The 54,978-nt window shown below is 63.3% G+C and carries 57 protein-coding genes and 2 pseudogenes (2 of these 59 cut by a window edge); 32 read left to right on the top strand and 27 right to left on the bottom strand.

Going from position 1 to position 54,978, the window contains the following annotated elements:
* From NLY43_RS23510 to NLY43_RS23475, 8 genes and pseudogenes are all read left to right on the top strand, one after another.
* Positions 1-891, top strand: the 3' portion of a protein-coding gene (locus NLY43_RS23510) for a methylated-DNA--[protein]-cysteine S-methyltransferase (RefSeq protein WP_023669734.1). 15 nt of this gene lie to the left of the window's left edge; only the last 891 of its 906 coding nucleotides appear in the window; its start codon lies off the left edge, out of view; the stop codon is at positions 889-891.
* A 141-nt stretch (positions 892-1,032) separates the two neighbouring features.
* A complete protein-coding gene (locus tag NLY43_RS23505) occupies positions 1,033-1,941 on the top strand; it encodes a ribokinase (RefSeq protein ID WP_023710821.1) in 909 nt (302 codons plus the stop codon).
* Positions 1,938-3,398 carry an amidase gene (locus NLY43_RS23500; RefSeq protein WP_031199138.1) on the top strand — a complete coding sequence of 487 codons (1,461 nt, stop codon included), beginning with the start codon at positions 1,938-1,940 and terminating at the stop codon, positions 3,396-3,398. Before NLY43_RS23505 ends, NLY43_RS23500 begins: the two co-directional genes overlap by 4 nt.
* Positions 3,399-3,495: 97 nt before the next feature.
* A pseudogene (locus NLY43_RS23495) lies at positions 3,496-3,867 on the top strand (LysE family translocator); the annotation flags it as partial.
* Positions 3,868-3,923: 56 nt separating this feature from the next.
* Positions 3,924-5,006 (top strand): transposase, encoded by a 1,083-nt coding sequence (locus NLY43_RS23490; RefSeq protein WP_286458476.1) that lies wholly within the window; start codon positions 3,924-3,926, stop codon positions 5,004-5,006.
* Between the two features lie 184 nt (positions 5,007-5,190).
* A pseudogene (locus NLY43_RS23485) lies at positions 5,191-5,443 on the top strand (LysE family translocator); the annotation flags it as partial.
* Between the two features lie 142 nt (positions 5,444-5,585).
* On the top strand, positions 5,586-5,858 hold the full coding sequence (locus tag NLY43_RS23480; RefSeq protein WP_023712342.1) for a hypothetical protein: 273 nt from the start codon (positions 5,586-5,588) through the stop codon (positions 5,856-5,858).
* Positions 5,859-5,916: 58 nt separating this feature from the next.
* On the top strand, positions 5,917-6,288 hold the full coding sequence (locus tag NLY43_RS23475; protein ID WP_023712341.1) for a hypothetical protein: 372 nt from the start codon (positions 5,917-5,919) through the stop codon (positions 6,286-6,288).
* Between the two features lie 61 nt (positions 6,289-6,349).
* Here NLY43_RS23475 and NLY43_RS23470 read toward each other — a convergent pair whose 3' ends face one another.
* Positions 6,350-7,291, bottom strand: coding sequence for a nucleoside hydrolase (locus NLY43_RS23470; RefSeq protein ID WP_023712340.1), 942 nt, complete (start codon positions 7,289-7,291; stop codon positions 6,350-6,352).
* Between the two features lie 144 nt (positions 7,292-7,435).
* On the opposite strand from NLY43_RS23470, the gene NLY43_RS23465 reads away from it, so the two are divergent.
* Together NLY43_RS23465 and NLY43_RS23460 are read left to right on the top strand one after the other, a co-directional pair.
* On the top strand, positions 7,436-7,861 hold the full coding sequence (locus tag NLY43_RS23465; RefSeq protein ID WP_023669741.1) for an Hsp20 family protein: 426 nt from the start codon (positions 7,436-7,438) through the stop codon (positions 7,859-7,861).
* A 64-nt stretch (positions 7,862-7,925) separates the two neighbouring features.
* Complete coding sequence (locus tag NLY43_RS23460; RefSeq protein WP_023686566.1) at positions 7,926-8,183, top strand: BQ00720 family protein; 258 nt, start codon at positions 7,926-7,928, stop codon at positions 8,181-8,183.
* A gap of 71 nt (positions 8,184-8,254) precedes the next feature.
* On the opposite strand, the gene ptsN is transcribed toward NLY43_RS23460, so the two are convergent.
* The 6 genes from ptsN to lptC form a co-directional block, all read right to left on the bottom strand.
* Positions 8,255-8,719, bottom strand: a complete 465-nt coding sequence (ptsN, locus tag NLY43_RS23455; RefSeq protein ID WP_023669743.1) for a PTS IIA-like nitrogen regulatory protein PtsN — start codon at positions 8,717-8,719, stop codon at positions 8,255-8,257.
* A 108-nt stretch (positions 8,720-8,827) separates the two neighbouring features.
* The gene (gene hpf, locus NLY43_RS23450) at positions 8,828-9,412 is read right to left on the bottom strand and encodes a ribosome hibernation-promoting factor, HPF/YfiA family (protein WP_023683071.1); all 585 of its coding nucleotides are present in this window, start codon (positions 9,410-9,412) and stop codon (positions 8,828-8,830) included.
* Positions 9,413-9,809: 397 nt separating this feature from the next.
* Complete coding sequence (gene rpoN, locus NLY43_RS23445; RefSeq protein WP_023691962.1) at positions 9,810-11,336, bottom strand: RNA polymerase factor sigma-54; 1,527 nt, start codon at positions 11,334-11,336, stop codon at positions 9,810-9,812.
* A gap of 214 nt (positions 11,337-11,550) precedes the next feature.
* Entirely contained in the window at positions 11,551-12,369 is an 819-nt protein-coding gene (gene lptB / locus NLY43_RS23440; RefSeq protein WP_023669746.1) for an LPS export ABC transporter ATP-binding protein, read from the bottom strand.
* Positions 12,366-12,950, bottom strand: coding sequence for an LptA/OstA family protein (locus NLY43_RS23435; protein WP_023683069.1), 585 nt, complete (start codon positions 12,948-12,950; stop codon positions 12,366-12,368). Before NLY43_RS23435 ends, lptB begins: the two co-directional genes overlap by 4 nt.
* Positions 12,937-13,650 (bottom strand): LPS export ABC transporter periplasmic protein LptC, encoded by a 714-nt coding sequence (gene lptC / locus NLY43_RS23430; protein ID WP_023712338.1) that lies wholly within the window; start codon positions 13,648-13,650, stop codon positions 12,937-12,939. The genes NLY43_RS23435 and lptC overlap by 14 nt, the downstream gene beginning before the upstream one ends.
* Before the next feature lie 295 nt (positions 13,651-13,945).
* Here lptC and sppA point away from each other — a divergent pair, with 295 nt between their 5' ends.
* The 4 genes from sppA (at position 13,946) to lhpI (ending at position 16,660) form a co-directional block, all read left to right on the top strand.
* Positions 13,946-14,902, top strand: a complete 957-nt coding sequence (sppA, locus tag NLY43_RS23425) for a signal peptide peptidase SppA (protein ID WP_023698204.1) — start codon at positions 13,946-13,948, stop codon at positions 14,900-14,902.
* Positions 14,903-14,981: 79 nt separating this feature from the next.
* Positions 14,982-15,266, top strand: a complete 285-nt coding sequence (locus NLY43_RS23420) for an integration host factor subunit beta (protein WP_006200394.1) — start codon at positions 14,982-14,984, stop codon at positions 15,264-15,266.
* A 52-nt stretch (positions 15,267-15,318) separates the two neighbouring features.
* Entirely contained in the window at positions 15,319-15,663 is a 345-nt protein-coding gene (locus NLY43_RS23415; RefSeq protein ID WP_023698203.1) for a lipopolysaccharide assembly protein LapA domain-containing protein, read from the top strand.
* A 31-nt stretch (positions 15,664-15,694) separates the two neighbouring features.
* Positions 15,695-16,660 carry a bifunctional Delta(1)-pyrroline-2-carboxylate/Delta(1)-piperideine-2-carboxylate reductase gene (lhpI, locus tag NLY43_RS23410; protein WP_023712337.1) on the top strand — a complete coding sequence of 322 codons (966 nt, stop codon included), beginning with the start codon at positions 15,695-15,697 and terminating at the stop codon, positions 16,658-16,660.
* Here the strand turns inward: lhpI and NLY43_RS23405 are convergent.
* The 4 genes from NLY43_RS23405 to NLY43_RS23390 all read right to left on the bottom strand — a co-directional run bounded on the left by NLY43_RS23405 (position 16,650) and on the right by NLY43_RS23390 (position 18,805).
* On the bottom strand, positions 16,650-17,072 hold the full coding sequence (locus NLY43_RS23405) for a VOC family protein (RefSeq protein WP_023712336.1): 423 nt from the start codon (positions 17,070-17,072) through the stop codon (positions 16,650-16,652). The genes lhpI and NLY43_RS23405 overlap by 11 nt on opposite strands.
* Positions 17,073-17,192: 120 nt before the next feature.
* Positions 17,193-17,624: an EVE domain-containing protein gene (locus NLY43_RS23400; protein WP_023712335.1), complete on the bottom strand. Its 432-nt coding sequence runs from the start codon at positions 17,622-17,624 to the stop codon at positions 17,193-17,195.
* On the bottom strand, positions 17,621-18,016 hold the full coding sequence (locus tag NLY43_RS23395) for a VOC family protein (RefSeq protein WP_023712334.1): 396 nt from the start codon (positions 18,014-18,016) through the stop codon (positions 17,621-17,623). The genes NLY43_RS23400 and NLY43_RS23395 overlap by 4 nt, the downstream gene beginning before the upstream one ends.
* Positions 18,017-18,106: 90 nt before the next feature.
* On the bottom strand, positions 18,107-18,805 hold the full coding sequence (locus NLY43_RS23390) for a helix-turn-helix transcriptional regulator (protein ID WP_023686574.1): 699 nt from the start codon (positions 18,803-18,805) through the stop codon (positions 18,107-18,109).
* A 127-nt stretch (positions 18,806-18,932) separates the two neighbouring features.
* Here NLY43_RS23390 and NLY43_RS23385 point away from each other — a divergent pair, with 127 nt between their 5' ends.
* The 6 genes from NLY43_RS23385 (at position 18,933) to olsB (ending at position 26,027) form a co-directional block, all read left to right on the top strand.
* The gene (locus NLY43_RS23385) at positions 18,933-20,015 is read left to right on the top strand and encodes an RsmD family RNA methyltransferase (RefSeq protein ID WP_023712333.1); all 1,083 of its coding nucleotides are present in this window, start codon (positions 18,933-18,935) and stop codon (positions 20,013-20,015) included.
* A gap of 34 nt (positions 20,016-20,049) precedes the next feature.
* Positions 20,050-20,907, top strand: a complete 858-nt coding sequence (locus tag NLY43_RS23380) for a TrmH family RNA methyltransferase (RefSeq protein ID WP_023669759.1) — start codon at positions 20,050-20,052, stop codon at positions 20,905-20,907.
* Positions 20,904-21,392, top strand: coding sequence for a signal peptidase II (gene lspA, locus NLY43_RS23375; RefSeq protein ID WP_023712332.1), 489 nt, complete (start codon positions 20,904-20,906; stop codon positions 21,390-21,392). The genes NLY43_RS23380 and lspA overlap by 4 nt, the downstream gene beginning before the upstream one ends.
* Positions 21,393-21,497: 105 nt before the next feature.
* Positions 21,498-22,487: an acrylyl-CoA reductase (NADPH) gene (gene acuI, locus NLY43_RS23370; RefSeq protein WP_023712331.1), complete on the top strand. Its 990-nt coding sequence runs from the start codon at positions 21,498-21,500 to the stop codon at positions 22,485-22,487.
* A gap of 101 nt (positions 22,488-22,588) precedes the next feature.
* The gene (locus tag NLY43_RS23365; protein WP_023712330.1) at positions 22,589-24,877 is read left to right on the top strand and encodes a response regulator; all 2,289 of its coding nucleotides are present in this window, start codon (positions 22,589-22,591) and stop codon (positions 24,875-24,877) included.
* Between the two features lie 274 nt (positions 24,878-25,151).
* Entirely contained in the window at positions 25,152-26,027 is an 876-nt protein-coding gene (gene olsB / locus NLY43_RS23360) for a l-ornithine N(alpha)-acyltransferase (RefSeq protein WP_023683057.1), read from the top strand.
* A gap of 128 nt (positions 26,028-26,155) precedes the next feature.
* On the opposite strand, the gene NLY43_RS23355 is transcribed toward olsB, so the two are convergent.
* Together NLY43_RS23355 and grpE are read right to left on the bottom strand one after the other, a co-directional pair.
* Positions 26,156-26,788, bottom strand: coding sequence for a trimeric intracellular cation channel family protein (locus NLY43_RS23355; RefSeq protein WP_023683056.1), 633 nt, complete (start codon positions 26,786-26,788; stop codon positions 26,156-26,158).
* A gap of 125 nt (positions 26,789-26,913) precedes the next feature.
* Positions 26,914-27,543, bottom strand: a complete 630-nt coding sequence (grpE, locus tag NLY43_RS23350) for a nucleotide exchange factor GrpE (RefSeq protein ID WP_023691975.1) — start codon at positions 27,541-27,543, stop codon at positions 26,914-26,916.
* A 259-nt stretch (positions 27,544-27,802) separates the two neighbouring features.
* Here grpE and NLY43_RS23345 point away from each other — a divergent pair, with 259 nt between their 5' ends.
* Together NLY43_RS23345 and NLY43_RS23340 are read left to right on the top strand one after the other, a co-directional pair.
* Complete coding sequence (locus NLY43_RS23345; RefSeq protein WP_023669766.1) at positions 27,803-28,003, top strand: hypothetical protein; 201 nt, start codon at positions 27,803-27,805, stop codon at positions 28,001-28,003.
* A gap of 84 nt (positions 28,004-28,087) precedes the next feature.
* Positions 28,088-29,110: a fatty acid desaturase gene (locus NLY43_RS23340; RefSeq protein ID WP_023669767.1), complete on the top strand. Its 1,023-nt coding sequence runs from the start codon at positions 28,088-28,090 to the stop codon at positions 29,108-29,110.
* Positions 29,111-29,427: 317 nt separating this feature from the next.
* Here NLY43_RS23340 and NLY43_RS23335 read toward each other — a convergent pair whose 3' ends face one another.
* The 5 genes from NLY43_RS23335 to cysG form a co-directional block, all read right to left on the bottom strand.
* Entirely contained in the window at positions 29,428-29,961 is a 534-nt protein-coding gene (locus NLY43_RS23335) for a DUF934 domain-containing protein (RefSeq protein ID WP_023669768.1), read from the bottom strand.
* Between the two features lie 117 nt (positions 29,962-30,078).
* A complete protein-coding gene (locus NLY43_RS23330) occupies positions 30,079-30,843 on the bottom strand; it encodes a phosphoadenylyl-sulfate reductase (protein ID WP_023698193.1) in 765 nt (254 codons plus the stop codon).
* Positions 30,818-32,488: a nitrite/sulfite reductase gene (locus tag NLY43_RS23325; protein ID WP_023704212.1), complete on the bottom strand. Its 1,671-nt coding sequence runs from the start codon at positions 32,486-32,488 to the stop codon at positions 30,818-30,820. Before NLY43_RS23325 ends, NLY43_RS23330 begins: the two co-directional genes overlap by 26 nt.
* 35 nt (positions 32,489-32,523) lie before the next feature.
* The gene (locus NLY43_RS23320; protein ID WP_023691980.1) at positions 32,524-32,817 is read right to left on the bottom strand and encodes a DUF2849 domain-containing protein; all 294 of its coding nucleotides are present in this window, start codon (positions 32,815-32,817) and stop codon (positions 32,524-32,526) included.
* Positions 32,814-34,265, bottom strand: coding sequence for a siroheme synthase CysG (gene cysG, locus NLY43_RS23315; RefSeq protein ID WP_023713439.1), 1,452 nt, complete (start codon positions 34,263-34,265; stop codon positions 32,814-32,816). The genes NLY43_RS23320 and cysG overlap by 4 nt, the downstream gene beginning before the upstream one ends.
* Between cysG and NLY43_RS23310 the strand changes: the two genes are divergently transcribed.
* The 3 genes from NLY43_RS23310 to NLY43_RS23300 all read left to right on the top strand — a co-directional run bounded on the left by NLY43_RS23310 (position 34,264) and on the right by NLY43_RS23300 (position 37,111).
* Complete coding sequence (locus NLY43_RS23310; protein ID WP_155929519.1) at positions 34,264-34,518, top strand: hypothetical protein; 255 nt, start codon at positions 34,264-34,266, stop codon at positions 34,516-34,518. The genes cysG and NLY43_RS23310 overlap by 2 nt on opposite strands.
* Before the next feature lie 165 nt (positions 34,519-34,683).
* Positions 34,684-35,136 carry a baeRF12 domain-containing protein gene (locus NLY43_RS23305; protein ID WP_023700117.1) on the top strand — a complete coding sequence of 151 codons (453 nt, stop codon included), beginning with the start codon at positions 34,684-34,686 and terminating at the stop codon, positions 35,134-35,136.
* Between the two features lie 184 nt (positions 35,137-35,320).
* Positions 35,321-37,111, top strand: coding sequence for a cation:proton antiporter domain-containing protein (locus NLY43_RS23300; RefSeq protein WP_023700118.1), 1,791 nt, complete (start codon positions 35,321-35,323; stop codon positions 37,109-37,111).
* A 21-nt stretch (positions 37,112-37,132) separates the two neighbouring features.
* Here the strand turns inward: NLY43_RS23300 and NLY43_RS23295 are convergent, their stop codons facing one another.
* Positions 37,133-37,942 carry an AraC family transcriptional regulator gene (locus NLY43_RS23295; RefSeq protein WP_023712328.1) on the bottom strand — a complete coding sequence of 270 codons (810 nt, stop codon included), beginning with the start codon at positions 37,940-37,942 and terminating at the stop codon, positions 37,133-37,135.
* A gap of 111 nt (positions 37,943-38,053) precedes the next feature.
* Here NLY43_RS23295 and NLY43_RS23290 point away from each other — a divergent pair, with 111 nt between their 5' ends.
* Positions 38,054-38,974, top strand: coding sequence for a zinc-binding dehydrogenase (locus NLY43_RS23290; RefSeq protein WP_023712327.1), 921 nt, complete (start codon positions 38,054-38,056; stop codon positions 38,972-38,974).
* Between the two features lie 15 nt (positions 38,975-38,989).
* Here the strand turns inward: NLY43_RS23290 and NLY43_RS23285 are convergent, their stop codons facing one another.
* Both NLY43_RS23285 and NLY43_RS23280 read right to left on the bottom strand, forming a co-directional pair.
* Positions 38,990-39,742, bottom strand: coding sequence for an SDR family NAD(P)-dependent oxidoreductase (locus NLY43_RS23285; protein ID WP_023669777.1), 753 nt, complete (start codon positions 39,740-39,742; stop codon positions 38,990-38,992).
* Positions 39,743-39,872: 130 nt separating this feature from the next.
* Positions 39,873-42,149, bottom strand: a complete 2,277-nt coding sequence (locus NLY43_RS23280; protein WP_023712326.1) for a transglycosylase domain-containing protein — start codon at positions 42,147-42,149, stop codon at positions 39,873-39,875.
* Positions 42,150-42,393: 244 nt separating this feature from the next.
* On the opposite strand from NLY43_RS23280, the gene NLY43_RS23275 reads away from it, so the two are divergent.
* Entirely contained in the window at positions 42,394-43,845 is a 1,452-nt protein-coding gene (locus tag NLY43_RS23275; protein ID WP_023713440.1) for an ATP-binding protein, read from the top strand.
* A 316-nt stretch (positions 43,846-44,161) separates the two neighbouring features.
* On the opposite strand, the gene NLY43_RS23270 is transcribed toward NLY43_RS23275, so the two are convergent.
* The 5 genes from NLY43_RS23270 to NLY43_RS23250 form a co-directional block, all read right to left on the bottom strand.
* The gene (locus NLY43_RS23270) at positions 44,162-44,308 is read right to left on the bottom strand and encodes a hypothetical protein (protein ID WP_023686592.1); all 147 of its coding nucleotides are present in this window, start codon (positions 44,306-44,308) and stop codon (positions 44,162-44,164) included.
* 78 nt (positions 44,309-44,386) lie between these two features.
* Positions 44,387-44,641 carry a GlsB/YeaQ/YmgE family stress response membrane protein gene (locus tag NLY43_RS23265; RefSeq protein ID WP_023704219.1) on the bottom strand — a complete coding sequence of 85 codons (255 nt, stop codon included), beginning with the start codon at positions 44,639-44,641 and terminating at the stop codon, positions 44,387-44,389.
* Positions 44,642-44,746: 105 nt separating this feature from the next.
* A complete protein-coding gene (locus tag NLY43_RS23260) occupies positions 44,747-44,953 on the bottom strand; it encodes a hypothetical protein (RefSeq protein ID WP_023683046.1) in 207 nt (68 codons plus the stop codon).
* Positions 44,954-45,034: 81 nt separating this feature from the next.
* Positions 45,035-45,655: a ribonuclease D gene (locus NLY43_RS23255; protein WP_023698188.1), complete on the bottom strand. Its 621-nt coding sequence runs from the start codon at positions 45,653-45,655 to the stop codon at positions 45,035-45,037.
* A 77-nt stretch (positions 45,656-45,732) separates the two neighbouring features.
* Positions 45,733-47,118, bottom strand: coding sequence for a M20/M25/M40 family metallo-hydrolase (locus tag NLY43_RS23250; RefSeq protein ID WP_023712323.1), 1,386 nt, complete (start codon positions 47,116-47,118; stop codon positions 45,733-45,735).
* Positions 47,119-47,562: 444 nt separating this feature from the next.
* Between NLY43_RS23250 and polA the strand changes: the two genes are divergently transcribed.
* Positions 47,563-50,490: a DNA polymerase I gene (gene polA, locus NLY43_RS23245; RefSeq protein WP_286458702.1), complete on the top strand. Its 2,928-nt coding sequence runs from the start codon at positions 47,563-47,565 to the stop codon at positions 50,488-50,490.
* A gap of 204 nt (positions 50,491-50,694) precedes the next feature.
* On the opposite strand, the gene NLY43_RS23240 is transcribed toward polA, so the two are convergent.
* Positions 50,695-51,099 (bottom strand): Fur family transcriptional regulator, encoded by a 405-nt coding sequence (locus NLY43_RS23240; RefSeq protein ID WP_023669789.1) that lies wholly within the window; start codon positions 51,097-51,099, stop codon positions 50,695-50,697.
* A gap of 295 nt (positions 51,100-51,394) precedes the next feature.
* On the opposite strand from NLY43_RS23240, the gene NLY43_RS23235 reads away from it, so the two are divergent.
* The 4 genes from NLY43_RS23235 to NLY43_RS23220 all read left to right on the top strand — a co-directional run.
* Positions 51,395-53,614: a caspase family protein gene (locus tag NLY43_RS23235; protein ID WP_023691987.1), complete on the top strand. Its 2,220-nt coding sequence runs from the start codon at positions 51,395-51,397 to the stop codon at positions 53,612-53,614.
* A gap of 89 nt (positions 53,615-53,703) precedes the next feature.
* Entirely contained in the window at positions 53,704-54,096 is a 393-nt protein-coding gene (locus tag NLY43_RS23230; RefSeq protein ID WP_027049727.1) for a hypothetical protein, read from the top strand.
* Positions 54,093-54,806 (top strand): DUF4760 domain-containing protein, encoded by a 714-nt coding sequence (locus NLY43_RS23225; protein ID WP_023712320.1) that lies wholly within the window; start codon positions 54,093-54,095, stop codon positions 54,804-54,806. The genes NLY43_RS23230 and NLY43_RS23225 overlap by 4 nt, the downstream gene beginning before the upstream one ends.
* A gap of 72 nt (positions 54,807-54,878) precedes the next feature.
* Positions 54,879-54,978, top strand: partial view of a caspase family protein gene (locus NLY43_RS23220; protein ID WP_245264025.1) — the 5' portion only. 2,864 nt of this gene lie beyond the right edge of the window; 100 of the gene's 2,964 nt are visible here — the first part of the coding sequence; its start codon is at positions 54,879-54,881; its stop codon lies beyond the right edge, outside the window.

Below are 54,978 nucleotides of genomic sequence, written 5' to 3'. Positions count from 1 at the left end.
ACCATGAATACGCAGATGAAACCGACAGCGATCCTGCAGCACGACATCACCCCCGAGGGCAGCGACTACGAGGTCGTGCGCCGCGCCATCGAGAAGATCAGCCTCGACTATCGCGACCAGCCCTCGCTGGAAGCCCTGGCAGCCGATGTCGGCGAGACACCCACGGGCCTGCAAAAACTGTTCACCCGCTGGGCCGGCCTGTCGCCAAAAGCCTTCCTGCAGGCGGTCACCCTCGACCATGCCCGCAAACTGCTCGATTCCGGCATGCCGCTCCTCGAAACATCGTTCGAACTCGGCATGTCCGGCCCCGGCCGGCTGCACGATTTGTTCGTCACCCACGAGGCGATGTCGCCGGGCGACTACAAGACGCGCGGCGCCGGCCTGACCATCCGCTACGGCTACCACATCTCGCCCTTCGGCATCGCCCTGATCATGGTCACCGACCGTGGCCTTGCGGGGCTCGCCTTCAACGATCCGGGCGGCGAGCGGGCGGCTTTCGCCGACATGTCGGGCCGCTGGCCGAACGCCACCTATGTCGAGGACATGAGCGCCACCCAGCCCTATGCGGCGCGCATCTTCGATCCGACATTGTGGCGCGCCGACCAGCCGCTGCGCGTGGTGATGATCGGCTCCGACTTCCAGCTGCGCGTCTGGGACGCGCTGCTCAGGATCCCGATGGGCAAGGCCTGCACTTATTCCTCGATCGCCTCCAGGATCGGCGCGCCTAACGCCAGCCGGGCGGTGGGGGCGGCGGTCGGCGCCAACCCATTGTCCTTCGTCGTCCCTTGCCATCGGGCGCTGGGCAAGTCCGGCGCACTCACCGGCTACCACTGGGGCCTGACCCGCAAACGCGCCATCCTCGGTTGGGAAGCGGGCCAGACCGCGTCCTGAAGCTGCCCGCATCAAACAACACCGGCGAAATCCCTTCGCCGGTGTTGTTCTTTTTGCGAGCTCCCGGCGCAAAACATCCGCACGCTCTGGCAAGCCGCCGGCTTACAGGTTAGCTTCCCGCGCATTCCGCAGGAGGCTTTCTTGATCATCGTTGTCGGCTCGATCAACCTCGACCTTATCGCCAATGTCGACCGCCTGCCTTCGCCGGGCGAGACGGTCCGCGGCTCCGGCTTCGCCACCGCGCCCGGCGGCAAGGGCGCCAACCAGGCGCTGGCTGCGGCGCGCGCCGGCGCCAAGGTGCGCATGGTCGGCGCCGTCGGCAAGGACAATTTCGCAACCGAAGCCCTCGCTTTGCTCGTGGCCGGCAAGGTCGATCTCTCCGGCGTCGGCCAGAGCTTCGCCTCCACCGGCACGGCGCTGATCCTCGTCGGCGCCGATGGCGAAAATGTCATCGCCGTCGTGCCGGGCGCCAATGATTCGGTGCTGCCCGGCGATCTCGCCAAGGCTTTCCTTGCGAAGGGCGACGTCGTCCTGCTGCAGCACGAGATCCCGCTGCAGACCGTCGATGCAGCGCTTGACGCCGCACGCGCCGCCGGCGCCGTCACCGTGCTCAACACCGCGCCGTTCCGTAGCGAGGCGGCAGCGTTGCTCGGCAAGGCCGACTACGCCGTCGCCAACGAAACCGAATTCGACCTTTACGGCGAGGCGCTGTCGCTGAAAGGCCGCGACCGCCCGGCACGCATGCGTGACTTCGCCGGCAAGACCGGCCACACCATCGTCGTCACGCTCGGCGGCGACGGCGTGCTGGCGGCGACCCCGGAGGATTTCCTGACCGTGCCGGCGCTGAAGATCACGCCGGTCGACACCGTCGGGGCCGGCGATACTTTTTGCGGTTATCTCGCCGCCGGGCTGGCGTCCAACCTGCCGCTGGAGCAGGCTCTCACCCGCGCCGCAGCCGCCGGCTCGCTCGCCTGCCTGAAGCCCGGCGCCCAGCCGGCCATCCCGCTGGCGGCGGATGTCGACACCGCCCTGCGCAACAACGCCGGATGACAGCCCTGCGCCCCGCAACGAAGCACGCCGTGCCCCCCGCCGGCGGCATCTGCCGGATGTCCGCTGTCGACCTGGCCGAGGCGATCCGGCTGCGCCGCCTGTCCGTGCGCGAGTTGGTCGCCGCATTCCTTGACCGCATCGACGCGGTAAACACGCTGGTCAATGCAATCGTCTCGTTGCGCGAGCGCTCCGACATCCTGCGCGAGGCCGACGCGGCGGACGCGCATCTAGCGCAAGGCGGGCCGGCCGGCTCGCTGTTCGGCCTGCCGATGGCGATAAAAGACCTCGCCATGACGCGCGGCTTGAGGACCAGTTTCGGCTCGCCGATCTTCGCCGATTTCGTGCCGCAGGAGGATGATTTCTTCGTCGAGCGCATCCGCAAGGCCGGCGCCATCATCATCGGCAAGACCAATGTTCCCGAATTCGGGCTGGGATCCAACACCTACAACAACGTGTTCGGCCCGACGCTGAACGCCTTCGATCCGGCGCTCACCGCAGGCGGGTCGAGCGGCGGCGCTGCGGTCGCCCTTGCACTCGACATGGTTCCGGTCGCCGACGGCAGCGATTTCGGCGGCTCGCTGCGCAATCCGGCGGCGTGGAACAATGTCTATGGCTTCCGCCCGTCGCAGGGCCTTGTCCCCGGAGGGCCGGACCTGGAAGTCTTTCATGCTCAGATGGGCATAGACGGGCCGATGGGCCGCAGCATCAGCGACATGGCGCTGCTACTCGATGTGCAGGCGGGCTACCACCCGCACGCGCCGCTGTCTTGGGAGAAACCCGGCTCATTCCTCGAAGGGCTGGCAACGCCGGCAAGCGGCGGCCGCGTCGGCTGGCTCGGTGATCTCGGCGGTCACCTGCCGGTAGAGCCTGGCATCCTCGATCTGTGCGAGGCCGCACTCGGCCGCTTCGCGGAGGCATCCTTCCTGACCGAGCCCTTGCTGCCGGATTTCGATTTCGAGGCACTGTGGCAAGCCTTCGTGGCGCTGCGGCAGGCGAGCAGCGGCTCGGCGCTGAAAGTCCATTATGACGACCCGCACAAGCGCGCCCTGCTGAAGCCGGAAGCCGTCTGGGAGGTGGAGAACGCCATGCGGCTGACGGCGCCGCAGATCCGCGAGGCCTCGGTCATCCGCACCTCCTGGCACCGGACGCTGCTGTCGCTGTTCGAGCACTTCGATCTCATCGCGCTGCCGACGGCCCAGGTCTTTCCTTTCGAAGTCGGCACGCATTGGCCAAGTGAGGTCGCCGGACGGACGATGGACAGCTACCATCGCTGGATGCAGGTTTCGGCCTTCGCCACGCTCGGCGGCTGTCCGGCGCTCAACGTGCCCGTCGGCTTCGACGACAAAGGCCGCCCCTTGGGCATGCAGCTGATCGGCCGGCCGCGCGGCGACCTCGCCGTGCTCAGGGCCGGAGCGGCCTATGAGGCGACCTTGCCTTGGCAGGCTGGGGCGTCCTGACGCGAGGGGCGGCACGGTCTGCGACCGGCTTGCACCAGCCCCGCCGCCATGCATTGATTGCAGCCAGCCGCCTAAGCGCATCCTCGAGGAAATCCCCATGTCGCTGGAACTCTACGCTGCCTATGTCCTTGCCTGCATCGTCATCATCCTGGTGCCCGGTCCGACTGTCACGCTGATCATCGCCAACAGCATCCGCCATGGCTACCGCGCCGGCCTTGCCAATGTCGCCGGCACGCAGGCTGGGCTCGCCGTGATGATCGCCATTGTCGGCATCGGCCTCAACACGCTGATATCGGGCATGGGCCACTGGTTCGAATGGGTACGCCTGATCGGCGCCGCCTATCTGATCTGGATGGGGGTGCAGATCTTCCGTTCCAAGGGCGCGCTGAATGCCGACGGCACCGCGAGAAAGCCGCGCGGCGGCTTCTTCCTGCAGGGCCTGCTCGTGGCGCTGAGCAACCCCAAGACCCCATAGGCGCTAAGATAGGTATTGCCCTGCGGAATCGGGTGTGATTCTACACTGCGATGACACACGAATCGCTTGTTGATGACGGCTGGGCCGAGACGATTGAGCTTCTCGGCGGCGAAGATTTGCTCACGCAGAGCGCCCGCGAGACGAAGGCGTTCCTGCGCCCGCGCGGCGTCAGGTCGGCGAGCGACCTGTTGCGCCTGACACTGGCTTACTGCCTTGGCAAGGTTGGCATGCGGGGCGTCGTGGCCTGGGCGGCGGCGAGCGGGATTGCCGACATTTCGGACGTGGCGTTGCTTGGCCGGCTGCGCAATGCAGGACCATGGCTGCAGCAGTTGATTGGGCACCTTTTGAAGCGCGAGGATGCAGGTTTGGCCAAAGGCCGGCTGATCCGCATCCTCGATGCGACAGCGGTTGCCAAGGCCGGTGCGTATGAGAAGAAGAACAATGGTCTTTGGCGCATGCACTGCGCCTTCGAGCTTGAGCGCGAGCAGTTCGACTTCATCGAGATCACCGACCAGAGCGAGGCCGAGTTGATCGACCGCGTGCCGGTGGTGGCGGGCGAGATCCGCATCGGTGACCGCGCCTATCTGCAGGCCGAGCGGATCGCAAAGGTGATGGCGCAAGGCGGCGATGTTGTTGTGCGCGCGTCGTGGAAAAACGCGCGATGGCTCGACGCCAACGGCAGGGCGTTCGATCTCATCGGCTACCTGGAGAACTGCCGGGAGGAAGTCTGCGAAACGCCTGCCCGGCTGGCACTCAAGAAGGGCGAGCCTGTGAATATGCGCCTGATCGCCTTGCGCAAATCCGAGGCCGCGGCACAAGAAGCGCGGCGCAAAATCAACAAGGAAGCCAGGGCCAAGGGCAACAAGGTTCAACCGCAGACGCTGATTGCGGCCGGCTTCGTCCTGCTTGTGACCTCGCTTGACCGGGAGGAGTTTCCCGCCGATACGGTCCTCAAGCTCTACCGCATGCGCTGGCGCATCGAACTCGCCTTCAAGCGCCTGAAGAGCCTGATCGGGCTGCGCTCTCCTCCCGCCAAGGACCCAAGGATCGCAAAGCCTTGGATCCTTGCACACTTCCTCATCGCGCTTGTGACCGAACCCCTCTCGCAGGAGTTGGGTGTCTCTCCCCCTTGAGCGACGGGCGCCCGCTGCTGTGGCGCGCAACCCGCCAGATCGTCGCCTCTCTGATCGCGACCATCTTTACTCAACCTTCCTTGGCGGCCCTGCGCCAAAATCTCCATGCCTTGCGATATCGCTGGCGCGAACCACCACGAAAGCGCAAATTTCAGTCCATGCCAAAGCTATCTTAGCGCCTATGCCCAAGACCCTGGTGTTCTTCGGCGCCTTCTTCCCGCAATTCATCGCCCCGCAGGGCAATTACACCCCTGCAGATCGTCGTCATGGGCCTTACCGCGATGATCTTTGCCGCCGTCTCGGACTCGACCTACGCGCTCGCCGCCAGCCGCGCCGGCCGCCTGCTCTCGGCCAGCCGCATCAAGCTGATGTCCAGGATCAGCGGCAGCTTTCTGATCGGCGGCGGCCTGTGGCTGGCGTTTTCCAAGGCGAAGTGACGACCGCCAACGGTCGTTCCCAACGGAGCCGGTACGTGAAGGCTGATTGAAAGTCAGTCTTCACGCCACCACATGAATCGGCGTGGGGGGATTCACGTCGATGTCATGGACTTACGCTGGCATAAAAAGGGACGCGCCCGGCGTGATCCTGATCGTCGTCCTGTTTGCGGTGATGGTTCCTTCGGCTCTCTACAAATGGACGAATGATGCGAGCCCCATCCGGTCGGTCGAGCCAATCGACGCAACGGTCAAAAGTACCCATTCAGACAACGGCCGCACGCTTTATCTGGTTGCACTCGAAACCGGTTCGTCCATTCTTGTCGAAGACGACCTCCCGCATCTGATCGGCGCGCCGGCAAGATTGGAGCGCGTCACGCGCGAGAATGGATCGACCTTCTACAGGTTCGCAAATTGAACGACCGCCGGTCACGATACCAATGAAACGCAGCGTCCTTGCTGTCAGGTGATACGCATTGGCCAAGGCTCGGCATTCCCTTGCCTGGATGACCCTGCAGGAGAACCTCAGGGGCATCCTCATCACCATCCTCGTCGTGGGCGTTTGCGCCCTTGCAATTGGCATCCCGATTGCGAGGCAAAGCAGCCCCATCGTCAATGTCGAACGCCTGACCGGTACAGTGGTCAACGTTCTCAACGCTCCTGCAAGTCCCGAGGTCGCGATCGGCAGCGGGTTCCGTTACTTGTATGGAATTCGCCTAGATGAAAATGACGGCCTGGTGTTTGCATATGACAACACGACAGTGCCGAGAGCCATTGGCTCCAAGGTTTCGATCGAGCGGCAGCGTCGCCGCAACGATACCGAAACATACCGCCTGCTTCGCGAATAAGTGCACAGGTATCGCCCAGAAGCGCTAAGCCCCTGGGCGAACGATCTGTATCAAGGCAGGCTTAAAGCCGCGCCAACCTCTCAACCAGCAGCGCGAAAAACGCGTCATGGTCGATGTCGCGCATCACCATGGCGTTCTTCGGCCGCTTGGTCACGCCCCACCAGTCGATCACGGTCATGCCCATAGTGAGTTCGGAGGTGGTTTCCACGGTGACGTTGCAGTTGCGGCCCTTGAACAGCTCCGGCTTCAACAGATAGGCGATGACGCAGGGGTCGTGCAGCGGGCCGCCATCGGTGCCGTATTTCTCCTCGTCGAAGCGCTCGAAGAACTCCAGCATCTCGGCCGTCGCGGTGCCGACCCTGGTGCCGAGCTGGCGGATGGCCTGCGTGCGCTTGGCCGTGGTCAGCGCCTTGTGGGTGACGTCGAGCGGCATCATGACGATCGGAATGCCGGATTTGAACACCAGGTCGGCGGCTTGCGGATCGACATAGATGTTGAATTCTGCGGTCGGCGTGACATTGCCGCCTTCGAAGAAACCGCCGCCCATCAGTACGATTTCCTTGATGCGCGGCGCGATCTTCGGCTCACGGATCAGCGCCAGCGCGGCATTGGTGAGCGGGCCGAGCGCGCACAGGGTGATCGTGCCGGCCTCTTCCTTCATCAGCGTCTCGACGATGAAGTCGACCGCATACTGGCCCTGCAGCTTCATCTTCGGATCTGGCAGTTGCGGGCCGTTGAGGCCGGTCTTGCCATGCACTTCCTCGGCGGTGACCAGCTCGCGCGCCAACGGGCGGATGGCGCCTGCATAGACCTTGATGTCGGGCCGGCCGGCCAGTTCGCAGATTTTCCTGGCGTTCTTTTCGGTCAATTTCAGCGGCACGTTGCCGGCAACAGCAGAGATGCCGACGATCTCCAGCTCGGCGCTGCCGAGCGCCAGCAATATGGCGACGGCATCGTCCTGGCCGGGATCCGTGTCGATGATGATCTTGCGGGTCTGGGGCATTTCATTTCCTTATGCGGGGGAGTCTTTTTGGCGGGGGTGTTCGGCGGCTTGAACTTGGCCGCGGCGCGGACCATATCAAGACCATCGGGAAGAATGCCATCCGGGTTTTTCCAGTTTATGTCGCTCCAAAGAGGACAGTGTAACATGAGCCGAATGACGCCCTTCTCCAGCCCGCTTCTCCTTGGTTTCGATGCCATGGAAAAGACTCTGGAACGACTGGCGAAATCCGGTGACAGTTATCCTCCCTACAACATCGAGCGCCTCAGCGGTGCTGACGGCAAGGCCGAAAGGCTGCGCATTACGCTGGCTGTCGCGGGTTTCGCCGAAAGCGATCTCGATGTCACCACGGAGGAAAACCAGTTAGTCGTGCGCGGCCGTCAAACCGACGACACCGAGCGCGAATTCCTCCACCGCGGCATCGCCGCGCGCCAGTTCCAGCGCTGTTTCGTGCTGGCCGACGGCATGCGGGTGATCGCAGCGGAACTGAAGAACGGCCTTTTGTCGATCGATCTCGATCGGCCGGATACCGAACGGCTGGTACGGAAAATAAATATATCGGTGAAAGACTGATCTTTACCGATGGCTCTCATGCGGGATGGCCTTGAGCGGCGTCCTCGCGCCAAGGAGGCTTGAAATGACCAGAACTGACGAAACCATCATCATGACCAGCGGCGAATTCGCCCATCTCGGCGAAGGCTCGGTCGCTTATCTGCGCAAGGTCTCGAGCGACGAATTGCTCGGCCGCTTCCCCAATCTGGGCGAAATCGCGCCCGGCATGGTCCTGTGGGCCCTGTTTGCCGCCAACGGCCAGCCGATCCTGCTTTCGGATGCGAAAGACCGGGCTTTGGCCGGCGCCATGGAAAACGACCTGACCACTGTCGCCATTCACTAAGGCGACTGCTGGCGGTTGAAATGGAGAGGGCCGCCTTCGGCTGCCCCTGGAAGACTTAAATCCGAAGAACTTCAGGCGGCGTGCGAGGCCTGCGTGTCCGAAAGCAGCGCGTGGATGGCGACCGCGTCGCGCGTACCCCTGATCTTGGCCACCGTGTCGGCGTCGCGCAAAACCCTGGCGATGCGCGACAGTGCCTTGAGGTGATCGGCGCCGGCGCCTTCCGGGGCCAGCAGCAAAAACACCAGATCGACCGGCTGGTCATCCAGGGCCTCGAAATCGACCGGCGTCTCCAGCCGGGCAAAGACGCCGGCGATGCGCTTCACCCCGGCGAGCTTGCCGTGCGGAATGGCGATGCCGTTGCCGACGCCGGTGGAGCCCAGCCGTTCGCGCTGCAGGATAGTGTCGAACACTTCGCGCTCCGGAATGCCGGAAATCGCCGCCGCTCTCTCGGACAGCAACTGCAGAAGCTGCTTTTTGGAGTTCGCCTTCAACGCCGGCAAGATCGCCGGAACGTTGAGAAGATCGCTCAGATCCATATTTGAAATCCCTTGTTCGCCTGCCGTCGCCAGTCCTCGCCCCTCGCGCGGCTGGCTATTATCTCCGCGAGACCATTGTCGTCACCTGTGCGACCATTGTCGTTGTCGTCACGCCTGTGCGACTTTGGTCGTCGACGGGTCGATCCAGCCGATATTTCCGTCCGGCCGCCGATAGACGATGTTGAGGTGGTCGTTTCCGGCGTTGCGGAAGACGAAAACCGGGCTGTCCTTGGTGTCGAGTTCGATAACCGCCGACGCCACCGACATGGTCTGCAGCGTCATGGTTGATTCGGCGACGATGGCCGGGGCGTAGTCCTCCGGAATGTCCTCATCGTCATCGGTCAGCGGCGCCATCACCGTATAGGCGATGTCGGTGATTTCACCATTTCCAGTGCCTGAATTGTGCGATTTCAGACGGCGTTTGTAGCGCCGCAGCCTGGTTTCGAGGCGGTCCGCGGCCGCCTCGAAGGCAAGTGTCGGATCCTGGGAGTCGCCGGTTGCCTGCAGCGAAGCGCCGGAATCCAGCCTGATCATGCAATCGGCCGAGTAACGCGACCCCGATTTGATGACCGTGACGTGCCCTGAAAAACCGCGATCGAAATATTTTCCAATCGCCTCGCCGACACGATCGGTAATGCGCGTACGCAACGCATCGCCGATATCCATGTGTTTACCCGATATGCGCAATTTCATCTGAAAACTGACCTTCCTTGCTCAGGCTTCAAACTGGCCAGAGTTTATACTCGTGATCCGTGCGCACAAGCTTTGCGGCGTCAACTCGCGCCGATTTTAGATCCGAACTTTCCGGTTGATCACAATCCGCCTTCTTGGCCGTCCCGTGGCCTTCATCGTGACGGACCATCCGCATGCGGGCCGCGAGCCCGTCTCATGCGGGCGGGCTTCTAGACACTTCATTGCAGCTTGTCAATTAATGCATGTCGCCCAGAAGTGCGCTGCGGTTCTGGGACAACGACATGCATCAAAACAAAGACTTAAAGCGCGTCGCATGAATCCGTCTCAGCGCGACGCGCTTTAAGGTCGAAAGTTGTGGAAATCCAACCATAGCAAAAGCCTTGCCGGGCAAGCAGAGCTAGCGCCCCGCGCTTGCCAGCGCGCGCTTTTCACGCCGCCGCTGCACCGAGGAGGGAATATTCATACCCTCCCGGTACTTGGCCACCGTGCGCCGGGCAATATCGACACCGCTTTCCTTCAACATGTCGACGATTGCGTCATCGGACAGCACATCGGCGGGCTTTTCCTCGTCGATCAGCTGCTTGATGCGGTCGCGCACCGCTTCTGAGGAATGCGCATCACCGCCGCCCGACGCCGCGATCGAAGCCGTGAAGAAATAACGCAGCTCGAACACGCCACGCGGCGTCAGCATGTATTTGTTGGCCGTCACCCGGCTGACGGTCGATTCATGCATGCCGATGGCATCGGCCACCGTGCGCAGGTTGAGCGGCCTGAGCTGGCGCACGCCATGGACGAGAAAAGCGTCCTGCTGGCGCACGATTTCCGACGCCACTTTCAGGATCGTCTTTGCCCGCTGGTCGAGACTGCGAGTCAGCCAGTTGGCATTCTGCAGGCATTCGGCCAGGAAATCCTTCTCCGCCTGATTCTTCGCATGCGGCGAGACCTGGGCGAAATAGATGTGATCGACAAGCACGCGCGGCAGCGTCTCGGCATTGAGCTCGACCGTCCAGCTACCGTCATTGGCGGCGCGGACTTCGACATCGGCGACGATGGCGTCGCTGGCGCCTCCTGAAAATGCCGTGCCCGGACGCGGATCGAGCGCGCGGATTTCGGCCAACATGTCGAGGAGATCCTCCTCGTCGACCCCGCAAAGCCGCTTCAGCGTCTGGAAATCGCGCCGCGCCAACAGTTCGAGGTTGCCGACCAGCATCTTCATCGCCGGATCGAGACGATCACGCATGGCAAGCTGCAGCGACAGGCATTCGGCAAGGTCGCGCGCAAACAGGCCGACCGGCTCGAATGTGTGGCAGGCTGCCAGCACATTGGCTACCATCGCCTGATCGGCGCCGAGCCGTTTGGCGATCTCGGCGGGATCGGCGCGCAGATAGCCGGCCTCGTCCAGGCCGTCGGCCAGTTCGGCTGCGATCAGCCTTGCGGCCGGATCGGCAAAGGCAAGCGCGATCTGCTCGCCAACATGCTGGCGCAGCGTGATCGCCGCGGCTGCCATGTCGCCGACGTCGAAGCCTTCGGAAGAACCGGACGAACTATTGCCGGTGGCCGACTTCCACTGCGCCGTCAGGTCCGGGCCGAGCCGCTCGCTGGTGCCGGGATCGTCGGGGAACAGATTTTCCAGCGAGCTGTCGAGCTTGTCGGAGATCGCTTCGGCGCTCCACGCCGTCTCGTTTTCGAACCAGTCGCCATCGGCGGCAGGCTCAGGAGCGGCATCGCCCTTCTGCACCTGGTCGCTTGCGGCGTCATCCTGGGGCTCGGCGCGCTCCAGCAGCGGATTGCGCTCGATCTCGTCGTCGATGAAGTGGTCGAGCTCGACATGGGTGAGCTGCAACAGCCTGATCGACTGCATCAGCTGCGGCGTCATCACCAGCGACTGGGATTGTCGTAGCTGTAGTTTCGCCGCCAACGCCATGGTTCGGTTTCAAACGCCCTTCTGCACCCGGAAGCCTACACATCAGAAGCTGCCGGAAAATGAATTTTTCCGACCTTCCATAGAAACTGGCCCGGCTTTTGCTTGTCAAGGCGAACGATGGCAAAAGGCCCCTATCGAAGCATTATCTCACGCAAAATCGGAGAAAAAAGCCCGGCGGGGCGGCAAAAATCACGTCAGGAAACAAATTTCACGCTCAGAGCGTGAAACCTTCGCCGAGGTAGAGCCGGCGCACATCGGGGTTCGCCACCACCTCGTCGGCACGGCCATGAGTCAGCACCTGGCCGGCATGGATGATGTAGGCGCGGTCGATGAGGCCGAGCGTTTCGCGCACATTGTGGTCGGTAATCAGCACGCCGATGCCGCGCGCCGTTAGATGACGAACCAGCTGCTGGATGTCGGCGACGGCAATCGGGTCGATGCCGGCGAACGGCTCGTCGAGCAGCATGTAGGCCGGGCGCGTCGCCAAAGCTCGGGCGATCTCAAGACGCCGCCGCTCGCCACCCGACAGCGACATGGACGGCGACTTCCGTAGATGGCTGATGTGAAATTCCTCGAGCAGTTCGTCGAGATTGCGCTCGCGCACCTTGCGGTCCTTCTCAACCACTTCGAGCACGGCGCGGATGTTCTGCTCGACATTCAGGCCGCGGAAGATCGAGGCTTCCTGCGGCAAATAGCCGATGCCGAGGCGGGCGCGGCGGTACATCGGCATCGAGGTGACGTCGAAACCGTCGATCTCGATCGTGCCCTCATCGACCGGCACCAAGCCGGTGACCATGTAGAAACAGGTGGTCTTGCCGGCGCCGTTCGGCCCGAGCAGCCCGACAGCCTCGCCGGCGCGCACGCCGATGGTGACACCGCTGACCACCTTGCGGCCCTTGTAGCTCTTGGTCAGACCCTTGGCGATCAGGGTGCCCTTGAACTTCGAGGAATCAACGGTGACTGTGGCCGGTGCTGCAAGTTTACTGGCCGCCCGTCCCGGAAGGCGGGTCAGCAGCGAAGATACGCCAGTCATTCGGGCTTCGGGGCCTCGGATTTCGGTGGCGGCGTCATCGACATGATGACGCGCCCGCCGCAGCCATCGACCTGAGCAAGGCCGCTTTTCATCTGCACGGTGAGCTTGCAGCCCTTGAGGACGTTGGGTCCTTGGGACAAGACGACCTCCTTGCCCGACAGAACAAGCACCTGCGTCTTCATGTCGAACGTGGCGTTGTCGCCGGTGGCGATCTGGTCATTCGACTTGATGTAGACTTTGTTCTTGACCACCAGATGGTCGATATTGGCCGAACCGGTCATCGCCGAAGCGCCGGCGGCAGCACCTTTGGCGGCGTTGGGGTCCTTGACGTAGTAGACCTCCATGCTGCCGGCCTTGAGCAGCGTTGGCCCTTGCGTGACGGTGACGTTGCCGCTGAACAGCGCCATGCTGTCGGCCTGGCGGACCTCAAGTTTGTCGCTCTCGATCTGGATCGGCTGGTCGCCCGACAGTTTGAGCCCGGATTGGCTGCTGGCGCTGGACTGAGCCCAGGACGGCGCCATACCCAGCAACAGCAAGGCCGAAGCTGCGGCGACAAGCCGTGCCGAATTACTGGGACGCATTCGATTCTCCGCTCTTTGCCTCTGCCGCCTTCATAGTGGCCGGATCGATGTGGACGCTTACTTTATTTTCAAAAACGACAACCTTGCCATTCTCCTCGACCGACATCGAACCCGCGGTGATCCGCGAGCCGTTACGGCTGACATCGACCGCATCCCCTGTCTTCATAGAGCCTTTGCCCATATCGAGGAAGACCGATTTGAAGATGGCAGCGACGCCGTCGGTGGTGGTGACGGTAACGTCGCTGGTCATGTCCATCGTGTTGGCGTTTCTGTTGTAGATGCCGCGCTTGGCGTCGACGGTCGCCACATTGTCGGCCGTCAGCGGCAATTTGGCATGGATGCCTTCGAGTTCGATGATGTCCTGCTTGCCGACATCCTGGATGGCGCGCAAGGCCGTCAGCGAATAGGGCAGCTTGTCCTTGGTGAAGCCGTTGAGCTTCGGATTGGCCATCACCAGCTTGCCATCCGCGAAAGCGGTGCCGTCTGCCTGTATCGAAATGTTGATCGGCGCCGCCAGATAGGAATAGACCGGAAACGCAACCGCGATCCCGGCGGCAAGCACCGGCACGGCGAACTTAAGCACGCGCACGCGGCGCGAGTGGCGCTGGGCGCGGTCGAAGGCGTCGCCGCGCGTGCCCGCTGGCGCCGTGGGCGCCAAGGCCGCATCGGCATTGGTCGGTTCGTTCGATCGCGCAAGCATGACTGACTTCTAATAAACCCTTGTCCGCCAAAACACCTGCTATAGGTGGGTTGCCGGCCCCCGCAAGCAAGCACAAGCGGAGGAAAACCGCAAAAATGTGACGGCCGCTGTTTTACAGACGGAACTCAGGCGACACAATTTCGTCACTTCATAGCAGAAACGAACGCGCCGCGTCATTTTTTCCTGAAATGCCTCCGTCGTGATGGTCGCTTCGTCGCACGCTCTTGAGGAAGAGGTAGCCGGGCGCGGACGCTTGCTTTAAAAGCATCGCTTCCCACCGACTGTGAGGCAGACCATGGCACTGAGAGCCGACGACCTGATCGACCGCCGCCGCTTGCGGCGCAAGCTGACCTTCTGGCGCGGCGCCGCCATTGCCATCGTGGCCCTTGGGGTGATTGCGCTTGCAAGCTGGTTCTATGGGGGCGACCTCGGCGGTTCTTCCGTCGACCACATCGCCAAGGTCAGGATCGAAGGCACCATCACCGAGGACGAGGAACTGATCAAGCGGCTGGAAACCATCCGCACATCCTCGCAGGTCAAGGGCGTCATCCTGGCGATCGATTCGCCCGGCGGCACCACGGTCGGCGGCGAATCGATCTACGAGGAGGTGCGCAAGCTTGCCGCCGACAAGCCGGTGGTGGCCGAGGTCGGCACGCTGGCCGCATCGGCCGGCTACATGATCGCCAGTGCCAGCGACCATATCGTTGCCCGCAAGACGTCGATCGTCGGCTCGATCGGTGTGCTCATCCAGTATCCCGATGTCAGCGGTCTGATGGACAAGGTCGGCATAAAGCTCGAGGAAGTGAAATCCTCGCCGCTGAAGGCATCGCCCTCGCCCTTCAAGCCGACCAATGAAGACGAGCGAGCCATGGTCCGCAAGCTCATCCTCGACAGCTATGACTGGTTCGTCGGCATCGTCGCCGAGCGCCGCAAAATGACCCGCGATCAGGCACTGGCCCTTGCCGACGGCTCGATCTTCACCGGCCGCCAGGGCCTTGCCAACGGTCTGATCGACGCTGTCGGCGGCGAGAGCGTGGCGATCGACTGGCTGGCGACCAAGGGTGTCGACGCCAAGCTCAAGGTGGTGGAATGGAAGGACACCGAGCGGCGTGGCGGCTTCCTGTTCTCGAAAGCAATAGCGCGCAGCGTCGGCAGCGCGCTCGGCCTGTCGGAGGCCGGCAGCGACGTGCTTCACGAAATTGGCGCGGATCGCTTGTTTCTTGACGGTCTCGTTTCCGTCTGGCACCCTTGATCTGCCGGTTGGGGCGAGTAAAAAAGCAAATAAAATCATCCTGATATTTGACCGCAGCGCTTTCACGGGGACCTTTCTGATGATCAAATCCGAGCTTGTGCAGATCATTGCCACGCGCAACCCGCATCTTTTCCTGCGCGACGTCGAAAACATCGTGGGAGCGATCTTCGACGAGATCACCGATGCCCTGGCGGAAGGCAACCGGGTCGAATTGCGCGGCTTCGGCGCTTTTTCGGTGAAAAATCGCCCTGCTCGCACCGGCCGCAACCCGCGCACCGGCGAATCCGTCGAGGTCGAGGAGAAGTGGGTGCCGTTCTTCAAGACCGGCAAGGAATTGCGTGAAAGGCTGAATGGCGGCAAGTAGGCGCGGACCAACGCGCCGGCTTATCAAGGCCTGCCTTCTCCAGGGAATTTCTATGTTGAACCGCTTCATACTTATCGTGGTCTTCGTGCCGCTCGCCGTCATCCTGATTGCGCTGGCCGTCGCCAACCGCGAGCTGGTCGCCTTCACGCTCGACCCGTTCAACCCCGGCAATCCGAAATTGACGCTGACCTTGCCGCTGTTCATCTTCCTGTTCGTGGCGCTCGCCATCGGCATGGTCGTCGGCAGCCTGGCGACCTGGGTCAAGCAGGGCCGCTACCGCAAGCTGGCGCGCCAGCGCGGCGTCGAGGCCGAGAATTTGCGCCAGGCGGTCAGCCGGGTACCCGCCGCACCGCAAGGCTCGGGCCAGGGTCCGGCGCTGCCGAAGCCAACGGCCTGAAGCCGAAGCTTTTATCTTCGCGGAGTTTTGCATGCTGACCATTTCGGCCGACGCTGTCGACCAGGCGCTGACCTTTCCCGGGCTGGTCGAGACATTGCGCGCGGCCTTCCGCGAGGGTGCTGTGCAACCCGTCCGCCATCATCACGGGGTCGAGCGGCCCGACGGTGCCACATCCACGCTGCTTTTGATGCCGGCGTGGACCGACTTCCATGCGGCCGGCACGTCGGTCGGGGGTCATATCGGCGTCAAGATCGTCACCGTATCGCCCGACAACAACGCCATCGGCAAACCGGCGGTAATGGGGCTCTACCTCCTGCTCAACGGCGCCACCGGCGAGCCCGAAGCGCTGATCGACGGCCAACGGCTGACACAGTGGCGCACCGCTTGCGCCTCGGCGCTGGCCGCCTCCTATCTCGCCCGCGAGGACGCATCGCGGCTTCTGGTGGTCGGCGCCGGCGCGCTGTCGCCGTTCCTCGCCAAGGCGCACTCCGCGGTGCGGCCGATCAAGACCATCCGCATCTGGAACCGCACGCCCGCCAATGCCGAAAAGGTCGCGGCCGATTTGCGCGCGGACGGTTTCAACGCCGAGGCCGCAAGCGATCTCGACGCCGAACTCGCCGAGGCCGACATCGTCTCATCGGCGACGATCACGACGACGCCGCTGGTCAAGGGTGCGCTGCTCAAGCCGGGCGCGCATGCCGATCTGGTCGGCGGCTTCACGCCGACCATGCGCGAGAGCGACGACGACGCGATCGCGCGCGCCCGCGTCTATGTCGACACCCGCGCCGGCGCCACCAAGGAAGCCGGCGACATCGTCCAGCCGCTCGCCTCCGGCGTGCTGAAGCCGGAAGCCATCGTCGCCGATCTGCATGAGCTGGCGCGCGGGGAAAAACAGGGCCGGCAGAGCCCCACTGAGGTCACGCTGTTCAAGTCGGTCGGCGCCGCGCTTGAGGACCTTGCCGCCGGCATTGCCGTCTACAACGCGCTCAAGCAGTAGCCTCGGCGCCGGTGCTGCGATCGAACTTCCTGATCGCTTCCGCGCTGACCGGGGTGAAGAAGTTCACCAGATTGCCATCGGGATCGCGCAGCAGCAGCGACCGGTTACCCCATGGCATCGTCGTCGGCGTCTGTACGAAATCGCCGATGATTTTCGCCAGCCTGCCGTACTCAGCATCAACATCGGCGACGCGAAACTCGATGATCGCTGAGCGGTTGGCGGCCGGCTGCGCCACATCAGTTCCGAACAGGGCCAGCGTGCGGGTGCTGCCGATCGCCAGTGTGCAGGACGGCGTTGCCAGTTCGGCGAAATCGTCTGTGAACCAGGTTGCGGTAAGCCCGGTGATCGTCTCGTAGAATGCCACCAAGGGCTTGATCTGGTCGGTAATGATGCGGATCGAGACGAAGTCCATCTTATTCTCCTGGGGCAAGCGCGACGCTATCTGAAGACAATCGCTTGTCGCACAAGGCTGCTGACAACTTGGTGTCAGCAGCCTTGTCACGGTGCCTTGCCGATCCGGCGGCTGGATGCTTCAGCCTGCCTTCATGGCAGCGCCCATCGCCTCGGCGATCAGCGCGAAATCATGCGCGGTAATTTCGAACAGGCCAAAGCGCAGTTGATAACCCCAGTTCGATTTGCCCGCGGTGAAGTCGAACTGCTCGAGCAGCGGCTTGATCGGCGCCTCCTCGGCCTTGGCCCATTCGACATCCCTGCGGAATGGCGTGAAGCCACCGCCCATGTCGCCCTGGTAAGGCTCGCCTTCTCGCACGGTGCCGATTGCCGTGAAGGCCTGCAGGCCGTCCTTCTCGCGCAGAATTGTGGTCGGCGAGTAGTAGATGATGCCGTCGCCGGGCTTGATGCGGCGCAAAGGTGCCGCCTTGCCGTGGTTGACCTGCATGAAGCCGGCCTCGCGGCCGCGCCGGACATGTTCGGCGGAAGCGACCGCGATCCAGTGTGCACTCATTGCTGTTCCCCATTGGCCTGTTCTCCATCGTTCAGCCAGTAGACGCGCAGCCGGTGCTTGTCGGGATCGAGCGCAACGAAGGTGCGGCCGAAGTCCATGTCGGTCGGCGTCTGCAGGATGGTCAAGCCGCGTCCTGCCCAGTCCGTGTAGGCGGCGTCCACCGCATCAGGCCGGTCCAACGCGAAGACGAGCTCCGCACCGCCGCCCGCCGCTGCGGCCGCCGGCTCCACGGTGTGGCGCGACCACAGGCCGAGCTTGAACCCATTGTCGAGCACGAACAGCACGAAGGTCGGCGACGTCTCCACCGGCTGGCGTCCCAGCAGCGCACCGTAGAAGGCGCCGCTCCGCTCCGGGCTGTCGACATAAAGGATGACGAAATTGGGGGTGTTCATGTCTGCTCTCCAGGTTTCGATTGGAGGAGCATAGGTGACCCCACTGTCAGATTCTGGCAGCAGCGTCTTGTGGGCGCGTGGAAAGGAGCATTAAGCGCCAGGCTGGCGCTCCGGTGCGTCCAGCGTCGCGCGCCATTCCTTCAGCAGCGCCTGCCGACGACGCGGATAGCGGATATCTGTGGTGTTGAGCCCCGACATCCGGTCGGCGCGAAAATGTCTGAAATCCTGCCGCGTCTCGCACCAGGCCACCACCACCCGCACCTTGTCGAAAAAGCCGAGCGCGAATGGCCAGATCAAGCGCTCGGAGGCGGCGCCGCCGGCGTCGCGGTAAAGAAAGCCGAGTTTTCTCTCGTTGCGGATCGCCTGGCGCACCAGGCCAAGGTCGATGCTTTCGACAGCATCGCCGTGCGGCCCGACCAAAAGCGCGGTCGCATCGAGGTCCTCACGCAGATCGTCCGGCAGCACAGCGGCAATCTTGGCCAGCGCGTCGGTGGCGGCGGCCGACAGCCGCTTGTCCGGTTGTCTGGCAACCCAACGCGATCCCAGAACGATGGCCTCGATCTCCTCGTCGGTGAACATCAGTGGCGGCAGCATGAAGCCGGGTTTCAGCACATAGCCCAGCCCAGCCTCGCCCTCGATCGGCGCGCCTTGCCCCTGCAGCGTGGCAATGTCGCGGTAGAGCGTTCGGATCGAAACGTCCATCTCGCCGGCAAGCGTGCGACCGCTCACCGGCCGGCGATGCCGGCGCAGGATCTGGATCAAGTCGAGCAGGCGTTCGGAACGGGACATGATTCCAGATTTGCCTGTTTCCTCAGCGAGGTCCACCACCTCAGACATTCGCACGCTGGACCATTTTGTTTGCGCAGCCGGTGACCCTATGTCAAAAGCGGCCTGCCGCCTCCGGAGACGCTCCTGCTTGAAGTCCTTTCGCGACAAACGCCGCGACAACCGTCCGCCCGCAAAGGGCAGGACCGAACAGGCGCGGCCGCAGCCGGAGACCGTACCAGTCCGACCCGAAGCCAGACAGCCACGCCACGAAACAAAACCGGACGACCGGTCTGATCCGAAGCCCGCCCCCCGTATCCTGGCGCGTCGCGAAGGCATCCTGCCCACTGAGCGCCTGCCGGTGATCCTCGAAGTGGCGCCCAATCAGGATTATGCACTGCTCGACAGCGGCGCCGGCGAGAAGCTCGAACAATACGGCCCCTACCGCATCGTGCGGCCCGAGGGACAGGCGATCTGGCAAAAGGCCTTGCCCGCCAGGGACTGGGACCGCGCCGACGCCATCTTCACCGGCGACACCGACGAGGAAGGCATCGGCCGCTGGCGGTTCCCGAAGGTACCGCTGGGCGAGACCTGGCCGATGAAGCATGACGGCATCGACTATCTCGGCCGCTTCACCTCGTTTCGCCATGTCGGCGTCTTCCCCGAGCAGGCTTCGCACTGGGACCATATGGCCAGCCTGATCGCGGCGGCCAACCGCCCGGTCAAGGTGCTGAACCTGTTCGGCTATACCGGGCTCGCGTCTCTCGTAGCCGCCCGCGCCGGTGCCGAGGTCACCCATGTCGATGCCTCCAAGAAGGCGGTCGGCTGGGCGCGCGAAAACCAGGAAATGGCCGGTCTCGGCAGCAAGCCGATCCGCTGGATCGTCGACGATGCTGTGAAATTCGCCGAGCGCGAAGAGCGCCGCGGCAGCCGCTACGACATCATCCTGTTCGACCCGCCCGCCTATGGCCGCGGCCCCAAGGGCGAGGTCTGGCAGTTGTTCGAGGACCTGCCCGGCCTGACCGACCTTTGCCGCGCGATCCTGACGCCGAAACCGGTCGCCATAGTGCTGACCGCCTATTCCATCCGCGCCTCCTTCTTCGCCATCCATGCCTTGATGCGCGACACCTTTGCCGGCATGGGCGGCACGGTTGAATCAGGCGAACTGATCATCCGCGAGCAGTCCGCCGGGCGGGCGCTGTCGACATCGCTGTTTTCGCGCTGGGTGGCCTGAATGCCCCGGAGACCTGAATGCCCGGGAGTCCCGAATGAATGAGCGGCACGCAGGTGCGCCCGGGCAGGTCAAGGAAGTCACCAGCCTTGCCAATCCGCTGATCAAGGACATCAAGGCGCTCGCCCAGAAGAAATTCCGCGACCAGCAGAACGCCTTCATGGCCGAAGGGCTGAAGCTGGTCATCGACGCCCTCGACCTCGGCTGGTCGATCAGGACGCTGGTTTTCGCCAAGGCCGGACGCGGCAATGCGGCGGTCGAAAAGGTGGCGGCGCGCACGGTCGCAGCCGGCGGCACCGTGCTGGAAGTGTCCGAAAAAGTGCTGGTCGCCATCACCCGCCGCGACAATCCGCAAATGGTGGTCGGCGTCTTCCGGCAAAAACTGCTGCCGCTAAGAGACATCCGCGCTCACGACGGCGACGTCTGGGTGGCGCTCGACCGGGTGCGCGATCCCGGCAATCTCGGCACCGTCATCCGCACCGTCGATGCCGTCGGCGCCAAGGGCGTCATCCTGGTCGGCGAGACTACCGATCCTTTTTCTGTCGAGACCGTGCGCGCCACCATGGGCTCGATCTTCGCCGTGCCGGTGACCAAGGCGACGCCGGAAGCATTTCTGGCTTGGCGAAACAGCTTCTCGGGCCTGGTGGTCGGCACCCATCTGAAGGGTGCGGTCGACTACCGCTCGGTCGATTTCTCCCGAGGACCGGTGCTCTTGATGATGGGCAATGAGCAGCAGGGCCTGCCCGACTATCTGGCGGAAAGCTGCGACCGGCTGCTGCGGATTCCGCAGGCCGGCCGCGCCGATTCACTCAATTTGGCGGTCGCCACCGGAATCATGCTGTTCGAGATCCGGCGCGGCGCGCTGAAACTTGCCCCCGAGGACGCCACATCGTGAAATCATGGTCTCCCTATGCGCTGCTGGTGGTGGTGGCAATCGCGCTCGACCAGTGGATAAAGCATCTGATCGAGACCGGCCTCGGCTTCCAGGAAAAGCTCGACATGGTGCCATTCCTGGCGCTGTTTCGCACCTACAATACCGGCATCGCCTTCTCGATGTTCTCGTCCTTCGGCGACACCGGCCTGGTCGTCATCGCGGTCGTGGTCGTTGCCTTTGTGCTTTACCTCGCAACGCGCACCCCCGCCGGCCATGTGCTGGCCCGCATCGGCTTTGCATTGATCATCGGCGGTGCGATCGGCAATCTGATCGACCGCGCCGTCTACGGCCACGTCATCGACTATATATTGTTCCACACGCCGGTATGGTCCTTCGCCGTCTTCAACCTCGCCGATGCCTTCATTTCGGTCGGCGCGGCGCTGGTCGTCTTCGACGAGTTCATAGGCTGGCGGCGCGAGGCCAAGCCGCAAGGCCCAGAAGCCTGACGGCCCGACTCTTTTGACCAATTGACCTCGCCGGGCGGTCGCCGCACAGTTCGGCCAGAGCCAGCCAATGCCGACCGCCAGCCTTTGCGAAGCCGAGGAGAAGAGATGCCTGAAACCTTCAAAGCCATCCTCGTTTCGCGCGACGCCGAAAAGAAACAGTCGGTGGAGGTCGTCGATTTCGGCGAAGCCGATCTGATGGAAGGCGACGTAACCGTCGCGGTCGAGGCGACGACGGTCAACTACAAGGACGGGCTGGCCATCACTGGGAAAGCGCCAGTGATCCGCCGCTGGCCGCTGGTGCCGGGCATCGATTTCGCCGGAACCGTCCTCTCCTCATCGCATGCCGACTGGCGCAAGGGCGACAAGGTCATCCTCAATGGCTGGGGCGTCGGCGAGACGCATTTCGGCGCCTATGCCGGGCGCGCCCGCGTCAACGGCGACTGGCTGGTGCCGTTGCCCGACGGCATCAGCGCGCACGATGCGATGGCGGTCGGCACCGCCGGCTATACGGCCATGCTCAGCGTCATGGCGCTGGAGCGGCACGGCATCCTGCCGGATCGCGGTCCGGTGGTGGTGACGGGTGCAGCCGGCGGCGTTGGGTCGGTCGCGGTCTCGATCCTGTCCAGCCTTGGCTATCACGTCATCGCCTCGACCGGCCGCAACGCCGAAGGCTCCTATCTGATCGACCTCGGTGCCGCCGAAGTGATTTCGCGCGAGGAACTCTCCCAGCCGGCCAAGCCGCTGGCCAAGGAGCGCTGGGCCGGCGGCATCGATGCCGTCGGCAGCCACACGCTGGCCAATGTGCTGTCGATGACCGCCTATGGCGGCGCGGTCGCCGCCTGCGGCCTGGCGGGTGGCATGGATCTGCCGTCGAGCGTCGCCCCGTTCATCCTGCGCGGCGTCTCGCTGCTCGGCATCGATTCGGTGATGGCGCCCAAGGCCGTGCGCCTCGAAGCCTGGCGCCGCATCGGCAGCGATCTCGATCTGCAAAAGCTCGCCGGCCTGTCGACGACCATCGGCTTCGACGACATCATCGCCGCCGCCCACGACATCGTCGAGGGCAAGATCAGGGGGCGCATGGTCGTGGATATGTGAGGCCCCGAAGCCGCCAGAACGGGCGGCAAAAATGCATGACCGCTAAAATTCGAACGATCCGCCGCGCTTTTCCATAATCTCTATCTGGCAAGGATTTCCGCATGATCGCGGAGTCCGCCAGGAAAGAGAAGAGCCGCGCCGAAAGCATCGACGGGCCGAACCCGGCGACGCCCAAGCGGCAGCATGTTGCTGCGCCGCCGCTGGCGCCGGATTTTCCGCGCGCCACGCACGAGGGCCTGCTGTTCCTGACGGTCGTCGCCAGCGTCGTGCTGGCGGGCCTGTCTCACCTCACCGGCGCGCCGATCTTCATCACGTTCGGTCTGCTGGCGACCGGCCTTGCCGGCGTCGCCATGCACCTGCGCAGCCGGCGCACCGTCCGCCGCGCGGCGGCCTTGCTCGACGAAACCGCGGCCCGTAGCCGCGCCGAGATCGAGACGCTGGCCGACCGCATGTGGGAGATGCAGGAGAGCGAGGAGCGTTTTCGCGGGCTGATCGATGCGCTCGGCGATCTCGTCGTCCACCGCGACCGCGACGGCCACATCGTCTATGCGAACATGGTTTTCGCCGGCCTCGTCGGAACCGATCAGCGCGACCTTGCCGGCAGGACTCTGGCCGACCTCGGCATCGATGTCGGTATCGTTCCCGACGCCGCCTTTTCCGATCATGAATGCCTGAGTTCCACCGACGTCTCCATACGTACCCCGAACGGTCCGCGCTGGTTCTCGTGGATCGAACTGTCGGTGCGCGACAAGGATAGCGGCGCCGTCTCGCACCGGGCGATTGCCCGTGACATCACCGCCCGCAAGCGCGCCGAATCCTCGTTGATCACCGCGCGTGAGCGCGCCGAATATGCCAGCCAGGCCAAGTCGCGCTTCCTCGCCACCGTCAGCCATGAGATCCGCACGCCGATGAACGGCATCATGGGCATGGCCAAGCTTCTGGCTGACACCAATCTGTCGCCCGAGCAGCGCACCTATGTCGGCGCTGTCTCGACCTCGGCCAGCGCCCTTTTGGCGCTCATCGAGGATTTGCTCGACTATTCCAAGATAGAGGCCGGCCGTTTCGACCCGGAGCCGCAGCCGACATCGCTGCGCGAAATCGCCGACAACATCATCGAACTGATGGCGGCCAAAGCCTTCGCCAAGAACATCGGCCTCGGCTGTCATGTCGAGCCCGACGTGCCACAGATGATCATGGCCGATCCGGGAAGAGTCAGGCAGGTGCTGCTCAACCTGATCGGCAATGCGATCAAGTTCACCGACACCGGCGGCGTGCTGGTTTCGGTTGCACGGGCCCGCACCGAGACCAGCGACCGCATCTGCTTCACCGTCGCCGACACCGGCCCTGGCCTGCGCGAAGACGACATGGAGCGCATCTTCGAGGAATTCGAACAGTCCGACGGCACCTCGACCCGCACCCATGGCGGCGCCGGCCTCGGTCTTGCTATCTCAAGGCGGCTGGTGACCGCCATGGGCGGTGCCATTTCGGTGTCGAGCCGGCTTGGCGAGGGATCGGAATTCGTCTTCGAGATCCCGGCCGCAGGAGCAACCGAAGCACCGCAGAACCGGCAGAACATCCTCGCCGGCCGGCGCGCCGTGATCGTGTCGAAGAACGCCGTCGAGGCGGACGCCATCGCCCGCACCATCCGCGCCCATGGCGGCGCCGTCGACGTCGCCGCAACCGCTTCCCAGGCGACGCCCTTCGCCGAACATTGCGATGTGCTGTTGATCGACGCGGCCCTGGAGGACGGCGACGGCAGACTGCTCAAGCGCCTGCGCCAGAGTGGCTTTGCCGATTGCGAGGCGATCACGCTGATCGCGCCGACCGACCGCGGCATGCTTGGCGAATTCCGCACCAGCGGCTACGCCACCTTCTTGGCGAGGCCGGTGCGCGGCGAAACCCTGCTGCGCGTGCTGCTGACCAGTCATGCCCCTGCCTTGCCGCCGCCCAAGCCGGAAAAGACCGGCGCGTCCTCGCTTCGTGCCCATGGCGGGCGCCAGCAAGGTTTGTCGGTGCTGATCGCCGAAGACAACGACATCAACGCCATGCTTGCCCGCGCCACGCTTTTGAAGGCGGGACATCGCGTGAAAGTGGTCGGCAATGGCAAGGCCGCGGTCGAGGCGGTGACCGAAGCCGGGCTGAAAAATCGCTTCGATGTGGTGCTGATGGATTTGCACATGCCGGTCATGGACGGGCTGGACGCGATCGCCGCCATCCGCCGCCACGAGGAGGAAATGGCTGTGCCGCCGGTTCCGATCATGGTGCTTTCGGCCGACAGCCAGGAAAAGACCCGCCACACCGTGCTCGCCCATGGCGCCAGCGGCTTTGTCACCAAGCCGCTCGATCCCGACGCGCTGGTCCATGCCGTCGAGGGCCAGGTGGCCGCCTGAATTCATGTCGCTCAAAAGTGGCCCCGGTTTTGAGAAGACGACATGCAAAACAAAGACTTGAAGCGCGTCGCGTGAATCGTCCTAGCGCGACGCGCTTCAAGGCGACGCTGGCGCAATCCTCGCGTCACGTAGGTAGCCGAATGAGGGTTTTCGCCAGCCGACGAAGTATTGCCCGTCGCGCCGTATCACGGTACTGTCACAATCCTGTTGCACCTACACCGTATCCCCGTGCCAAGAGGGATGGCTCGAAGGAGAATCACTCGTGCATACAGTTATGCCGGAATGTGACACTCGGCCCAGCGCAGGCGGCGCTTTGCTCGCCGCGCGGAACGCCGATGCCGTCGCAACAGGCGCACCGCTGGGCCGTATCGGCAATCTCGAAGTGCGGCTTGCCCGCAATGAGGCCGAGATCGCCGCCGCGCAGGAAGTGCGCTACCGGGTGTTTTATGACGAGCTTGGCGCCAGGAAGGACCTGTTCCAGGCGCAGGACCGGCGCGACGCCGACCGCTTCGACCCGCTGTGCGACCATCTGCTGGTGCTTGACACCTCGATCTCCGGCCCCGAGCATCGCCGCATCGTCGGCACTTACCGCCTGCTGCGGCAAGAGATTGCGGCGACTGCCGGCGGCTTCTATTCCGAAGGCGAGTTCGAACTGACCAAGCTGATCGCCCGCCATCCTGGCCAGCGCTTCCTTGAGCTCGGCCGCTCCTGCGTGCTGCCGGAATACCGCTCGAAGCGCACCATCGAGGCGCTGTGGCAAGGCATCTGGGCCTACATCAACCACTATGAGATCGGCGTGATGACCGGTTGTGCCTCGTTCCCTGGCACGGTGCCGGCTGCGCATGCCGAGGCGCTCACCTACCTTGCCCATCACTGCCGGACCAACTCCGCCTGGGATGTGCGGGCGGTCTCCGGGCGCTATTGCTCGATGGACCTTATGCCGATCGAGGCGGTCAACGCCAAGGCGGCGATTGCGGCCATGCCGCCGTTGGTCAAGGGCTATCTGCGCGTCGGCGCCCGCATCGGCGACGGCTGCGTCATCGACCGTGAGTTCTCCACCGTCGATGTGTTCGTGGTGATGCCGGTCAAGGAAATCGGCGCCCGCTACGTCAACTATTATGGCGGGGAAGCGCAGCGCTTTGCGGCGTGAGGCAGTAGGCAGTAGGCAGTAGGCAGTAGGCAGTAGTGAAGGCTGCCGCGAATTGCTGACTACCGACTATTCCCTATTCCCTATTCCCTATTCCCTATTCCCTATTCCCTATTCCCTAATCCCTCTCCCTACGGAATATCCTCCGGTCGCCGTCCCGGGCGGCTCTTGTAGGACGGAAAGGTCCAGCCGAATTTCAGCGCGCCGCCGCGCACCAGGAAAGCCGCGACGAAGCCGGCGATATCCGAGGCGAGCGGCGGCAGGCCGGCAAGATCGCCAAGTGTGTAGAGGCCGGCGCCCGCGAGTGCGGCGGTGACGTAGATTTCGGGCCTGAGCAGCACCGATGGCTCGCCGGCCAGCAGATCGCGCAGGATGCCGCCAAATGTGGCGGTCAACACGCCCATAACAACGGAGACGACCGGCGAGCCGGTGATGGCCAGCCCCTTGGCCGCGCCCATTACGGAAAAGGCCGCCAATCCGATGGCGTCGAGCCAGAGCAGCCATTTCCAGCGGGATTCGACGCGGTGGGCGATGAAGAAGACCAGCACCGCAACCGCCGCGCAAACCAGCACATAGCCGGAGTTGGCGACCCAAAAGACGGGCAGGTTGAGGATGACGTCGCGAAGCGTGCCGCCGCCAATGCCGGTGACGCTGGCCAGAAACAGGAAGCCGATAATGTCGAGCTGCTTGCGCGAAGCCGCCAACGCCCCGGTCGCGGCAAAGACGGCGACGCCAGCATAGTCGAGGAGGTCGATGGGTGTCAGGGACATGAGGTAGTAGGGATTGGGAATTAGGGAAAGAATGAATAACACGAAGCCGCGCGATTGATACGCCTGCCTATTCCCTATTCCCTATTCCCTATTCCCTATTCCCTACTGCCTATTCCTACTCACGCATCCTTCTCGGCCTGCTCGTTCACCGGCCCCGGCTCGACCGGCGCTTCGGTGGCCGCGATCTTGGGGCCGCCCTTGGCGACCCCGACCATGGCCGGCCGCAGCACGCGCTCGCCGATCGAATAGCCCGGCTGCACGACCTGGACGACGGTGTTGGCCGGCACATCGGGATTGGGCACTTCGAACATCGCCTGGTGGAAATTCGGGTCGAACTTCTCACCTTCCGGTTCGAGCTTCTTCACCCCATGCCGTTCCAGCGTCGACAGCATGGCGCGCTCGGTGATCTCGACGCCGTCGATCAGCGCCTTGAAGCCGGCATCTCCGGCCGCTTTCGCCTCGGCGGGGATAGCATCGAGTGCGCGGCGCAGATTGTCCGATACCGACAGCATGTCGCGGGCGAAATTGGCCACCGCATAGGCGCGCGCATCATGCACGTCGCGGGCGGTGCGGCGGCGCAGATTCTCCATCTCGGCCGCGACCCGCAGCGCGCGGTCCTTCAGCTCCTCGTTTTCCTTCAGCAGCCGCACCAGCGCTTCATAGTCGCCGTCGATGCCGCCTTGCGTGCGCTCGGCCTCGGCCGTTTCGATATCCTCGGGCGCGCGTTCGTCTTTTGTCTGGTCGCTCATCGCCATTTCCCGTCATTCGAATGGTTTGGATTTGCGCCCGATATCGAGGTTTGGCGGCCAAAAATCAAGGGGCAAGCCCAGGAGGACGCCCAACAGCAGGCAATGTTGCGGGCTGCCCGTCGGACTTGGTGCGGGACGCAAAGACGTTCAAAATTAATTCAAACTTTACCGTAACGGCAGCCTTTGCTTGCCAATACCCCGCTATGGGGAACCATTCAAAGCTTGGAGGAGTTTTGAAACCGACACAGGATTTGAGACAATGGACCGCAATACTGGCAACAGAAGCGAAGAGCTCGCCGCCGACATCAGGCGCCAGTTCGGCACCGAGGCGACGACGCGCTTCTTGCGCACCTTGCCGGCCTTCCGCACCGAGGCCGACATTCCCGCCCGTTTCCGGGATCTGCTCGACCGGCTGGACGGCATAGAAGCCAGCATGGCCGGCGGCCAACGCCGTCAATAGCGATGCTATCGCGCGACAATTACGCGCAGTAATTTTGCGTGAGCTTTTCCTTGCGGCAGCGGGACGCCCCGCCTATGCTTCCTGATGAACATGATTTCCCCCGAGACGGCCGCCAACAGCAAGCGCGCCTGGTTGAAGATCCTGGCGCGCTACAAGAAGCCCGACCGGCGACGCAGCACTCTTGAACTCGCCATCACCCTTATTCCTTTCGTTACGCTGTGGGCGCTGTCTTCGGCAGCCTATTCCTATGGCCACTGGTGGGGCTTGATCCTGATCCTTCCCGCCGCCGGTTTTCTGGTGCGGATCTTCATGATCCAGCACGATTGCGGCCACGGCTCCTTCTTCGCCAACCGCACTGCCGACGACTGGATCGGCCGCGCGCTCGGCGTGCTGACGCTGACCCCTTACGATTGCTGGCGGCGCGCGCACGCCACCCATCACGCCAGCGCCGGCAATCTTGACGAGCGCGGCATGGGCGATATCAGGACGTTGACGGTTGCTGAATACCGGCAGCTGTCTTGGCGGGGACGCCTTGCCTATCGTCTCTACCGCCATCCCCTGGTGATGTTCGGCCTTGGCCCGATCTGGCTGTTCATCTTCGAGCAGAGGCTGCCGGTCGGCATGATGCGCGGCGGCCTGACGCCCTGGGTGTCGTCGATGACCACCAATCTCGGCATCGCGGTCGCGGCAGCGCTGCTTATCTGGCTGGTCGGCCCCGGCGCTTTCCTGATCGTCCATTTGCCGATCGTGATCCTGGCCGGATCGGCCGGAATCTGGCTGTTCTACGTCCAGCACCAGTTCGAGGAGACGGAATGGGCGAAGGACGAAGAGTGGGAATTCCAGCGTGCCGCCCTGCACGGCTCGTCCTATTATGATTTGCCGCCGGTGCTGAACTGGTTCACCGGCAATATCGGCGTCCATCACGTGCACCATCTCTCGGCCAAGGTGCCGGGCTACCGGCTGCAGGAAGTGCTGCGCGACTATCCCGAACTGCGCGGCATCGGCCGCGTCACGCTCCTCGACAGCCTGCGCTGCGTCAAGCTTGCGTTGTGGGACGAGAACCGCCGCAAGCTGGTCTCGTTTCGCGAAGCGCGGGCCTTGGCCTAAAAGCAATTCCAGCAAAGTGTGAGGCGGTTTTCCGGGCTTTCGCTTGGGAATTCCGTAAGACAAAGAAAAAAACCGCCGCACCGAAGGCGCGGCGGCATCTCCCAAAAACCGGCTCAGGCAGCCTTGCGCTCCTCGCGCATCCAGACCTTGCAGCCCTGATCATGTCAGGCGCCTTTTCGGCGATCATGATGGACGGTGCATTGGTGTTGCCGCCGATGAGCGCCGATTCCTCCCTCGCGCCCGGCGGATATTTCCGTCCGGACAGCCAGGAGAAGGCCCGATCACAGTCTGTAAAGACAGGCGGAATTACCGTCGCGTCAGCTGTTGCGAACGCGCCGCCAGGAGTATTTCGGCCCCTTCGGCTCCGACGCTTCGGTCGGCTGATAGTAAAGGCCCAGCCCGCCTGTGCGGCCTTCTTCGAGGCGCTTCAGCAGAACCGGGTTGGAGATCTCGAACTCGTCGAAGCCGAGGCGCAGCATATGCGGCAGCTGGTCGACGAGCACCTGGCCCGTGGCGCGGACCGCGCCCTCGAAATCGTAGCGGCTGCGCAGCAATTCGCCCTTGGAAAACGAGCGGCCGTCGCTGAAGGCAGGAAAGGCCAGCGCCACCAGCGACAGCTGGTCGAGCAGATCCACGATCTTTTCCAGCTGGTCGCCCGGCAGCAATGCGACGCCCAGCCGCTCCTTGGCCGAGCGCCGCACCTCGGCATCGAGGCCGAGAAATGCCTGCAACGGCAGGATGAAGCGGCCATTGCCCGCCAGTGCATCCGCACTTTCGGCATGTGTCCACTCGTCTTCGCGAAAACCCGTCCGGGTCCAGAGGCGGGTCTCCGCTGTGGTCTGTTCAGTCATAGAAAATTCCTAAAGCCCTAAAAATCGAAAGTCCGCGAAAGCCGGTCCACACGAAACCGGCGGCCTCCGAGCGGAAGCCGCCGTTGCAGGCCAGCCTCACCTGAATATCACCATAGCTTAAAGGGATGCGTCGGTCAGCGACACTTCCAGTCCCGACAGATGGATGCCGCACTCGGTTTTGGCATGACCGGCCCAGCGGCCGCTGCGCGCATCCTCTCCCGGCTGCACCGGCTGCGTGCACGGGAAGCAGCCGATCGACAGATAGCCGTACGCAACCAGCGGATTTTCGCGCAGCGCATGCGCGCGCATGTAGTCGGCCTGGTCGGATGTCGTCCAGTGCGCCAGCGGATTGACGCGTACGCGCGGGCCGACCGCCTCGAACACCGGCAGCGCGGCTCGCGTCGCCGCCTGGAAGCGCTTCCGGCCGGTCAGCCAGGCGCGGAAGGGGGCGACGCCGCGCGCCAGCGGCTCGACCTTGCGCACGTCGCAGCAGGCATCGGTATTGCTCTGGTGCAGATTGCCGGTCGGATCGACCCGCTCGAGCGCCGCGTCTTCGGGCTTGATCACCCTGATGTTGGTCAGCCCGAAATCGGCGACCAGCGCATCGCGATAGCCCAGCGTCTCTTCGAAATGCTTGCCGGTGTCCAGGAAGATGACCGGCAGCGTGCGGTCGACCTTGGCGATCATATGCAGCAGGACGGCGGAATCCGCGCCGAAGGACGACACGGCGGCGATCTCGTCATGAAACAATTCGCTCGCCGCGCGTTCGATGATGTCGAGCGGGCTCAGATGTCCATACAGCGCGTCGAAGCCCGCCGCTTTGGCGGCGATGCTGTCGTCGACGTCGACGATGCGGTCAAGCGGCCTTGGTTTCGCCAGCATAGAGCGCCTCCTTGAACGGCGCGGGACCGACACGGCGGTAGGCGTCGATAAAACGTTCACTGGGACCGAGCCGAAGGCCGAGATAGGTGTCGACGATCTGCTCGATGGCGTCGGTGATCTCTTCCGAAGAGAAGCCGCGGCCGATGATTTCGCCAACCGAGGTGTTCTCGTCGGCCGATCCGCCAAGCGTCACCTGGTAGAGCTCGGAGCCCTTCTTCTCGACGCCGAGGATACCGATATGGCCGACATGGTGGTGGCCGCAGGCATTGATGCAGCCGGAAATCTTGAGCTTCAATTCGCCGATCTCACGCTGCCGCTCGAGCGAGGCGAAGCGAAGCGAAATCTCCTGCGCGATCGGGATCGAGCGCGCCGTCGCCAGCGCGCAATAGTCGAGGCCAGGGCACGCGATAATATCGCTGATCAGGTTGGAATTGGCCGTCGCCAGACCAATATCGACCAGCGCATCATAGACAGCCTTGAGATCGGCGCGCGCCACATGCGGCAGGATCAGGTTCTGCTCATGGCTGACGCGCAGTTCGTCGAACGCGTATTTCTCGGCGATGTCGGCGACCGCTTCCATCTGGCTGTCGGTGGCATCGCCCGGCACCTCGCCGATGCCTTTCAGCGAGATCGTCACCGCGGCATAGTCGGGATGGCGATGCGTCACGACATTCTGGTCGAGCCAATCCGAGAAGCTTTTGGAATCGAGCCGCGCCAGCTTGATCGCCGCGTCGCCTTCCGGCCGGGCGGTCAGTGCCGGCGGCGCGAAATAGGCGTCGATGGCACGGATGTCGGCTTCCGGCAGCTTCAGCTCGGCGTCCTTCAGCTCCTGCCATTCGGCCTCGACCTGGCGGGTGATTTCCTCGACGCCGGTCTCGTGGACGAGGATCTTGATGCGCGCCTTGTACTTGTTGTCGCGGCGGCCATAGAGGTTGTACACGCGCAGGATCGCGGTGCAGTAGGACAGCAGGTCGGCTTCCGGCAGGAAGTCGCGGATCTTGCGCGCCACCATCGGCGTGCGGCCCTGGCCGCCACCGACATAGACGGCAAAGCCGAGCTCGCCGGTGGCGTCCTTCTTCAGATGCAGACCGATATCATGCGTCTGGATGGCGGCGCGGTCGCGCTCGGCCCCGGTCACCGCGATCTTGAACTTGCGCGGCAGGAACGAGAATTCCGGATGCACAGACGACCATTGCCGCAGGATCTCGGCATAGGGGCGCGGATCAGCGACCTCGTCGGCGGCGGCGCCGGCAAAATGATCGGCGGTGACGTTGCGGATGCAATTGCCGCTGGTCTGGATGGCATGCATCTCGACGCTGGCGAGATCGGCCAGGATCGCCGGAATGTCGGACAGCGCCGGCCAGTTGAACTGGATGTTCTGGCGCGTGGTGAAATGGCCGTAGCCCTTGTCGTATTTGCGCGCGATGTGGCCGAGCATGCGCAACTGGGCGCTGTTCAGCGTGCCATAGGGCACCGCGATGCGCAGCATGTAGGCGTGCAGCTGCAGGTAGACGCCGTTCATCAGCCGCAGCGGCCGGAACTGATCCTCGGTGATCTCGCCGGACAGCCGGCGTTCGACCTGGTCGCTGAACTCGGCGACGCGGGCCTGGACAAAATCGTGGTCGAACTCATCGTAGCGGTACATGTTTCGTCTTTCAGGGCGCGTCCGCCCGTATTTTGTTAAGCTGCCCGCGCAGCCTGCTTGCCCAGATCTTCCCGGATGGTCGGGCCGGCGGCGCGGATCTTTTCGCGCAAGCGTACCGGCACGACGATGCCATTGACGACTTCAGCGTCGATCAGATTGACGTCGACAACCTGATTGTTGGCGTTGGCCTTGGCGCCGATTGCTTCCAGCCTGTCCTCTGCCGCTTGGTCATGGGCAAGGTCGGCATGGTCGACCGTCTCGGCCCAACCGCCATCGGCGTACCAGACGGCGATGCCGTCGGAGAGGCGGTTTGCGGTCAGTATCTTCATGGCTCGACCTCTGCGTCGGCCGCGTTGGCGGCGCCCTCATAGTTATGTGCCGCAAGCGGCTCGGAACGTTCAAAGTTGGCGCCGGCAACCGCGTCGCCGATGATGGTCATCACAGGACCGGCCAGGTCGGCGCGCTCTTCCAGCGACGGCAAATCGGCCAGCGTGCCGTGGAAACGGCGGCGGTTCTGCAAGCTGGCATTCTCGACCACGGCAACCGCCGTGTCCGGCGACAGGCCGGCCTCGATCAGCCGTCCGGCGACTTCGGCGGCGACCGAGCGGCCCATATAGACGGCGACGGTGGCGCCGGAAATGGCGAGCTTGGCCCAATCCGGCAGCGAATTGCCCTTCAGATCATGGCCGGTGGTGAACACCATCGACGAGGAGACGCCGCGCAGCGTCAGCGGCAGCTCGAAATCGGCGGCGGCGGCAAAGGCGGCGGTGACCCCGGGAACTACATCATAGGCGATGCCGGCATCGCGCAGTGCGGCCATCTCCTCGCCGGCGCGGCCGAACACCAGCGGGTCGCCCGACTTCAGCCGCACGACGCGCTTGCCCTGCCTGCCGAGATCGACCAGCAGCGCATTGATCTCGGCCTGGCTCTTGGTGTGGCATCCCTTGCGTTTTCCGACCGGCAGCCGCTCGGCGTCGCGGCGGCCCATGGCGACGATCGCCTCCGGCACCAGCGCGTCATAGACGATGACGTCGGCTTCCATCAAAAGCCGATGCGCGCGCAGCGTCAGAAGATCCTCAGCACCTGGCCCGGCGCCAACCAACGCGATATGGCCCGAAGCCGGAGCCTTCGACAGCAACAGATCGGCGGCGGCGTCATGCGCCTGCGAAAGCTCGCCGGCTTCGACGGCGCGCGCCGGTGCACCCTGGAAAAAACTGCTCCAGAACTGGCGGCGGGCGTTGCCTTTCGGCAGCAGCTTTTCGGCGGCACCCCGGAACGAGGCGGCAAGCGCTGCCAGCGGCCCGAGCGACGGCGACAGCATGCGGTCGATGCGGCTGCGCAGCATCTGCGCCAGCACCGGACCCGCGCCTTCCGTGCCGATGGCGATGGCGACCGGGGCGCGGTTGACCAGCGCCGGGGTGAAGAAATCGCATAGCTCCGGCCGGTCGACGGCATTGACCGGAATGCCAAGGCGGCGCGCATCGTGGGCGACGCGGCGGTCGAGCGTCTCGTCGCCGCTGGCGGCAAACACCAGGACCGCGCCTTCGAGATGCGCGGCGTCGTAGGGGGCGTCGATACGGATGGCGCCGGTCGTGGCGATGAAGCTCAGCAATTCGGCGTCGGCAACATCGGCAATGATGCGAAGCACAGCGCTTGACTGATCAAGCAGCCGCGCCTTGGCCAACGCTTCGCCTCCGCCGCCGACGATGGCCACGGCTTCGCCTTCGACCCGCATGAAGACCGGGAACGCGGTGAGCTTGGGATTGGCGTGCGGCATGACGAACAGATTCCGGAACAATTCGGCAGTTTTAGGCGCGGACGCGAAAAAGCTGAAGGAACCCACTCGCGCATCCCCTGACGGGAGGCAATCGGTTTTCCGCAAGCCAAACGGCCAAGAGAAAAATATTCCACATCCGCATATCAGGCGGATTCAAGCTGCTGCCGCAGGCTTTGTTCTGCGGCTCTTTTATCCGGGAGCCGGCCAAGCTGCAAAATTATTTTTTCTAAATTCTACCAATCTAGTAGATTAAAGCCGTCACCTCGGACATTGCTCCGATAGACGATAGATCGGGCTCGATATGGCTGCGTGCGATCTCGGCGAACGAAGTGGAACGTTCCCGCTTCGCCACGCGTTCTGCCCCTGCCGTAACAGACAATCGTCGGCTGGATTTGAACCTTCAAACAGGAGCCCGCAAATGAGCAAGATCAACCTGAAACATGGCCTTCTGGTCATGGTGGCCGATGGCGAGAAAGCGCTGTTCCTGAAGAACGAGGGCGACAATCTCTATCCGAACCTGCAGCTCTTCCAGGAGATGAAACAGGACAATCCGGCAACGCGCGAACAAGGCAGCGACAGTCCCGGCCGCTACAATGACGGCCCCTCCGTGCATCGCAGCGCGGTTGAGGAAACCGACTGGCACCGGCAGGGCAAGGAACGCTTTGCCGAAGAGATCGCGGACCGGCTCTACAAGCTCGCCCATCACGGCATCTTCGACGACATCGTGCTGGTCGCGCCGCCGCTGGTGCTCGGCACCATGCGCAAGAAATTGCACAAGGAAGTCACCGACAAGGTGCAGGCGGAGATCCCAAAGACACTGACCAACCGCCCGCTGATCGACATCGAGGCCATGCTGCAGCAGGCAGCCTGACGCTATCTCATAGATCATTCGCGCGCGCAGCGTTTTCGCTGCGCGCGCCTTTCGTTTTTCGGCGCCTCTGGCCACCAATTTACGTCTCGCGGGTTGCGTCGCCCGCACCCCCTCCACCATATTGCAAAGGCGGCGGCTGCGGGCGGCGCACACCCGACATTTCCCGAAAGGCGCTCCATAGACAATGCCGCATGACACGCCCCTTATCGCCACCATCGTCGCCGGTCTGGGGCTGGCATTCATCTTCGGGGCGCTCGCCAACCGTTTTCGCATCCCGCCGCTGGTCGGCTATCTCGTCGCCGGCGTGCTGGTTGGACCGAACACGCCGGGTTTCGTCGCCGATGCCGGTCTTGCCAATGAGCTGGCCGAAATCGGCGTCATCCTGCTTATGTTCGGCGTCGGCCTGCATTTCTCGCTGAAGGATCTTCTCTCCGTCCGCGCCATCGCCGTACCCGGCGCCATCGTCCAGATCGGCTTTGCCACCGCGCTGGGCGCCGGCCTTGCCTGGATGCTCGGCTGGTCGATGGGGGCAGGCCTCGTCTTCGGCCTGGCGCTTTCCGTCGCGTCCACAGTGGTGCTGTTGCGCGCGTTGCAGGAGCGACGGCTGATCGAGACCGAGCGCGGCCGCATCGCCGTCGGCTGGCTGATCGTCGAGGACCTCGCCATGGTGCTGGCGCTGGTGCTTTTGCCGGCGTTGGCCGGCGTGCTCGGCGGCCAGCCGCAGGTCGATGACCATGCGAGCCTTTTGTCGCTGCCGGCCAGCTTCGGCATCTGGGGCGTCGTCGGCCTCACGCTGGCCAAGGTCGTCGCCTTCGTCATCGTCATGCTGGTGGTTGGCCGCCGCGTCATTCCGTGGATCCTGCATTACGTCGCCCATACCGGCTCGCGCGAACTGTTCCGGCTGGCGGTGCTGGCGATCGCGCTCGGCGTCGCCTTCGGCGCCGCCAAACTGTTCGGCGTCTCGCTGGCGCTCGGTGCCTTCTTCGCCGGCATGATCATGAGCGAATCCGAGCTCAGCCACCGCGCGGCGGAGGAATCACTGCCGCTGCGCGACGCCTTCTCGGTGCTGTTCTTCGTCTCGGTCGGCATGCTGTTCGATCCGTTCAGCCTGATGAGCAATGGCTGGCCGATCCTGGCGACGCTGGCCATCATCGTCATCGGCAAGTCGCTGGCCGCCTTCGTCATCGTCATCGCCTTCCGCTATCCGCTGGGAACCGCCTTGATGATCTCGGCCAGCCTCGCGCAGATCGGGGAGTTTTCCTTCATCCTGGCCGAGCTCGGCGTCGGGCTGAAACTGTTGCCGCAACAGGGACGCGACCTGATTCTTGCCGGCGCCATCCTGTCGATCCTGGTCAATCCGCTGATGTTCCTTGCCCTCGACTGGATGAAGCCGTGGCTGGACGCGCGCGCCGCCAAGGCAGCACCACCGGAAGAGGCCAAGCCGGTCGGCCCGGCGACGCAGCCCGGACAAGTGGCCTCGGTGGCCGCCGCGGCAAAAGAGAATGGCCCACCGCCACGCACAACGCTTTCGGGCCACACCATCCTGATCGGCTACGGCCGCGTCGGCAGCCTGGTCGGTGCCGCGCTGAAACAAGCATCGCTACCGTTCCTGGTCATCGAGGACGCCGACAAGACGCTGGCGAGGCTCAGAGACGACGGCGTCGAAATCGTCTCCGGCAATGCGGCCAATGGGGGCGTGTTTGCCGCCGCCAATCCGCAGGGGGCCAAACGCTTGATCCTTGCCATCCCCAACGCGTTCGAGGCCGGGCAGATCGTGCTCAGGGCACGCGCCGCGAATCCCGGCATCAACGTCATAGCGAGGGCCCATTCCGATGCCGAGGTCGAGCATCTCAAAGGCCTCGGCGCCGACACCGTCATCATGGGCGAACGCGAGATCGCCCGCGGCATCGTGCAAGAAGTGCTGGAGAAAAAGCGGATGCCGCGCCCCGAAGCCATTGAGCCCTCCCCGGCCTGAGGCTTGCCACAGGCGCATCGATCATCCAACGAAGGCGGAGCCGCCATTGTGCGCGACGCTGGCGAGATACTTTGCCGGCGGCTTGCCGAGCGCTTTCTTGAACATGGTGATGAAGGCGGTGACGGAGGCGTAGCCGAGATCGCCCGAAACCTGCTGGACACTCGCACCGGAGGCCAGCTCCCTTATGGCGACGATCAGGTGCAATTGCTGGCGCCAGCGGCCGAAGCTCAGTCCGGTCTCCTTCACCACAAGACGGGCGAGACTGCTTTCTGAGAGCGCGACGCGGTTGGCCCACTCGGCAAGCGTGCTGCGATCGGCAGGGTCTTGCGCCAACGCTTCGGCGATCCGCCGCAAGTGCGGCTCGGCGGAGATCGGCAGATGCAGCTGCTGGACCGGCATGCGCGGCAGTTCGGAGAGCAGGATCGTGGTCAGCAGCACGTCCCTCGCCTCATCCTCCTCCACGCGATCGGCCAGCTCGATGATCAGTTCGCGCAACAATGGCGAGATCGACAGCGTGCAGCACCGGTCCGGCAGATCGGCGGCTCCCGGCTCGATATAGACGAAGAAGATCCGCGCATTGGCGGTCGCGATGTTGCTGTGTTCCATACTGCCAGGAATCCACACACCGCAATGCGGCGGCACCATCCACAGGCCGCTCGGGACGCGGCAAGTGACGCCACCGCCGAGCGCGAAGACGAGCTGGCCCTTGCGGTGCCAATGGGCGGCGACTTCCGCTTTGGTTTCGGTGACATCGACGCGCACGGCAATCGCAGGTGCCTGCACATCATCGACATCGAAATTGACCCAGGGGTAGCGGAGCGGCTGCCTCATGATTGATGGCTTTTAGCGACTATTCGCCGTGATAGCTAAATTCTTTGATGCGGGGAGTCGATAGACTCTGGTTCGTGGCTGGCATGTCACAAACCGGCAGGAAGGCTTCCCATGCGCGCGCTTGTCATCTCTCCCGAGAGCATCACCCGGATCAGTCTCGCCGAGGTCGAGGACCCTCGGCCCCTCCCCAACGAAGCGCTTGTCTGCGTCCACGCAACCTCCTTGAACCGCGGTGAATTGCGCCTGCTCACCATACGCCCGGAAGGCTGGATACCTGGCCAGGACGTGGTTGGAGTAATCAAGCGGGCGGCAGCCGATGGCTCCGGGCCTGCCGTCGGCGCCCGGGTTGTGGCTTTGGTCGACGAGGCCGGCTGGGCCGAACAGGTCGCCGTTCCGACCGACCGCCTCGCCGTCATCCCGGACGAGGTCAGCTTCGGGTCCGCCGCCACGCTTCCGGTCGCGGGCACGACGGCTCTCAGGGTCTTGCGCCATGGCGGCGACCTCGCGGGACAGCAGGTGTTGATCACCGGCGCCAGCGGCGCGGTCGGCCGTTTCCAGATCCAGATCGCCCGCGAGCAAGGCGCCGCGGTGATTGCAATCGCCGCCGCCCGGCACGCCGAGGATCTCCGCGGTCTTGGTGCTCACGAGGTCGTCGAGTCGATCGAACTGGCCGAAGGGCCATTCTCTCTGATCACCGAGTCGGTCGGCGGCCAAAGCCTCGCCCATGCCATCGACCGCGTCGCCCCCGGCGGCACCATCGTCATGTTCGGTTCGAGCAGCGGCGAACTCACGCCGGTTGGCTTCAGACAGTTCGTTCCGGGCCATGAGGGAGCGAGGCTTCAGACTTTCGCCTACTACACATCCGGTCCAGCCATTGGCGCGGACATCGCCTCGCTGCTCGCTCTGGTCGCGGCTGGCCGGCTGGAAACCCGTGTGTCCATGACCGTGCCGTGGACAGACATCGCCCAGGCTCTGGACGCCCTGCGACAGCGCAGCTTCAGCGGCAAGGCTGTTCTCACCATCGCCGAATGAGCAGTCTGTCAGTGCTCAGACGTGCTGGCCGCCATTGATGTGGATTTCCGAGCCCGTCACATAGGACGCCTGCTGCGAGCACAGGAAGAAGATGATGTCGGCGACTTCCGAGGTGGCGCCAAGGCGCCTGAGTGGGATCGTCTCGACGATCTTGTCGGTGCCAGGCGACAGGATCGCGGTGTCGATCTCGCCCGGCGCAATCGCATTGACGCGGATGCCGTGCGGGCCGAAATCATGCGCCATCTCGCGCGTCAGCGAGCCGAGCGCCGCCTTCGAGGTCGCATAGGCGGTGCCGGCGAAAGGATGCACGCGCGTGCCGGCGATCGAGGTGACGTTGACGATCGAACCTTTCGCTGCAGCAAGCTCCTTGAAGAGGCCCCGCGCGAGCATGATCGGCGCGAAGAAATTCACCTGGAACACATCGCGCCAGACATGCATCGGCGTGTCGATCGAATCCATGCGGCTGTTGCCGTCCTTGAGCTTCGGCGAAATGCCGGCATTGTTGACCAGCGCGTGCAATTGCCCGCCATGCGCTTCCAGCCGGTGACGGATCTCCGAGACGGCGATGCCGACATCCTCCTGGTCGGCGAGATCGACCTTGATGTGGTCCTCTGGGCCGGCCGGCCACGGGCAATCCTCGGCAAAAGCCTGGCGCGAACAGGTGATGACCCGCCAGCCCTCACGCGAAAAGCGCTTGACCGTGGCATGGCCGATGCCGCGGCTGGCTCCGGTCAGCACGATGGTTTTTCTGGTGTCGGTCTCAGCCATGTCTGTCACTCCGGCCGGAGATGTAGCCGAATGCGGCGGAGGTGGCGAGAGGCCGAATTGTCAACTCAGCTCTCATATGAGGAACGGATTGCCAGCTCGCCATTGGTTTGAAGCCAGAATGACGAGCCGCTCAGCCGCCGCCGAGAATATCCAGGATTGAGGTTTTCCGCTTCTTGGCCGGGCCGCCGACGCTGCCCGGCGGTACCGGGTGCTTGATCGAGGCCGTGGTGCCGCCGTCGCCCGGCATGTCGAAGCCGTCGGCATCGACCGTTTCGGCCGGACGGCGGACCGGTGCTTGTGCGGGTACAGCAGCAGGTGCCGGCGCGGCAGCAGGCTCCGAACGGCTGACGGCCACGGCAGGCAACGGCGCCGCCTGATTGTTATCGACTGACGGAATATCGTCGGGCACGATGGTGTCGGGCGGCGTCGATTTCCAGGTCCCGGGCAGCGGCCTGACCGGCACGCCTTCATGCGCCGCCACCATGAATTCGTGCCAGGCCTGTGCCGGCAGCGCGCCACCGGTGACCTTCTTCATCGGCGTGCCGTCATCATTGCCGAACCATACGCCGGTGGTGAGGTTTGCGGTGTAACCGACGAACCAGGCGTCGCGCGAATTCTGGCTGGTTCCGGTCTTGCCGGCAGACGGCCAGGCGAAGGCCGCCTTCTTCGCCGTGCCGATCTCGACCGTGCCGGTCATCATCGAGTTCATCATGCCGACAATGTTCTGCTTGACGACGCGCGGCGCGCTGCCGCCATTGTCGTCATAGAGCACCTTGCCTTCGGTCGTGGTGATGCGGCGGATGAAATGGATGTCGGGCTTGTAGCCGCCATTGGCGAACGGCACATAGGCCGATGTCAGCTCCAGCGGCGTCACCTCCGAAGTGCCGAGCGCGATCGAGGTGTTGGCGATCAGATCGGACTGAATGCCCATACGGTGCGCCGCCTCGACCACGGCGTCGGGCCCGACTTCCATGGTCAGCTGTGCGGCGACGGAATTCAGCGACTTCGCCAAAGCGGTCGCCAACGTCACCTTGCCGAAATACTTGCCGCCGTAATTGTCCGGTGTCCACTTGCCGATCTTGATCGGTGCGTCGTTGCGCACGCTGTCGGGCGTGCGGCCGGCTTCCAGCGCGGCCATATAGACGAACGGCTTGAACGCCGAGCCCGGCTGGCGGCGTGCTTCGGAGGCGCGGTCGAACTGGCTGGTCGAATAGTCGTAGCCGCCGACCATGGCGCGCACGGCGCCGGAATTGTCGATCGAGACCAGCGCGCCTTGGCTGACATTGAGCTTCTTGCCGCTCTCGTCGATCAGCCGGCGGATCGACTGTTCGGCGAGCTTCTGCAGGTTGAGGTCGACGGTGGTGTCGACGACGATGTCGCTGCGCACGTCACCAATCAAATCGGGCAATTCTTCCATGATGGTGTCGGCGACATAGTTTTCCGAGCCGGTCCAATAGGATGGCGCGCGCGTTGCCGGCGCGCTCATCGCCGAGGCCAGTTCCTTGGCGCTGATCTTGCCTTCGTCGCGCATGGCGGCCAGCACCAGCTGCGAGCGCTCCTCCGCCGCCTTCGGATCCCGCGCCGGCGACAGCCGCGACGGCGCCTTCAAGAGGCCGGCGAGAAGGGCCGCCTCCGAAAGTGTGACATCGCGCGCGCTCTTGCCGAAATAGCGGCGCGAGGCCGCCTCGACGCCATAGGCGCCCGAGCCGAAATAGACCCGGTTGAGGTACATTTCGAGGATCTGGTCCTTGGTATGCTTGTGCTCCAGCCACAGCGCCAGCAGTACCTCCTGCACCTTGCGCTCCAGCGTGCGGTCGGGCTTCAGGAACAGGTTCTTGGCCAGCTGCTGGGTCAGCGTCGAGCCGCCCTGCGAGAAACGCCGGCCCAGAACATTGGTCACCATGGCGCGCGACAGGCCGATCGGGTCGATGCCGAAATGCGAATAGAAGCGGCGGTCCTCGATGGCGATGACGGCTTCGGGAATATAAGGCGACATTTCGTGCAGGCCGACCGCCTCCCCGCCGCTCATGCCACGGTTGGCAAGCAGTTGCCCGTCGACCGAGACGATCTTGATGTTGGGGGCACGGTCGGGGATCGACCAGGTGGTCGCCGCCGGCATCTTGGCGCCGTAATAGACGACAATGCCGGCCACCGCGATGCCGCCCCAGATGCAGAGCACGAAGCACCAGTAGAACATCCGGGCCATCACGCCGAAAAGGCCGCGCCGGGCTTTGCCTCGCTTGCCGCGTGACGATGATTTTGCCTTGGAGGTTTTGCGCGCCGAAGATGATTTGCGATTGCCCGGCACGACGCGATCCTCCTCGTTCACCGAAAACCCGTCCTGGGATTTCGCTGGACGCGATCCCTCGAAGCTGGGCTCGATGCGACTGTCTCTGCGGCTCGCCATGCGTTGCGCTGTCTTCCCGGTGCCAATGGCGCTCGGGTTGGAGGGTAGATGCGGCGGTTTAAGGGCGCGTTAAAGCAGGGTTTATGCACCCTTTTGAAATTCCTTAAGAATTTCTGAAAGCGAACCCCGATTGTCGGCTTTTGAAAATGATGGTTGAGTAGATGGGCTTCAACTGCGCGAAGCGAGGTAAGCTAGGGTTGCAAGTTGAGGTTGCCAAGGGAATGGCCAGGACGGAGGGTTGCGCGTGAAAATAGTTGATCCGCGCAAGTTGGTTGATCATTTGCGATCCATGCCAGCGGAGACCGAATGGTTTGAGTTCAAGGTCAACAACTTCAATCCGGACACGGTCGGCAGATATGTATCCGCACTCGCAAACAGTGCTATCCTCAATGACAAAGAACACGCTTACCTAGTGTTTGGAGTAGAAGACAAATCGCACGAGGTCGTCGGAACGACCGTTGACGCGAATGCAGCCAAGGTCGGCTCTGAAAGCTTTCTGGTTTGGTTATCGAAAGGCCTTTCCCCTCGAATTTCTGTTCAAGTCTTCGATGTCGACTACGACGGCAAAAGAGTGCAAATCCTCGTGATAGACCCTGGGTATAATCAGCCAGTGCGCTTTCAGGGCAAGGCCTATGTTCGTGTAGATTCCTCGCTCAAGCCGCTGAATGAATATCCGGAACGCGAGAAGAGCATTTGGGCAATCGCTTCCCGTTATTCCTTTGAAGACGCAATCGCGGGGCCGAACCTGTCTATCGAAGATATACAGAAGCGGTTTCGCATAGGTAAGCTGTTCGAATTGCTCGACCAACCGACCGCGAGAGATTCCAGCGTTAAAGACCAGCTTCTGAAAGAACATCTCGTTAGAGATAATATGCAAGGCGGCTTAGACGCCACAAATCTTTTGGCAATCGTCGCCTCGGAAAACTTGCAAGACTGGCCAACAGTCGGTGACAAATCACCCCGCGTCGTAACCTATAAAGGGAAAAACAAGCTTGACGCACTGACCGATACAACTGGAAAATTCGGTTATGGGGTGTCGTTCTCAGCAATGCTTCGCCACATCATGTCGAGAATTCCTCACAAGGAACAACAGGTACATGGCGTGAGGCAGACGGTATACGACATTCCTGAAGACGCAATCCGTGAGCTAGTCGCGAATGCGTTGATCCATCAGGACTTGATGGCTCAGGGCGCCGGCCCAATGATTGAGATCTACTCTGACCGATTACGGATAATAAACGCCGGCAAACCACTTATTGACCCCGATCGTTTCATTGACGCTCCACCCCGGTCTCGAAACTCCAAGCTTGCTAATCTGATGCGGCGCATGGGCTTGTGCGAATCACGCGGCAGTGGAGTGGACCGAGCCTTGACCGCGATCGAGCGAGGCAACTTGCCGCCGCCAAGCTTTGAGATAGTTGAGGACTCGACGGTAGTAACCGTTTACGGGCCAAGGCCCTTTGCTCAACTGACAAAAGAAGAGCGCATTCGCGCTTGCTATCAGCACGCGTGTCTCCTGCGCGAATCTGGTGACCATCTGCGAAATGCGTCGCTTAGAGTTCGCTTTGGGTTGGCCGAAAGGCAGTACCCTCAAGTGTCAATTGTGATAGCAGATGCCATTGTAGCAGGGGTCATAAGGCCTATCGACCCCGACCAAGGCAACCGCACAGCTAGATACGTTCCATACTGGGCTTAGTTATGTAATTCGTTCGCTGCAAATCCTGAAAAAATCAGCATTTTCAAGTCGATAAATCGTATACCGAGGGCACCCCCAAGTCTACGTGGCAGTGTTCTTCAGGGTATGTTGCGCAGTTTACGCGGTAACGACCCTCAAGACAATTTCAAGCACTTACCTCTAAGGGCGCGTTGAAAGCAGGGTTTATGCACCCTTTTGAAATTCCTTAAGAATTTCTAAATCCGCTGCCGCGCACGAAGCGTCTAGCTGCCTCCGCACGGCGCATTAGCGCGGATAGCCTGCTGCGGAAGTCGAGCGCTAGACTAGCCCGAAATGCTCAATTCTGCTGGATCGAGATGCCCTTGTCGTCGATCTTCAGTTCGACGCCCTTGGGCTTGGTCTGTTCGTGATAGACATATGCACCGAGCGCGATGACCACGACAACGAGCGCGCCGACAAGGAGATAGAGAGTGTTCTGTTTCACGGCGCGCTCCTTTTGGAGCAATTCCAGGAAAGCGCAGGCTTTCCGCTGAGGAATTGCGTTAAGTAAAAACTTCGAGCGTCACGCTCGCTTCAGAACCTTGACCAGCACCAGCAGGATGACGGCGCCGATCGTTGCGTTGATGATGGCAGCCAGAATGCCGCCGCCGATAGCGAAGCCGAGCCTTGGAAATAGCCAGCCGGCGATCAGGGCGCCGATAATGCCGACGATGATGTTGCCGATGAGGCCGAAGCCGAAGCCCGAGACGATGAGGCCGGCGAGCCAGCCGGCAATGGCGCCGATTATGATGAAGATGAGAAGGCTTTCGATGCCCATGACGCGTTCCTCCAGGAAGAGAGGCTACGGAGCGGAAGGCCCCGAATCGGCCTCGATATCAACCACTTCAGGCTATGCGAAAGCAGTTGCACCCGCCAGCGGCGCTCATTGATCGTCGTCATCGTCGCTGGAGACTGGCCGCCAGCTGGTCGGGTCGACCTTTTTCTGGGTATCGCTGTCGGTGTAGACCCACCAGGCGCCGTCGCGATATTGCCCGACGGATTCGCTGACGACGCCGGCGCCGTCCTTCCACAGAACAGTGACCTTGGACCCATCCGTCGGGGCGGTCGCTATCGGTTTGCGGTCTGCCACGTCATCCCCCTCATTGAGTCGACAGAAACGCCACGACGCGTGTCTGGTTCCAAGGCTGCCGGAAGCGTTATCCGAAGGCCATCAGCTGTGGGCAAAAATATCCTCTTCGTCCCAACCCATCAAATCGAGCTTGGCACGCGTCGGCAGGAAGCGGAAGCAGGCGTCGGCTTCCTTGGTGCGCCCGTCCCGCGCCAGGCGTCCAGCCAGCACCTCGCGCAGACGGTGCAGATAGAGAACGTCGGAAGCGGCATATTCGAGCTGTTCGGGCGACAGGGTCTCGGCCGCCCAGTCCGACGATTGCTGCGCCTTCGACAGGCCGACGCCGAGCAGTTCGAAGCAGATGTCCTTCAAGCCGTGCCGGTCGGTATAGGTGCGGGTCAGCCGCGAGGCGATCTTGGTGCAGAACACCGGCTCCGGCATGACGCCGAAGGCATTGTACAGCACGGCGAGGTCGAAACGGCCGTAGTGGAACAGTTTCGATATGCCGCGGTTGCGGAGCAGGCTGACGAGGTTCGGCGCTTTCTTCTGGCCGGGCGCGATCTGGATCACGTCGGCGGAGCCATCGCCCGGAGAGATCTGCACCACGCACAGCCGGTCGCGGTGCGGGTTCAACCCCAGCGTCTCGGTATCGATGGCCACCGCGTCGACATTGTAGTGGGCGAGGTCGGGCAGATCGTTCTTGTGGAAGCGGATGTCGGGCATGGTTGTCTCCGGATCGCGGCGTAACTCGTCCTCGCCGCGATCCGCTGAAAAATCAACAAGAAAACTTCCCAGCCTCCTCAGCGTGTCAGCGCATCGAGAATGCGCGCCCAGGAGCGCTGGCCCTTGTGGAAGGAGGTCAGCTCGTATTTCTCGTTGGGCGAGTGGATGCGGTCGTCGTCGAGGCCGAACCCGACCAGCAGCGATTCCATGCCGAGATAGGTCTGGAAGTCGCCGACCACCGGTATCGAGCCGCCGCTGCCCGTCGTCACCGCTGGCTTCGGCCATTCATCCGACAGCGCAGTCTTGGCCTTGGCCAGGAATGGCGAGTCGTAGGAAAGCTGAATTGCCGGCCCGCCGCCATGCGGGTGGAATTCGACCGAACAGTCCCCGGGAATGCGCGCCTTGACGAATTTCCGGAAAGCGGCGCGGATCTTCTCGGGGTCCTGCTTGTGGACGAGGCGGAAGGAGATTTTGGACGACGCTTCCGCCGCGATCACCGTCTTGAACCCCTTGCCGGTATAGCCGCCGATGATGCCGTTGAACTCGGCCGTCGGCCGCGCCCAGGTCAGTTCCATCACCGAGCGGCCTTTTTCGCCCGACGGGATCGAGAGGCCGATCGGTCCGAGGAAGGTTTCGGCGGTCTCGCCCAGAGTTTCCCATGATTTCAGGATCTGCGACGGCGTTTCCTCGACCCCGTCATAGAAGCCGGGAATGGTGATGTGGCCGTTCTCGTCATGGATGTCGGCGAGGATTTTCGCCAGGATGCGGATCGGGTTGGCGGCGGCGCCGCCATAGAGGCCCGAATGCAGGTCGCGATCGGCAGCCTTGACCGTGACCTCCTCGCCGACCATTCCGCGCAGCGAAACGCAGATCGACGGCGTTTCGCGGTCCCACATGCCGGTGTCGCAGACCAGAGCGAAATCGGCCTTGAGCTCATCGGCATTGGCCTCGAGGAACGGCTTGAGCGACGGCGAACCGGACTCCTCCTCGCCCTCGAACAGGATGGTGATGCGGCAGGGCAGATTGCCATGCACCTGCTTCCAGGCGCGGCAGGCCTCGACGAAGGTCATCAGCTGCCCCTTGTCGTCGGCCGAGCCACGGCCGGTGATTACCTTGTGACCGGGCTCGATCTCCTTGACCGCCGGCGCAAACGGGTCGTTCTCCCAAAGCTCGATCGGATCGACCGGCTGCACGTCGTAATGGCCGTAAAACAGCACATGCGGCGAACCGGCGGGGCCTTCATGGTGCGCAACCACCATCGGGTGTCCCGGCGTGTCGCGCACCGAAGCGTCGAAGCCGATCAGCTTGAGGTCCGCCACCAGCCATTCGGCGGCCTTGCGGCAGTCGGCGGCATAGTCTGAATCGGTGGAGATCGACTTGATGCGAAGCAGGCCGAACAGGCGCTCCAGGCTATGGTCGAGATTTTTATCGAGACGGTCTAGGACGGAGGAAATAGTGGACATTACTGCGGGCCTTTCTTTTCGGTGCCGGGACCGTAAAGGCAGCGCATCAAAACGAAAAGCCCGCGATCGTTGGACCACGGACCGTAAACACTTGTCAGAAGGCAAAAAAGAACCGCCGTGGTGGAGGGGAACCACGGCGGTCTTTTACTCGAAACGATGCGGCAGCCCGGAGAGGGGGGATAGGCTGCCGCAATTGTCCGGGATAGGCGGGGGACGGGCCTTGCTCCGGACTCGGCGAAAACTGCCGATGACCTTTATTTGTGTCTCGGATCGTGGCGTTTCAAGGGCACAAAAATTACACTTTTGTAACATAGCCGTGAGCGCCGAGGCAAACAGCAGCAGGGCCTATTGGCAGGCAGGCTCTGTCAGCATGTCGCCGCAACACCTGTTGGAAGCCCGCCTTTGCCATGGACCGCGCCGTCCCGGCGCGCTATCCCTGCCGGCATGAAAAAAGGCGACCATCTCTTCCTTATCGACGGCTCCGGCTACATCTTTCGCGCCTATCATGCGCTGCCGCCGCTGACCCGCAAATCCGATGGGCTGCCGGTCGGCGCGGTCTCCGGCTTCTGCAACATGTTGTGGAAGCTGATGCAGGACGCCCGCAACACCGATGTAGGCATCGTGCCGACGCATTTAGCGGTCATTTTCGATTATTCGTCGAAAACCTTCCGCAACGATCTCTACCCGGAATACAAGGCAAACCGCAACGCGCCGCCCGAAGACCTGATCCCGCAATTCGGTCTGATCCGCCAGGCAACCGTGGCCTTCAACCTGCCTTGCATCGAGATCGAAGGCTACGAGGCCGACGACCTCATCGCCACCTATGCCAGGCTGGCGTGCGAGGCCGGCGGCGACACCACTATCATCTCCTCCGACAAGGATCTGATGCAGCTGGTCGGACCCACGGTCGGCATGTACGACCCGATGAAGGACCGCCAGATCGGCATCCCCGAAGTCATCGACAAATGGGGCGTGCCGCCGGAAAAGATGATCGACCTGCAGGCGCTGACCGGCGACTCCGTCGACAATGTGCCGGGCGTACCCGGCATCGGGCCGAAAACGGCGGCGCAGCTTCTGGAACAGTTCGGCGACCTTGACGGGCTGCTCGCCCGGGCCAGCGAGATCAAGCAGGACAAGAGGCGCGAATCCATCATCGCCAATGCCGACAAGGCGCGCATATCGCGCCAGCTGGTGACGCTGAAGAACGACGTGCCGGTGACCGACGGGCTCGACGATTTCGTGCTGCATGCGCCGGATGGGCCGAAGCTGATCGGCTTTCTCAAAACCATGGAATTCACCTCGCTGACCCGCCGTGTGGCCGAGGCGACCAGCACCGAAGCCGGCGATGTGCAGGCTGTCGCAGTCACCGTCGAGCGCGCCGACACCGCGCACGGCCCCGATGTCGGCTCCGGCACACCGGTGCCTGCGGCAACACAGGATGAAGCCAAATCCGAAACCGCCAGGGCCGGGGACGCGCCTTCGCTGCTTGCCGCACTTCGCCTGGAAACGGCCGCCGCGGCCAAAATCGATCCTGCCGCCTATGTCGCCATCCGCGACACGGCAACGCTCAAGACCTGGCTGGCCCAAGCCAAGGAGACCGGAACCGTCGCCTTCGACACCGAAACCACGTCTTCCGATCCGATGCTGGCCGACCTCATCGGTTTCTCCCTCGCGATCGGCCCCGGCCGCGCCGCCTATGTGCCGCTCGCCCACAAGAGCGGCGCCGGCGACCTGCTCGGCGGCGGCACGCTGGAGAACCAGATTCCGGTCCGCGAGGCGCTGGCGCTGCTGAAGCCGTTGCTGGAAGACAAATCGGTGCTCAAGATCGCCCAGGACGCCAAATACGACATCGTCGTCATGAGCCGCCACGGCATCGATATCGCACCCTTCGACGACACGATGTTGATTTCCTATGTGCTCGACGCCGGCACCGGCCACCACACTTTGTCCTCGCTTGCCGACAAATGGCTCGGCCATGCCACGACGCCGCTCAAGGATCTCGCCGGTTCCGGCAGAAGCTCGGTCGGGTTCGAGCAGGTCGACATCGACCGGGCGACCGCCTACGCCGCCGGCCATGCCGACGTAGCGCTGCGGCTATGGCAGGTGCTGAAGCCGCGACTTGCCGCCAAGGGCCTGGTTTCGGTCTATGAGCGGCTGGAACGGCCGCTGGTGCCGGTGCTGGCGCGGATGGAACAGCGCGGCATCTCAGTCGACCGCCAGATCCTGTCGCGGCTCTCCGGCGAGCTGGCGCAAGGCGCCGCACGGCTGGAAGAGGAAATCTACGGCCTTGTCGGCGAGCGCATCAACATCGGGTCGCCAAAGCAACTCGGCGACATCCTGTTCGGCCGCATGGGCCTGCCCGGCGGCTCCAAGACCAAGACCGGGCAATGGTCGACCTCCGCGCAGCTTCTGGAAGACCTCGCCGCCGAAGGCCACGAACTGCCGCGCAAGATCGTCGACTGGCGTCAGCTGACCAAGCTGAAATCGACCTACACCGACGCGCTGCCCGGCTTCATCCATCCCGACACCAGGCGCGTGCACACATCGTATGCGCTGGCCGCAACGACGACGGGCCGGCTGTCCTCCTCCGATCCCAATCTGCAGAACATCCCGGTGCGCACCGCGGAGGGACGCAAGATCAGGACGGCCTTCATCGCCGACAAGGGCCAGAAACTGGTCTCGGCCGACTACAGCCAGATCGAACTGCGCGTGCTTGCCCACGTCGCCGAGATCCCGCAGTTGAAGCAGGCCTTCGCCGATGGCGCCGACATCCACGCCATCACCGCCTCGGAAATGTTCAACGTGCCGGTCGAAGGCATGCCTTCCGAAGTGCGCCGCCGCGCCAAGGCAATCAATTTCGGCATCATCTACGGCATCTCGGCCTTTGGGCTGGCCAACCAGCTGTCGATCCCGCGCGAGGAGGCCGGCGCCTACATCAAGAAATACTTCGAGCGTTTCCCCGGCATCCGCGACTATATCGAGGCAACAAAAGCCTATGCCCGCGAGCATGGCTTCGTCGAAACCATCTTCGGCCGCCGCATCCACTATCCTGAGATCCGGTCGTCAAACCCGTCGATCCGTGCCTTCAACGAGCGCGCCTCGATCAACGCCAGGCTGCAAGGCACCGCTGCCGATATCATCCGCCGCGCCATGGTGCATATGGACGAGGCGCTGGAAAAGGCCGGCCTGTCCGCCCGCATGCTCTTGCAGGTGCATGACGAATTGATCTTCGAGACGGTTGAAGCGGAAGTCGAGGCGACGATCCCCGTGGTGCGCAGGGTGATGGAGAACGCGCCGATGCCGGCCATCTCGATGTCGGTGCCGCTGCATGTCGATGCCCGCGCAGCGAACAACTGGGACGAGGCGCATTAGCGCCGGATACGCCGCGATCCTTCACACCCCCCTCTGCCCTGCCGGGCATCTCCCCCGCAAGGGGGGAGATCAGCCGCCACTTCCGGTTTCGCCAATCTCCGACGTTGCTGCAATGGGCGCAGCGCTTGAACTGCCAATCTCCCCCCTTGCGGGGGAGATGTCCGGCAGGACAGAGGGGGGTGCTGTCCCGCCAGCGTCGAAACGTTAGGCAGCCTCAGCCAGGCACTTGGCACACGTCCCTCGAAACTCGATCACCGCCTTCTTCGCAGCAAACCCGGTCGAGCGCACCCATTCGTCCAGCCGATGGTCGACGTCATGGTCGGACATCTCCATCACCTGCCCGCATGTGTCGCAGATAGCGAAGGCTGTCATCGAATGCGTATGGTCGTGCGGTTCGGCGCAGGCGACGAAGGAGTTGAGGCTTTCCAACCGGTGCACGAAGCCTGACTTCACCAGGCTGTCGAGCGCCCGGTAAACCTGTAGCGGCGCGCGGAAACCGCGCTCGCGCAGCTGGTCGAGAAGCGTATAGGCGCTGAGCGGTCCGCTGGCGGCCTCGAGCTTTTCGAGCACGCTCAGCTGATTCTTCGTCAGCACATCCCTTGCCGCCATGATCCCGTTTTCCGATCGTTTAGAGCATGATGCCGAAAAGTGTGGAGCGGTTCTCGGACGACATCATGTTCTATCTGTTTGATCCAGCGCCGCTCGCAAATCATTTCTGCCATGCGACGGTCTCAATTCCCTTGAGATAGCGATGAAGCGGGCTTTTTGCCACTGTTTCCGTTATCGCCATCGACACCATGACCACCACCGCCGATTGACGGCACCGACCACATTCAAAATACTGACAAAATTCGCGACGAAAGGTGCCGCACTTGCAAATTCGATCGGGCTTGGGGAAGCAATTATGATCAAACTGACACGACGGACGCTGCTCGTCGGCACGTCGGCGCTTGTGGCTGCCGGTACGGTCTCGTTCCGCGCCCTCGCCGCCTCGCGCACCTATCACGCGCTGCTGGTTGCCTGCACCGACTATCCGAACCTGCCGCAGAAGAACTGGCTGATCGGGCCGAAGAACGATGCCGGCCTAGTGCGCGACTATCTCCTGAAGAACACGCCCGATCCGGTGAAGTTCTCGGCCGAGAACGTGATCCTGCTCGCCAAGGACGTCGAAGGCGCCAACGGCCCGCCGACGCATGCGGCGATCAAGGCCGCTCTTGCCGACCTCGCCGGCAAGGTGCAACGCGACGATTTCGTCTATCTGCATCTGTCGGGCCACGGCGCCCAGCAGCCGCAAGCCAAGGCCGGTGACGAGACCGACGGCCTCGACGAGATTTTCCTGCCGTCCGATATCGACAAATGGATCAACCGCGAAGAGGGCGTGCCGAACGCGCTGGTCGACAACGAGGTCGGCGCCGCACTCGACGCCATCCGCGACAAGGGCGCCTTTGTCTGGGTGGTGTTCGACTGCTGCCATTCCGGCACCGCGACGCGCGCCGCGGAAGTCGATGACGAACTGGAGCGCAAGGTCGAGTTCGCCGACCTCGTCGGCGGCGACGACGCGGCGAGAGCAGCCGCGGTGAAGGCCTATGACGACATCTCGGCAAGCGCATCGCGCGGTTTCGACGAGAATGGCGGCCGCAAGCCGGCCTTCAACCTGACGCCGACCGGCGCAGAGCCGATCGCCAGGGGCAAGCTGGTCGCCTTCTATGCCGCGCAGACGGTCGAGACGACGCCGGAAATGCCGCTGCCCAAGGGCACGCCCGACGCGCCGCGCTTCGGCCTGTTCACCTTCACCATCCTGTCGAAATTGGCCGAGAACCCCAACGTCACCTATCGCCAGCTCGGCCAGGCCGTGCTGCAGCAATATTCGGCCGACGGCCGCACAAGGCCGACGCCCCTGTTCGAGGGCGAACTGGACGCCCGCGTGTTCGGCACCGACAAGACCGACGCCGTCATGCAATGGCCGATTGCCGTCAAGGACGGCGATGTCGCGATCGGCGCCGGGCTGCTGCAGGGTCTGACCCCCGGCAGCAAGCTCGCCATTTTGCCTTCGGCGCTGTCGAAGCTCTCCGACGCCGTCGGCTATCTCGAAGTGAAATCGGCAAAAAACCTCGAATGCCAGCTCGCACCGGTCGAATTCGACGGCAAGCCGGCGCTTGCGCCGACGGCGGTGCCCGCCGGCGCCTATGCGCGCGTTGCCGAACTCGCGGTCGACTACAAGCTGCTGGTGGCAAAGCCGGCGCCGACCGCAGGGCTCGAAAAGGAAACCGAGCTGGTCAATTCGGTTCTGGACGAATTGGTGGCGAAGCCGAAGTCCGGCTTCCACATCGCGCTGGTCGAGCCCGGCAAGAGCGCCGATCTGCGGCTTGCGGTGCTGCGCGAAAAATCCATGGACGGCGCTGCCGCCAACGCCAGCGACGAACCGGCGCTGTGGTTCCTGCCGGCGTCCGGCGACATCAGCTTGAAGGACGGCAGCAAGCCGCCGCGCATCGTCATCCATCAGGATGGCCGCGACAAGCTTGCGGAAAACACAGCCAAGACCCTGACCACGATCTTCCGCGCCACCGGCCTGTCGCGGCTCGCCGCGGCGTCCGACTACCGGCCGGACGAGGTCAGCGTCCAGTTCCTGATCAAGCGCCAGGACAGCGATGTGCTGGAGCCGATCGAATCCTCGACGGTGCCGCGCGTTTCGCCGGGCGATCAGGTACACATTGCGGCCAGGAACGAGTCCGACGAGTTCGTCGACATCAACGTGCTCTATATCGGCAGCGACTATTCGATCACCCACATCGTCGCCGAGCGGCTGGCGCCGATCAACCAGCAGGCCGATCAGGGCCTGAAGGAAGGGCTGCTCGCCTTCACCGACACCAGCTTCGGCATGGAGCGCATGATTGCCGTGCTGACCGAGGCGCCGCCGCAGAGCGAGAAAGAGGACCTGAGCTTTCTTGCCCAGGAAGGCGTGCGCGCCGTGACGCGTGCCGCATCGGGAACGCCTGGTTTTTCCGACATGCTGGCCGACATCGGCATGGCGCCGGCGACGCGCTCGGTGATGCGGCTTGCCGACAAGAGCGGTCCCAAAGGCGCGGTGATGATCTTCCCGATGGAGACGGTGCCCCGCGCCTGACCTGACATCGCTTCGCCGGCTCTTGCCGGCGTGATATAGGAACATTCCCGGCTCGCGACACTTCTATGCGCCGCGGCTGGATGCAACAGATGAGGACATCAGTGACTATCCCCGTGCTCTCCTGGCGTGCAGCGACGGTCGGCCTTGCCGGCAGCCTGTTGCTGGTTGCCAGCGCCTCGGCGGACGAGAATTGCGGCCTGTGCGCCAAGCAGATCGTCACCAATTCCGAGCTCGCCACCTGCTTTCTCGACCAGTACGACCAGATCGCCAAGACCGGCAACACGGCCGTTGTCGTCGATCTCTCCAGCTGCGCCTCGCGCGGCGTGGTCGAGCCCTTGCCGTCACCCAGCAAGGCGGCTGCCGAACCGGACGTGCAGTTCATGATTTCGCGCACGCAGCTCGATTGCCTGAAAAAGAAGCTAGAGACACCTGGCATCGTGCTCGATCCCACCGCCATTATCCAACTGGACAGCTGCGGGTGAAAAAGCCGGGGGGCACTGCAACGCAAAAATCGCCGGCCACATCGGCGCCGGCACCGGCCAAGAAGCCGGCGACCTTGCCCGAAACCACCGAAGGCTTTCCGTGGCCGAGCAGTCACGAGATCAAGAAGGAAGCCAACCCGTTCACCGACCGCGACTGGCGCATGCTGATCTACGCCTGGTCGGGTCTCGCCGTGCGCCTGGCGATCATCTTCACCCTGGGCTTCTCGGTCTTCCAGTTTCTGGCAAACCAGGAACAGAAGCGCGTCGAGCAGACGATGTCGCTGGTCGAGCTCTGGGAAAGCAAGGATTTTCAGCAGGCGCAACGCGCGCTCAAGGAGCGCCTGTCGGCACTCAACGCCAAATACGACAATCTGCTCAGCGCCACGCCGTCGCCGACCGAGGAACAAGTGTTTCGGCAACGCATCGGGATCGAGGCCATGACTGCCGGCGGCGGCACCATGCCGATCGCCGACTTCAACGACAATTTCGATCGCATCGTCTATTTCCTCAATCGTCTCTCGATCTGCGTCGAGGGCAAGCTCTGTTCGCGCGATGTCGCCGATGCCTATTTCCGCGACTATGCGGTGTCGTTCTGGAGCTATTTTGCCGGCTACATCGAAAAAGAACGCAAGGCCGGTTCCGCCAATTATGCCCAGGCGATCGAGAATTATGTGCGTCACGGGTCGCCGCCGCCCACCGACTCCAAATAGCGGCGCAACAAGGTGCCGGGCAGCTCCCATCCCTTGCGTGCTATCCGGTGGCTAATCCTGGTCGGTCTTCTGGTGTTAACGTCAACGGCCGGTGCCGAGGACCTCGATTTCCACCTCGATCTCAACACCGGCGGCCACAGCGCCAGGGTCACCGACCTTGCCTTCACGCCGG

Source organism: Mesorhizobium sp. C416B (assembly GCF_030323165.1).
GTDB lineage: Bacteria > Pseudomonadota > Alphaproteobacteria > Rhizobiales > Rhizobiaceae > Mesorhizobium.
Note: the sequence above shows the minus strand (reverse complement) of the source record. Positions and strands in the feature narration are given on the sequence as shown.

What these genes read in the sequence shown, in the direction of transcription:
- NLY43_RS23280 (WP_023712326.1), bottom strand. Translation starts at nt 42,149, where the DNA reads ATGGCGAGCCGCAGAGACAGTCGCATCGAGCCCAGCTTCGAGGGATCG.
- NLY43_RS23285 (WP_023669777.1), bottom strand. Translation starts at nt 39,742, where the DNA reads ATGGCTGAGACCGACACCAGAAAAACCATCGTGCTGACCGGAGCCAGC.
- NLY43_RS23250 (WP_023712323.1), bottom strand. Translation starts at nt 47,118, where the DNA reads ATGTCCACTATTTCCTCCGTCCTAGACCGTCTCGATAAAAATCTCGAC.
- NLY43_RS23255 (WP_023698188.1), bottom strand. Translation starts at nt 45,655, where the DNA reads ATGCCCGACATCCGCTTCCACAAGAACGATCTGCCCGACCTCGCCCAC.
- NLY43_RS23310 (WP_155929519.1), top strand. Translation starts at nt 34,264, where the DNA reads ATGACGAACAGATTCCGGAACAATTCGGCAGTTTTAGGCGCGGACGCG.
- NLY43_RS23335 (WP_023669768.1), bottom strand. Translation starts at nt 29,961, where the DNA reads ATGACTGAACAGACCACAGCGGAGACCCGCCTCTGGACCCGGACGGGT.
- NLY43_RS23435 (WP_023683069.1), bottom strand. Translation starts at nt 12,950, where the DNA reads ATGCGTCCCAGTAATTCGGCACGGCTTGTCGCCGCAGCTTCGGCCTTG.
- NLY43_RS23465 (WP_023669741.1), top strand. Translation starts at nt 7,436, where the DNA reads ATGAGCCGAATGACGCCCTTCTCCAGCCCGCTTCTCCTTGGTTTCGAT.
- NLY43_RS23415 (WP_023698203.1), top strand. Translation starts at nt 15,319, where the DNA reads ATGTTGAACCGCTTCATACTTATCGTGGTCTTCGTGCCGCTCGCCGTC.
- hpf (WP_023683071.1), bottom strand. Translation starts at nt 9,412, where the DNA reads ATGAAATTGCGCATATCGGGTAAACACATGGATATCGGCGATGCGTTG.
- NLY43_RS23330 (WP_023698193.1), bottom strand. Translation starts at nt 30,843, where the DNA reads ATGCTGGCGAAACCAAGGCCGCTTGACCGCATCGTCGACGTCGACGAC.
- NLY43_RS23460 (WP_023686566.1), top strand. Translation starts at nt 7,926, where the DNA reads ATGACCAGAACTGACGAAACCATCATCATGACCAGCGGCGAATTCGCC.
- NLY43_RS23390 (WP_023686574.1), bottom strand. Translation starts at nt 18,805, where the DNA reads ATGTCCCGTTCCGAACGCCTGCTCGACTTGATCCAGATCCTGCGCCGG.
- rpoN (WP_023691962.1), bottom strand. Translation starts at nt 11,336, where the DNA reads ATGGCGTTGGCGGCGAAACTACAGCTACGACAATCCCAGTCGCTGGTG.
- NLY43_RS23340 (WP_023669767.1), top strand. Translation starts at nt 28,088, where the DNA reads ATGAACATGATTTCCCCCGAGACGGCCGCCAACAGCAAGCGCGCCTGG.
- NLY43_RS23380 (WP_023669759.1), top strand. Translation starts at nt 20,050, where the DNA reads ATGAATGAGCGGCACGCAGGTGCGCCCGGGCAGGTCAAGGAAGTCACC.
- lptB (WP_023669746.1), bottom strand. Translation starts at nt 12,369, where the DNA reads ATGACTGGCGTATCTTCGCTGCTGACCCGCCTTCCGGGACGGGCGGCC.
- NLY43_RS23230 (WP_027049727.1), top strand. Translation starts at nt 53,704, where the DNA reads ATGAGGACATCAGTGACTATCCCCGTGCTCTCCTGGCGTGCAGCGACG.
- NLY43_RS23405 (WP_023712336.1), bottom strand. Translation starts at nt 17,072, where the DNA reads ATGGACTTCGTCTCGATCCGCATCATTACCGACCAGATCAAGCCCTTG.
- NLY43_RS23490 (WP_286458476.1), top strand. Translation starts at nt 3,924, where the DNA reads ATGACACACGAATCGCTTGTTGATGACGGCTGGGCCGAGACGATTGAG.
- ptsN (WP_023669743.1), bottom strand. Translation starts at nt 8,719, where the DNA reads ATGGATCTGAGCGATCTTCTCAACGTTCCGGCGATCTTGCCGGCGTTG.
- lhpI (WP_023712337.1), top strand. Translation starts at nt 15,695, where the DNA reads ATGCTGACCATTTCGGCCGACGCTGTCGACCAGGCGCTGACCTTTCCC.
- NLY43_RS23500 (WP_031199138.1), top strand. Translation starts at nt 1,938, where the DNA reads ATGACAGCCCTGCGCCCCGCAACGAAGCACGCCGTGCCCCCCGCCGGC.
- NLY43_RS23290 (WP_023712327.1), top strand. Translation starts at nt 38,054, where the DNA reads ATGCGCGCGCTTGTCATCTCTCCCGAGAGCATCACCCGGATCAGTCTC.
- NLY43_RS23320 (WP_023691980.1), bottom strand. Translation starts at nt 32,817, where the DNA reads ATGAAGATACTGACCGCAAACCGCCTCTCCGACGGCATCGCCGTCTGG.
- grpE (WP_023691975.1), bottom strand. Translation starts at nt 27,543, where the DNA reads ATGAGCGACCAGACAAAAGACGAACGCGCGCCCGAGGATATCGAAACG.
- NLY43_RS23240 (WP_023669789.1), bottom strand. Translation starts at nt 51,099, where the DNA reads ATGGCGGCAAGGGATGTGCTGACGAAGAATCAGCTGAGCGTGCTCGAA.
- NLY43_RS23345 (WP_023669766.1), top strand. Translation starts at nt 27,803, where the DNA reads ATGGACCGCAATACTGGCAACAGAAGCGAAGAGCTCGCCGCCGACATC.
- NLY43_RS23325 (WP_023704212.1), bottom strand. Translation starts at nt 32,488, where the DNA reads ATGTACCGCTACGATGAGTTCGACCACGATTTTGTCCAGGCCCGCGTC.
- NLY43_RS23470 (WP_023712340.1), bottom strand. Translation starts at nt 7,291, where the DNA reads ATGCCCCAGACCCGCAAGATCATCATCGACACGGATCCCGGCCAGGAC.
- NLY43_RS23300 (WP_023700118.1), top strand. Translation starts at nt 35,321, where the DNA reads ATGCCGCATGACACGCCCCTTATCGCCACCATCGTCGCCGGTCTGGGG.
- NLY43_RS23400 (WP_023712335.1), bottom strand. Translation starts at nt 17,624, where the DNA reads ATGAGTGCACACTGGATCGCGGTCGCTTCCGCCGAACATGTCCGGCGC.
- cysG (WP_023713439.1), bottom strand. Translation starts at nt 34,265, where the DNA reads ATGCCGCACGCCAATCCCAAGCTCACCGCGTTCCCGGTCTTCATGCGG.
- lptC (WP_023712338.1), bottom strand. Translation starts at nt 13,650, where the DNA reads ATGCTTGCGCGATCGAACGAACCGACCAATGCCGATGCGGCCTTGGCG.
- NLY43_RS23305 (WP_023700117.1), top strand. Translation starts at nt 34,684, where the DNA reads ATGAGCAAGATCAACCTGAAACATGGCCTTCTGGTCATGGTGGCCGAT.
- polA (WP_286458702.1), top strand. Translation starts at nt 47,563, where the DNA reads ATGAAAAAAGGCGACCATCTCTTCCTTATCGACGGCTCCGGCTACATC.
- olsB (WP_023683057.1), top strand. Translation starts at nt 25,152, where the DNA reads ATGCCGGAATGTGACACTCGGCCCAGCGCAGGCGGCGCTTTGCTCGCC.
- NLY43_RS23365 (WP_023712330.1), top strand. Translation starts at nt 22,589, where the DNA reads ATGATCGCGGAGTCCGCCAGGAAAGAGAAGAGCCGCGCCGAAAGCATC.
- acuI (WP_023712331.1), top strand. Translation starts at nt 21,498, where the DNA reads ATGCCTGAAACCTTCAAAGCCATCCTCGTTTCGCGCGACGCCGAAAAG.
- NLY43_RS23295 (WP_023712328.1), bottom strand. Translation starts at nt 37,942, where the DNA reads ATGAGGCAGCCGCTCCGCTACCCCTGGGTCAATTTCGATGTCGATGAT.
- NLY43_RS23395 (WP_023712334.1), bottom strand. Translation starts at nt 18,016, where the DNA reads ATGAACACCCCCAATTTCGTCATCCTTTATGTCGACAGCCCGGAGCGG.
- NLY43_RS23420 (WP_006200394.1), top strand. Translation starts at nt 14,982, where the DNA reads ATGATCAAATCCGAGCTTGTGCAGATCATTGCCACGCGCAACCCGCAT.
- sppA (WP_023698204.1), top strand. Translation starts at nt 13,946, where the DNA reads ATGGCACTGAGAGCCGACGACCTGATCGACCGCCGCCGCTTGCGGCGC.
- NLY43_RS23265 (WP_023704219.1), bottom strand. Translation starts at nt 44,641, where the DNA reads ATGGGCATCGAAAGCCTTCTCATCTTCATCATAATCGGCGCCATTGCC.
- NLY43_RS23235 (WP_023691987.1), top strand. Translation starts at nt 51,395, where the DNA reads ATGATCAAACTGACACGACGGACGCTGCTCGTCGGCACGTCGGCGCTT.